50 protein-coding genes, 5 tRNA genes and 1 other RNA gene (2 of these 56 only partly in view) are annotated in these 57,671 nt (G+C 38.8%); 35 read left to right on the forward strand and 21 right to left on the reverse strand.

Translation table 11 applies throughout. From position 1 onward, the window contains the following. A protein-coding gene (locus tag PHY84_RS01180; protein ID WP_299856867.1) for a hypothetical protein crosses the window boundary here: on the forward strand, positions 1-1,084 show its 3' portion. 1,415 nt of this gene lie to the left of the window's left edge; 1,084 of the gene's 2,499 nt are visible here — the last part of the coding sequence; the start codon falls outside the window, past its left edge; it ends in the stop codon at positions 1,082-1,084. A 39-nt stretch (positions 1,085-1,123) separates the two neighbouring features. Here PHY84_RS01180 and PHY84_RS01185 read toward each other — a convergent pair whose 3' ends face one another. The 6 genes from PHY84_RS01185 to PHY84_RS01210 all read right to left on the reverse strand — a co-directional run bounded on the left by PHY84_RS01185 (position 1,124) and on the right by PHY84_RS01210 (position 4,079). Continuing rightward, positions 1,124-1,609 (reverse strand): SHOCT domain-containing protein, encoded by a 486-nt coding sequence (locus PHY84_RS01185; protein WP_299856869.1) that lies wholly within the window; start codon positions 1,607-1,609, stop codon positions 1,124-1,126. A 479-nt stretch (positions 1,610-2,088) separates the two neighbouring features. Then, a complete protein-coding gene (locus tag PHY84_RS01190; protein ID WP_299856871.1) occupies positions 2,089-3,159 on the reverse strand; it encodes a PIN domain-containing protein in 1,071 nt (356 codons plus the stop codon). Between the two features lie 71 nt (positions 3,160-3,230). Beyond that, positions 3,231-3,572 (reverse strand): hypothetical protein, encoded by a 342-nt coding sequence (locus tag PHY84_RS01195; protein WP_299856873.1) that lies wholly within the window; start codon positions 3,570-3,572, stop codon positions 3,231-3,233. A gap of 234 nt (positions 3,573-3,806) precedes the next feature. Continuing rightward, a tRNA-Met gene (locus PHY84_RS01200) sits at positions 3,807-3,883 on the reverse strand. Positions 3,884-3,907: 24 nt separating this feature from the next. Beyond that, positions 3,908-3,982, reverse strand: a tRNA-Gln gene (locus tag PHY84_RS01205). A gap of 20 nt (positions 3,983-4,002) precedes the next feature. After that, a tRNA-Met gene (locus PHY84_RS01210) sits at positions 4,003-4,079 on the reverse strand. Positions 4,080-4,216: 137 nt separating this feature from the next. On the opposite strand from PHY84_RS01210, the gene PHY84_RS01215 reads away from it, so the two are divergent. The 5 genes from PHY84_RS01215 to nspC are packed head-to-tail and all read left to right on the forward strand — an operon-like array spanning position 4,217 to position 10,134. Continuing rightward, positions 4,217-5,245, forward strand: a complete 1,029-nt coding sequence (locus PHY84_RS01215) for a bifunctional 3,4-dihydroxy-2-butanone 4-phosphate synthase/GTP cyclohydrolase II (RefSeq protein ID WP_299856874.1) — start codon at positions 4,217-4,219, stop codon at positions 5,243-5,245. 12 nt (positions 5,246-5,257) lie between these two features. Next, positions 5,258-5,977 (forward strand): DUF695 domain-containing protein, encoded by a 720-nt coding sequence (locus tag PHY84_RS01220; protein ID WP_299856876.1) that lies wholly within the window; start codon positions 5,258-5,260, stop codon positions 5,975-5,977. Then, a complete protein-coding gene (locus PHY84_RS01225) occupies positions 5,978-7,801 on the forward strand; it encodes an MFS transporter (RefSeq protein ID WP_299856879.1) in 1,824 nt (607 codons plus the stop codon). Next, on the forward strand, positions 7,798-8,982 hold the full coding sequence (locus PHY84_RS01230) for a saccharopine dehydrogenase family protein (protein WP_299856881.1): 1,185 nt from the start codon (positions 7,798-7,800) through the stop codon (positions 8,980-8,982). The genes PHY84_RS01225 and PHY84_RS01230 overlap by 4 nt, the downstream gene beginning before the upstream one ends. Before the next feature lie 3 nt (positions 8,983-8,985). Beyond that, positions 8,986-10,134 carry a carboxynorspermidine decarboxylase gene (gene nspC / locus PHY84_RS01235; RefSeq protein ID WP_299856883.1) on the forward strand — a complete coding sequence of 383 codons (1,149 nt, stop codon included), beginning with the start codon at positions 8,986-8,988 and terminating at the stop codon, positions 10,132-10,134. Positions 10,135-10,152: 18 nt separating this feature from the next. On the opposite strand, the gene PHY84_RS01240 is transcribed toward nspC, so the two are convergent. The 7 genes from PHY84_RS01240 to PHY84_RS01270 all read right to left on the reverse strand — a co-directional run bounded on the left by PHY84_RS01240 (position 10,153) and on the right by PHY84_RS01270 (position 14,494). Then, positions 10,153-10,458 carry a hypothetical protein gene (locus PHY84_RS01240; protein WP_299856885.1) on the reverse strand — a complete coding sequence of 102 codons (306 nt, stop codon included), beginning with the start codon at positions 10,456-10,458 and terminating at the stop codon, positions 10,153-10,155. Next, a complete protein-coding gene (gene hisS / locus PHY84_RS01245; protein ID WP_299856887.1) occupies positions 10,455-11,690 on the reverse strand; it encodes a histidine--tRNA ligase in 1,236 nt (411 codons plus the stop codon). The genes PHY84_RS01240 and hisS overlap by 4 nt, the downstream gene beginning before the upstream one ends. Before the next feature lie 211 nt (positions 11,691-11,901). Continuing rightward, entirely contained in the window at positions 11,902-12,471 is a 570-nt protein-coding gene (tmk, locus tag PHY84_RS01250; protein ID WP_299856889.1) for a dTMP kinase, read from the reverse strand. Further along, the gene (gene coaD / locus PHY84_RS01255; RefSeq protein WP_299856891.1) at positions 12,456-12,947 is read right to left on the reverse strand and encodes a pantetheine-phosphate adenylyltransferase; all 492 of its coding nucleotides are present in this window, start codon (positions 12,945-12,947) and stop codon (positions 12,456-12,458) included. Before coaD ends, tmk begins: the two co-directional genes overlap by 16 nt. Beyond that, positions 12,944-13,474, reverse strand: coding sequence for a UbiX family flavin prenyltransferase (locus PHY84_RS01260; RefSeq protein ID WP_299856893.1), 531 nt, complete (start codon positions 13,472-13,474; stop codon positions 12,944-12,946). The genes coaD and PHY84_RS01260 overlap by 4 nt, the downstream gene beginning before the upstream one ends. After that, the gene (gene flgA / locus PHY84_RS01265) at positions 13,471-14,247 is read right to left on the reverse strand and encodes a flagellar basal body P-ring formation chaperone FlgA (RefSeq protein ID WP_299856895.1); all 777 of its coding nucleotides are present in this window, start codon (positions 14,245-14,247) and stop codon (positions 13,471-13,473) included. The genes PHY84_RS01260 and flgA overlap by 4 nt, the downstream gene beginning before the upstream one ends. 163 nt (positions 14,248-14,410) lie before the next feature. Continuing rightward, positions 14,411-14,494, reverse strand: a tRNA-Leu gene (locus PHY84_RS01270). Positions 14,495-14,639: 145 nt separating this feature from the next. Between PHY84_RS01270 and PHY84_RS01275 the strand changes: the two genes are divergently transcribed. The 4 genes from PHY84_RS01275 to PHY84_RS01290 all read left to right on the forward strand — a co-directional run bounded on the left by PHY84_RS01275 (position 14,640) and on the right by PHY84_RS01290 (position 24,113). Next, positions 14,640-16,703 carry a flagellar biosynthesis protein FlgL gene (locus PHY84_RS01275; protein ID WP_299856897.1) on the forward strand — a complete coding sequence of 688 codons (2,064 nt, stop codon included), beginning with the start codon at positions 14,640-14,642 and terminating at the stop codon, positions 16,701-16,703. Between the two features lie 63 nt (positions 16,704-16,766). Continuing rightward, positions 16,767-18,974: a DNA translocase FtsK 4TM domain-containing protein gene (locus PHY84_RS01280; protein WP_299856899.1), complete on the forward strand. Its 2,208-nt coding sequence runs from the start codon at positions 16,767-16,769 to the stop codon at positions 18,972-18,974. Between the two features lie 124 nt (positions 18,975-19,098). Next, positions 19,099-21,648, forward strand: a complete 2,550-nt coding sequence (acnB, locus tag PHY84_RS01285; protein WP_299856901.1) for a bifunctional aconitate hydratase 2/2-methylisocitrate dehydratase — start codon at positions 19,099-19,101, stop codon at positions 21,646-21,648. 149 nt (positions 21,649-21,797) lie between these two features. Beyond that, complete coding sequence (locus tag PHY84_RS01290) at positions 21,798-24,113, forward strand: diguanylate cyclase (RefSeq protein WP_299856903.1); 2,316 nt, start codon at positions 21,798-21,800, stop codon at positions 24,111-24,113. On the opposite strand, the gene lolA is transcribed toward PHY84_RS01290, so the two are convergent. Continuing rightward, entirely contained in the window at positions 24,103-24,618 is a 516-nt protein-coding gene (lolA, locus tag PHY84_RS01295) for a LolA-like outer membrane lipoprotein chaperone (protein ID WP_299856905.1), read from the reverse strand. The genes PHY84_RS01290 and lolA overlap by 11 nt on opposite strands. A 113-nt stretch (positions 24,619-24,731) precedes the next feature. Between lolA and secA the strand changes: the two genes are divergently transcribed. After that, complete coding sequence (gene secA / locus PHY84_RS01300; protein ID WP_299856908.1) at positions 24,732-27,305, forward strand: preprotein translocase subunit SecA; 2,574 nt, start codon at positions 24,732-24,734, stop codon at positions 27,303-27,305. Further along, positions 27,302-28,504, forward strand: coding sequence for an ABC transporter permease (locus PHY84_RS01305; protein ID WP_299856911.1), 1,203 nt, complete (start codon positions 27,302-27,304; stop codon positions 28,502-28,504). Before secA ends, PHY84_RS01305 begins: the two co-directional genes overlap by 4 nt. On the opposite strand, the gene PHY84_RS01310 is transcribed toward PHY84_RS01305, so the two are convergent. Then, positions 28,482-31,691 (reverse strand): AsmA-like C-terminal domain-containing protein, encoded by a 3,210-nt coding sequence (locus PHY84_RS01310; protein WP_299856913.1) that lies wholly within the window; start codon positions 31,689-31,691, stop codon positions 28,482-28,484. The two genes, PHY84_RS01305 and PHY84_RS01310, sit on opposite strands and share 23 nt — an antisense overlap. On the opposite strand from PHY84_RS01310, the gene mltG reads away from it, so the two are divergent. The 10 genes from mltG (at position 31,621) to PHY84_RS01360 (ending at position 42,597) form a co-directional block, all read left to right on the forward strand. Beyond that, positions 31,621-32,565: an endolytic transglycosylase MltG gene (gene mltG / locus PHY84_RS01315; protein WP_299856915.1), complete on the forward strand. Its 945-nt coding sequence runs from the start codon at positions 31,621-31,623 to the stop codon at positions 32,563-32,565. The genes PHY84_RS01310 and mltG overlap by 71 nt on opposite strands. Before the next feature lie 139 nt (positions 32,566-32,704). Continuing rightward, positions 32,705-34,900 carry an NADP-dependent isocitrate dehydrogenase gene (locus PHY84_RS01320; protein ID WP_299856917.1) on the forward strand — a complete coding sequence of 732 codons (2,196 nt, stop codon included), beginning with the start codon at positions 32,705-32,707 and terminating at the stop codon, positions 34,898-34,900. A gap of 162 nt (positions 34,901-35,062) precedes the next feature. Continuing rightward, on the forward strand, positions 35,063-36,022 hold the full coding sequence (gene mdh, locus PHY84_RS01325; protein ID WP_299856919.1) for a malate dehydrogenase: 960 nt from the start codon (positions 35,063-35,065) through the stop codon (positions 36,020-36,022). A 3-nt stretch (positions 36,023-36,025) separates the two neighbouring features. Continuing rightward, the gene (gene fumC / locus PHY84_RS01330; protein ID WP_299856921.1) at positions 36,026-37,417 is read left to right on the forward strand and encodes a class II fumarate hydratase; all 1,392 of its coding nucleotides are present in this window, start codon (positions 36,026-36,028) and stop codon (positions 37,415-37,417) included. A gap of 23 nt (positions 37,418-37,440) precedes the next feature. Continuing rightward, a complete protein-coding gene (sucC, locus tag PHY84_RS01335) occupies positions 37,441-38,616 on the forward strand; it encodes an ADP-forming succinate--CoA ligase subunit beta (RefSeq protein ID WP_299856923.1) in 1,176 nt (391 codons plus the stop codon). Between the two features lie 11 nt (positions 38,617-38,627). Continuing rightward, the gene (gene sucD / locus PHY84_RS01340; RefSeq protein ID WP_299856925.1) at positions 38,628-39,503 is read left to right on the forward strand and encodes a succinate--CoA ligase subunit alpha; all 876 of its coding nucleotides are present in this window, start codon (positions 38,628-38,630) and stop codon (positions 39,501-39,503) included. Between the two features lie 197 nt (positions 39,504-39,700). Beyond that, complete coding sequence (locus tag PHY84_RS01345; protein WP_299856927.1) at positions 39,701-40,036, forward strand: 4Fe-4S dicluster domain-containing protein; 336 nt, start codon at positions 39,701-39,703, stop codon at positions 40,034-40,036. After that, positions 40,036-41,169 carry a 2-oxoglutarate synthase subunit alpha gene (locus PHY84_RS01350; protein WP_299856929.1) on the forward strand — a complete coding sequence of 378 codons (1,134 nt, stop codon included), beginning with the start codon at positions 40,036-40,038 and terminating at the stop codon, positions 41,167-41,169. Before PHY84_RS01345 ends, PHY84_RS01350 begins: the two co-directional genes overlap by 1 nt. Position 41,170: 1 nt before the next feature. Next, positions 41,171-42,028: a 2-oxoglutarate ferredoxin oxidoreductase subunit beta gene (locus tag PHY84_RS01355; protein WP_299856931.1), complete on the forward strand. Its 858-nt coding sequence runs from the start codon at positions 41,171-41,173 to the stop codon at positions 42,026-42,028. Positions 42,029-42,039: 11 nt separating this feature from the next. Then, positions 42,040-42,597 carry a 2-oxoacid:acceptor oxidoreductase family protein gene (locus tag PHY84_RS01360; RefSeq protein WP_299856933.1) on the forward strand — a complete coding sequence of 186 codons (558 nt, stop codon included), beginning with the start codon at positions 42,040-42,042 and terminating at the stop codon, positions 42,595-42,597. Positions 42,598-42,717: 120 nt separating this feature from the next. Here PHY84_RS01360 and PHY84_RS01365 read toward each other — a convergent pair whose 3' ends face one another. After that, on the reverse strand, positions 42,718-43,335 hold the full coding sequence (locus PHY84_RS01365) for a TetR/AcrR family transcriptional regulator (RefSeq protein ID WP_299856935.1): 618 nt from the start codon (positions 43,333-43,335) through the stop codon (positions 42,718-42,720). 206 nt (positions 43,336-43,541) lie between these two features. Here PHY84_RS01365 and rnpB point away from each other — a divergent pair. The 4 genes from rnpB (at position 43,542) to PHY84_RS01385 (ending at position 45,098) form a co-directional block, all read left to right on the forward strand. After that, an RNA gene (rnpB, locus tag PHY84_RS01370) (RNase P RNA component class A) lies at positions 43,542-43,902 on the forward strand. A 199-nt stretch (positions 43,903-44,101) separates the two neighbouring features. Then, positions 44,102-44,311, forward strand: a complete 210-nt coding sequence (locus PHY84_RS01375; protein ID WP_299856937.1) for a hypothetical protein — start codon at positions 44,102-44,104, stop codon at positions 44,309-44,311. Between the two features lie 89 nt (positions 44,312-44,400). After that, positions 44,401-44,946, forward strand: coding sequence for a response regulator (locus PHY84_RS01380; RefSeq protein ID WP_299856939.1), 546 nt, complete (start codon positions 44,401-44,403; stop codon positions 44,944-44,946). A 77-nt stretch (positions 44,947-45,023) separates the two neighbouring features. Beyond that, positions 45,024-45,098, forward strand: a tRNA-Glu gene (locus PHY84_RS01385). A gap of 148 nt (positions 45,099-45,246) precedes the next feature. Here PHY84_RS01385 and PHY84_RS01390 read toward each other — a convergent pair. After that, a complete protein-coding gene (locus PHY84_RS01390) occupies positions 45,247-47,508 on the reverse strand; it encodes a glutamine--tRNA ligase/YqeY domain fusion protein (RefSeq protein ID WP_299856941.1) in 2,262 nt (753 codons plus the stop codon). Positions 47,509-47,667: 159 nt separating this feature from the next. Between PHY84_RS01390 and gltX the strand changes: the two genes are divergently transcribed. Both gltX and PHY84_RS01400 read left to right on the forward strand, forming a co-directional pair. Further along, positions 47,668-48,936: a glutamate--tRNA ligase gene (gltX, locus tag PHY84_RS01395; protein WP_299856943.1), complete on the forward strand. Its 1,269-nt coding sequence runs from the start codon at positions 47,668-47,670 to the stop codon at positions 48,934-48,936. Further along, on the forward strand, positions 48,933-49,217 hold the full coding sequence (locus PHY84_RS01400; RefSeq protein ID WP_299856945.1) for a YggT family protein: 285 nt from the start codon (positions 48,933-48,935) through the stop codon (positions 49,215-49,217). The genes gltX and PHY84_RS01400 overlap by 4 nt, the downstream gene beginning before the upstream one ends. Position 49,218: 1 nt before the next feature. On the opposite strand, the gene PHY84_RS01405 is transcribed toward PHY84_RS01400, so the two are convergent. Next, positions 49,219-49,707 (reverse strand): hypothetical protein, encoded by a 489-nt coding sequence (locus tag PHY84_RS01405; RefSeq protein ID WP_299856947.1) that lies wholly within the window; start codon positions 49,705-49,707, stop codon positions 49,219-49,221. Positions 49,708-49,848: 141 nt separating this feature from the next. Between PHY84_RS01405 and mobB the strand changes: the two genes are divergently transcribed. Genes mobB through dctP form a run of 6 tightly spaced genes read left to right on the forward strand, consistent with a single transcriptional unit; the run spans position 49,849 to position 55,472 of the window. Beyond that, entirely contained in the window at positions 49,849-50,352 is a 504-nt protein-coding gene (gene mobB, locus PHY84_RS01410) for a molybdopterin-guanine dinucleotide biosynthesis protein B (protein WP_299856949.1), read from the forward strand. Between the two features lie 2 nt (positions 50,353-50,354). Continuing rightward, positions 50,355-51,194, forward strand: a complete 840-nt coding sequence (locus PHY84_RS01415) for a class 1 fructose-bisphosphatase (protein WP_299856952.1) — start codon at positions 50,355-50,357, stop codon at positions 51,192-51,194. Beyond that, complete coding sequence (locus PHY84_RS01420) at positions 51,181-51,387, forward strand: hypothetical protein (RefSeq protein ID WP_299856953.1); 207 nt, start codon at positions 51,181-51,183, stop codon at positions 51,385-51,387. Before PHY84_RS01415 ends, PHY84_RS01420 begins: the two co-directional genes overlap by 14 nt. 12 nt (positions 51,388-51,399) lie before the next feature. Further along, positions 51,400-53,334: a methionine--tRNA ligase gene (gene metG / locus PHY84_RS01425; RefSeq protein ID WP_299856955.1), complete on the forward strand. Its 1,935-nt coding sequence runs from the start codon at positions 51,400-51,402 to the stop codon at positions 53,332-53,334. Next, complete coding sequence (locus PHY84_RS01430; protein ID WP_299856957.1) at positions 53,331-54,326, forward strand: hypothetical protein; 996 nt, start codon at positions 53,331-53,333, stop codon at positions 54,324-54,326. Before metG ends, PHY84_RS01430 begins: the two co-directional genes overlap by 4 nt. A gap of 12 nt (positions 54,327-54,338) precedes the next feature. Then, a complete protein-coding gene (gene dctP, locus PHY84_RS01435) occupies positions 54,339-55,472 on the forward strand; it encodes a TRAP transporter substrate-binding protein DctP (protein WP_299856959.1) in 1,134 nt (377 codons plus the stop codon). Here the strand turns inward: dctP and PHY84_RS01440 are convergent, their stop codons facing one another. Continuing rightward, a complete protein-coding gene (locus PHY84_RS01440) occupies positions 55,473-56,144 on the reverse strand; it encodes a SprT family zinc-dependent metalloprotease (protein WP_299856961.1) in 672 nt (223 codons plus the stop codon). Further along, positions 56,131-56,805 (reverse strand): 7-cyano-7-deazaguanine synthase QueC, encoded by a 675-nt coding sequence (queC, locus tag PHY84_RS01445; protein ID WP_299856964.1) that lies wholly within the window; start codon positions 56,803-56,805, stop codon positions 56,131-56,133. The genes PHY84_RS01440 and queC overlap by 14 nt, the downstream gene beginning before the upstream one ends. A 101-nt stretch (positions 56,806-56,906) precedes the next feature. Here queC and ybeY point away from each other — a divergent pair, with 101 nt between their 5' ends. Beyond that, the gene (ybeY, locus tag PHY84_RS01450) at positions 56,907-57,326 is read left to right on the forward strand and encodes an rRNA maturation RNase YbeY (protein ID WP_299856966.1); all 420 of its coding nucleotides are present in this window, start codon (positions 56,907-56,909) and stop codon (positions 57,324-57,326) included. Between the two features lies 1 nt (position 57,327). On the opposite strand, the gene mrdA is transcribed toward ybeY, so the two are convergent. After that, positions 57,328-57,671, reverse strand: the final stretch of a protein-coding gene (gene mrdA / locus PHY84_RS01455; RefSeq protein WP_299856968.1) for a penicillin-binding protein 2. 1,459 nt of this gene lie beyond the right edge of the window; only the last 344 of its 1,803 coding nucleotides appear in the window; its start codon lies off the right edge, out of view; it ends in the stop codon at positions 57,328-57,330.

Below are 57,671 nucleotides of genomic sequence, written 5' to 3' on the forward strand. Positions count from 1 at the left end.
TTTGAGTGCCTTTCACAAAGATAAAAAAACACAGCTTACAAATAGCTATGCTACTCTAGTTCAAAATAACCCGAGTTCATCGCCAAAGTTCGCAAGCATGGAAAAACTCGTGCAGTTTCAGTATGAACTCTATCGTGACTGGGGTATGCTCTCCGTTTTAACATTACCAATCGTAAAAATGCAGGCAGGACTTTTAAGCGGGGCTAAAGCCAAAAATAACGAGGTTCTTGAGAAGCTCAATGCAAACATTGCGAACGGAAACAAGGTCATGCATAATCTGCTTTCAAGTGTCCCTTATATGTTTATCCCTGGGGCAAAAACTGTTTTTGATATTGTCAAAGACAACAGTTTGGTTATAGGCGGTGCAACAGGTGCGGTGGTAGGTTCGCAAGTTCCAGAAGCTGACGGATGGTTGAGTAAAGCCTTTTATACAGTGGTAGGTGCGATAGACGGTGCTGCAATCGGTGCCACAGGCGCAGGTGGTGCAGCTTTAGGAGCTGGTTTTGCATACATGGCGGCAAAGGTCGTCTTATCACTTCTCCCTATTCTGGGCTTGGTAATTGTAGGTGTGCTTAGATTTATTATCATTATTTTAAAAATCTTAAGTTTTCACTTCTTATCGCTGTTTGTTATGCCTATTATGTTTTTACAAAGAAACACGGAGCTGATGGTTAAGTTCTCAGCAAAAATACTTGCAAATATGCTTGAATTACCAATCTTTGTATTGAGTATATGGCTTGCTGTAACGTTTAGTTCACTCTTAAACACAATCGGTACTTTTTTTAGCAAAAAAATGATAGCGGGTATGCTTGATAACAATATTGCCTTAAACCCACTAGGAACAACACAAGTAGATGCAGGCGGTTTTAATCTCAATGATTTGTTCTCTCAGATGTTACTTTATGGATTTGACGGGTTTTTCGAGGTTGCGATAGCCGTTTTTAGTATCGTTATTATTTATAAAATTATTGTAACTCTTCATACAGAGCTATTTAATACAATAGACCTTTCTACATCAAGCGCGATAGATAATTCCATCGATGCCATGAAGAGTGAGTCTAGCGGATGGGGAGCTAGGATTTAATATCCTACTCCGCTCTCTTCCAATACTTATACAAAACAGCTACATCAACTCCGCTTTCTTCTTATCATACTCTTCTTGCGTAATCGCCCCATCCCTCAACAACCCAAACCAATACCCGATATCACTTTTATCAACACTCTCGCCACCTTTAGCTAAACCATTATTCACAAACGCCTTATGCTCTTTTCTAACCCGCTCATCAATCTCTCTCTGCTCAAGCTCTTCTCTAATATTTCCATAAATACTAAGCCCATTAGCACGACGAAATTTTCTAATGCTTCTCTCCCAGAAGTAGAAAGGAAGAGCCGCTCCCCCCCAGAAAAATAAATGTTGCAATATTATGTCAAATTTTGTAAAAGTGCCAGCAGGCATTTTTGGTTGGGCTATTAAGACAAGAAGCATTAAGACTATTGCAAAAATTACATAAGATATGAAGTATCCAAACAGTCTAGCTTTAAACCCACCTGTTTGGATTCCCATTACCAACAAATCCCAATTATTTTTGTTCCCAAAATCTTGTGCCATCTTCAATCCTTTTATTATTTAATTAACATAATATTAACCAAAAAATAGAGTTTTAAAAAGAAAAGATGGCACTGACTTATTAGCCATACAGGTTTTTATTGTTAAAAAATCTAGCAAGTTTATAGTCAAGCCAATTGGCTGTGACATATTCATCAAACTTTGCTACAATCATTATAATTTGCAGGAGTTTAACCAATGTTATTCCAACAAACTATGATACCAATGACAGCCAACTGTACTACAACCTTCCCGAATGGGCCGTACCACCAGATAACTCTTGTTTTTTTGTCATTAGGAAAGGGCTACTATTTTTGGGTATTTGCTCATTGTAGAAAGAAAGAGACTTGTGTCAAAAGTTTAAAAATAACGATGAATACAGTCAGAACTATCGCCGCAATGATAAATAGTTTATTCAATTGTTGAAGTTTATGCATTGTTAGAAGTTTTTGCCTTTTTGGTAACTGTTTGTGGAGTAAAAATTATTCCATGGCATATTGAAATTGTTCAATGATGCTTCCGTGAAGATTCCCAGGATCAAAGTCAAATATGGTTTCGCCGCTCGTATGTGTTAGTACGATTGAACCGTCATTAAAATCGTCAATTTTAATATCAAAGGAAATTTCTATAGTTTTTTCTGTTAAAAATTTTATTTTGGTCATCATATATGTGAACCAAACATCATCTTCTTTGTCGCGAATTGCATAGTCATAGTCTGGAAATTGCTCTGTGGTTACGATAAATGAAATGGATACATTGGCAGCTACGCTCATTGTTAAATACTCATCATCTTCAGCAAGTAGATTCAAAGAATCAATGTTTATGGATTCAATAGAGTAATCAGCTTCAACATCATCATAATTAAAGGTCATACCATAAAATTCGAACTGGATTTGATTATTTAAAATGTAGTTTTCAATCTGTGCACTAATTCTTTCTTGGTATTTGAGATAAAATTTATTTAGATTGTATTGTGAATTTAAAATATGAAGAGCATGAGAAGGCATATGTGAGTGAGCTAAACCATTCGCATTACAAAATTCATTTATACCATTGTCATTAGAGATTACTAGGATATTTTTGGCATTTTTAATTGCAAAATTTTTGGCATTTAACATTGCAATCGCATCTGGAAATTCACTCTTTTTATTATCAACATTAAATGGTGGCAGACCAGCGTGATATAGCTGTATCAATTCGAAAGAATGATAATCTGAGGGAATCGTAAGTATCGTACCATCACTTGTACTAGAAGTAAATAATGTGCTGAGCCTCTCAAACATACCAGAACGAATTGCTTCTTTGCTAGGTGGGATAGACGAAAAAGTCCTTGAAAAAATTGTAAGTCTCTCATTTTTGAGACCTTCAACCCATTCATTTGTTTTATACTCTATTCGTTTTAAAACTTCACCATAAACCATTTCATCAATATATATTGGAAGGTTATATTTTTGAGCGAAAGAAATCAGCTTTTCAAGATTGTTGTCCGTAAATTCAAAACTTGCTGCTTCAAATACATTAGTGTCTAAAAAAATAGCCTCGATATTTTTCATTATAGATCTCACATTATTCTGTTAGAAAATAAATTATAGATATATATACAACTGTAGATAATTTGCATAAATCAGCCATGAATTTTGATTTTATATGGTTGCCCAAATTTATTTTTAGTATTGTTTTGTTCAATATCGAAAATATTGTTTTTTGAATCAAAACTATAATCCTGATACTTTGGCGAAAAACCCGTGTGGTATATTTCTGCATCTAAATCCTGTATTTGAATATCTTGGCCATATTCCGGGTGTTGCACTTGGAAATTTATAACTTTTGTACCTTTGTGGCGTAGTTCATTAGCTACATAATATTCAATATAAAAATTTTCATTAAAAACATGACCGCTGCTAAAATCTTTACCATTATGACTAAGAAAATCTTTCACTTGTTTGTAACCTTGTGCTTCTTTCATTTTAGACTCCTATTGAGATAACTATTATATAGTCAAAAATTAAATTATACTGCTAATTTATATATTGTATCTTAGTTTATTGGAGAAAATAGCAGAGTTTCTTGGAAATGATACCAAAAATACATCAACTATAAAGAAAATTGCAATTTATTGCTTTGGTTGGAAATAGGTTGGAAAGTTGTTTTAAAAAGAAAACTTAAAGTGAGTGATTTTTATAAGAAAAGTTGATGATTTTGGTTGCGGAAACAGGATTTGAACCTGTGACCTTTGGGTTATGAGCCCAACGAGCTACCGAACTGCTCTATTCCGCGATATTGCCTAAAATAGGGGATTTGTGGATGGGGTAAAGGGATTCGAACCCCTGGATGACTGGACCAAAACCAGTTGCCTTACCGCTTGGCGATACCCCAACAATAAAAAGTGAAAGACTTGGTTGCGGAAACAGGATTTGAACCTATGACCTTCGGGTTATGAGCCCGACGAGCTACCGAACTGCTCTATTCCGCGGTAAAAACAAACGTTTTAACTGTTTGTGGAGTGGAATTATAGGCAAATAGATGCTCTTTGTCAAGAAGGATGGCGCTGAAATGTAAAATTAATCAACAATTTACTATAATTTGCACAATTAAATATAAAGAAGAGTTATGACACCTATACAAAGAGTATTAGAAGCTATTGATGAGATAAAAAAAGGGCGTATGGTCATCATGGTTGATGACGAGGATAGAGAAAATGAGGGTGATTTGGTTTATGCCTCGGCATTTTCTACGCCTGAGCATGTAAATTTTATGGCAACACACGCAAGGGGGCTTATTTGCGTTGCTATAAGCAAAACCATTGCAACACGTCTCTCTTTAAACCCGATGGTGAGCTCCAACACATCTACGCACGAGACGGCTTTTACGGTTTCAGTTGATGCAAGAAGCGCTACAACCGGGATATCGGCAAAAGAGAGAGACGATACCATTAAGATTTTGGCAAACCCTATCAGCCATGCAGACGAGCTTGTCAAACCGGGGCATATCTTTCCTCTTATTGCCAAAGATGGCGGAGTGCTTGTAAGAACAGGACATACAGAGGGTTCTGTGGATCTTTGCCGCTTGGCGGGTCTTAGTGAATCGTCAGTTATCTGTGAAATCATCAAAGAAGACGGTACAATGGCACGTCGTGATGATTTGGATATTTTTGGCGAGAAGCACAATCTCAAAACTGTTTTTATCTCTGATCTGGTTGAGTACCGTCTTGCAAATGAGAGACTTGTCAGTGAAAAAAGTGTTGAAGAGATAGAGTTTTTTGGTACAAAAGTAAAAAAACATACTTTCAAAGACCATGACAGCATAGAACATACGGCTGTTGTTTTTCACAAAGTGGGCACGGTTGCAAACGTAAGAGTTCATAATGTCATACCTGATATAGAATTGCTTTTAAACCAAAAAAAATACAATAATCTTATCGCTTCCATAGAGCATTTAAAGCTTAACGGCGGCGTACTTATCTTTATCAACAAGCCTGCACACAATGACAATGCGGCAATGAAAGAGTTTGGTATCGGTGCGCAGATACTTAAATCTTTTGGTGTTTCAAAGATGAATCTCCTATCTTCTTTGAGCCATAACGACTTTGTCGGCTTAAGCGGATTTGGGCTGGAAATCAACGAAATTATCTCTATATGATAAAGTAAATATATGAGAGAAATTTTTAGCAGAGTTGAAGAAAATTCGGTAGTTGCTATTGAGACGGAAGTTGATTTGGAGTGCGATAAAAAGTCGTTTCCTTGGCTGTTGAGTGTTTTTATAAAAGCTATTGGCTCAAACGAGGGTTTTGATGCTTTGGAGACATTTTTGGAGACAAAAGAGTCTCTGATTTTGGCATTGGAGCATAATGGAAGTGCTTTTTATGTCGGTTCAAGAGAACATGATGGGTGGAGAGAACTCTATTTTTATGTCAAAAGCGCTAAAAATCTTGAAACAGTGGTCACAAAAATGCTATCGCAAAGCGGTTGCAAGTTTGAGAGCAGTATTGTTAAAGATGCAAAATGGGATTTTTATCATAAAAATCTATATCCGACCGAACTGGAATTTCACCATATTGAGAGTGACAAAATTATAGCCTTGCTTGAGGAAGAGGGCGATATGCTTAAAGCTTCAAGAGAGGTAGAACACTACGTCTCTTTTGACACACAAACACAAAAAGAGAGATTTTCGCAAAATGTTTTAGAGAGCGGTTTTGCTTTTAAAGATGATATTAGCAGCGAAGAGTTTGAGTATGGCGTAGCGGTTGTAAAAAACCATCCGGTAACAAAAGAGGCTGTCGCAAAAGTTGTACAGGAACTTTACGAGCTTCTCAAAAAAGAGCACGGTTACTATGAGGGGTGGAGTACGGTTTTGGTGGACACTCAGAGTTAAATGAAAAAAATGTTTGCCATTGCCGGAGTTTTTAACTACCTCTTGGTAGTTTTTTTAAACGCATTTACCGATTTGGGTCATAAAATAATTATTCAAAACACCGTATTTAAGGTGTATGACGGAACTACCCAAATCATGCTCACGGCAGTTGTCAATGCTTTGATGCTTCTTCCTTTTATCTTGGCATTTTCACCGTCTGGCTATCTAAGTGACAGATTTGCAAAAAATGTTGTGATGAAGCATGCTGCTCTTTTGGCTGTTTTTATCACTCTTGCTATCACTTTTTGCTACTATCAAGGCTGGTTTGTAAGTGCGTTTGCTCTTACCTTTTTACTTGCCCTTCAAAGTGCGCTTTATAGCCCCGCAAAATACGGATATATAAAAGAGTTAGTCGGTACAAGGTATATAAGCGATGGAAACGGCGCTCTCCAAGCTGTTACAACGAGTGCAATTTTACTAGGCATTATCGTCTATACCATACTTTTTGAGACGCTCTTAGGCGATGTTTTTGCCACAAAAGAGGATATCTTAAGAGCCATCGCACCTCTTGGCTGGCTTTTGGTTTTTGGCTCGGTTGTCGAGTATATGCTTGCTCTAAAACTGCCAAATATGAGTATAAACACAAGCCGTAAAAAATTTGATTTTGCAAAATACGTAAAAGGTTTTTATCTCAAAAAAAATCTCATAATGCTTAGAAGAAAAAAAGAGGTTTTCGACTCCGTTATAGCGCTTAGTCTTTTTTGGTCTGTTTCTCAGGTTGTACTGGCGATTTTTGGCGAATATGCAAAGAGTGAGCTTAAAATCACAAATACGATTGTCGTTCAGGGAATCATGACATTTTCGGTTATCGGCATAGTTGTCGGTTCAATACTCTCATCGGCTTTTTCAAAGTACTATATCAACAGCGGTCTTGCGGCACTTAGCGCACTCGGGATTGCACTGCTGCTTTTTGCTATCCCGTTTACGACAAATACGCTCTTCTTAGGGGTTGAGTTTGTACTGTTTGGGCTCTTTAGCGGTATGCTTTTGGTACCGCTCAATGCAAAAATCCAGCATCTCTCCCCCGATATCCATCTTGGAACGGTTTTGGCGGGAAATAACTTTATCCAAACGCTTTTTATGTTCTCCTTTTTGATGCTGACTACACTTTTTGCCTACTTCGGTATGAATGCAAAGATTCTCTTTTTTGTTATGGGTGTAGTTGCGCTGTATCTGCTATATCTGCTTTTTAAGAGATACTTGGTTTTGGCTATTTGGACACTTTTTGAAGCAGTTTTTAAAATCCGCTATAGATGCACATACAGAGGACTGGAGCATATCCCGCAAAATACTCCTGTACTCTTGGCGGGAAACCATGTCAGCTGGATTGACTGGTTTTTTCTTCAGCTTCCGTTTGAGGGAAGGGTTGTTTTTTTGATTGACAAAGACATATACAACAACAAACTTCTCAATCCGCTTTTTAGGCTTGGCGGCTTGATTCCTCTGTCGCCTAGAGCATCAAAAGATTCCTTTTTTGAAACCTTTATGAAATTAAAAGATGGTAAAATAGTAGCCATATTTCCTGAGGGTGAAATATCTAGGGATTCTAGTGTGTCAAAGTTTTACAGAGGCTATGAGGTTATCCAAAGAAGCGGTGCGGTTATCGTACCGTTTTATATCGATGGAATTTTTGGAAGTGTTTTTGCAAGGTATAAAGGCGATGCAAGAAGATGCTTTTTGAAAAAAAGAGAGATTACACTTACCTTTGGAGAGCCGATTTGGGGACATATAAGTGCAGATGAACTTAGAGACAGAGTTATAAATTTGAAAAGGATACAAAATTGAAAACAACATTAATAATAGGTGCAGGCGGAGTTAGTCGTGTGGTTGTACATAAATGTGTACAAAATGCGGATGTTTTTGGGAAAATCGTACTGGCGAGCAGAACGCTAAGCAAGTGCCAAGAGATAAGAAATGAGCTTCCGGATGCGGATATGGAAGTAGCTTCTGTTAATGCAGACAGCGTGGATGAAGTTATAAAACTTATAAACTCATGCAACCCGAGCATTGTTATAAATGTAGCGCTTCCGTATCAGGATTTGGCGATTATGGATGCTTGTATCGCTACAAAAACGCCGTATCTTGATACTGCAAACTATGAACATCCAGATGAAGCAAAATTTGAGTACAAACTTCAATGGGCAAGAGATGAAAAGTTTAAAGAAGCGGGAATTATGGGACTTTTAGGCAGCGGTTTTGACCCGGGGGCTACAAATGTATTTTGTGCTTATGCTCAAAAACACTACTTTGATGAGATTCACACCGTAGATATTTTGGATTGTAACGCAGGAGATCACGGTTACGCTTTTGCAACAAACTTTAACCCTGAAATCAACCTAAGAGAAGTCTCCGCAAACGGCAGATATTGGGAAAACGGCGAGTGGATAGAGACAAAGCCGCTTGAAATTATGCAGGTTTGGGATTATCCTGAGGTTGGACCAAAAGATAGCTATCTGCTCTACCATGAAGAGATGGAGTCTTTGGTAAAACATATAAAAGGTCTAAAGCGCATCAGATTTTTTATGACATTTGGGCAGAGCTACATCAAACATATGGAAGTTCTTCAAAATGTCGGAATGCTTGGAATCGAGCCTGTTGAACATAAAGGCATGAAAATTATTCCTATAGAGTTTTTAAAGACACTTCTGCCCGATCCTGCATCACTAGGCGCGCGCACAAAAGGAAAAACAAATATCGGTATCGTTGCAGAAGGTATCAAAGACGGTAAGAAGAGAAAAATTTATATCTATCAGGTAAAAGACCACGAAGAGTGCTACCGTGAGACAAACTCTCAAGGTGTATCTTACACAACGGGAGTTCCTGCTATGATAGGCGCAAAGCTTATGCTTAAAGGTATTTGGAGTGGAGCGGGCGTGTTTAACATGGAGCAGATGAATCCCGATCCGTTTATGGACGAGATGAATACGCAAGGACTTCCTTGGAAGATTAAAGAGCTAGAAGCGTAGTCTATGCAGAGTTTAGAAAAAATCGCTACACCTTACTATATATGCCATGAGTCGCTACTTCGCAAAAACCTTGAAATCTTAGACCGTGTGCAAAAAGAGGGCGGAGCTAAAGTGATTTTGGCTCTAAAAGGTTTTGCAATGTGGAGTACATTTCCTCTTGTAAAACAGTATCTCAAAGGATGTACTTCCAGCGGACTTCATGAAGCACTTTTAGCCAGAGAAGAGTTTGCAAAAGATGATAAAAACCTTGAAGTTCACACCTACTCGCCTGCTTACAAAGATGAAGACATAGACGAGATAGCGCGCATATCCGACCATATTGTTTTTAACTCTCCAACTCAGCTTTTTAAATACTCCGACAGAGTAAAAAAAATCAATCCGAATGTGAGTTTATCGCTGAGAATAAATCCTGAACAGTCTTCATCCCCAAAAGATATATACAACCCTTGCGGACTTTACAGCCGTCTTGGAACAACACTTGCAAATTTTGACGAGAGAGTTTTGGAGCATATAGACGGGCTTAACTTTCACGCACTTTGCGAGCAAGATGTCGATGCGCTTGAAGAAGTTTTAGTATCTTTTGAAGAGAAGTTTTCAAAATATTTTAAAGGGATGAAATACATAAACTTCGGCGGCGGACATCATATAACCAAAAAGGGTTATGATGTTGAGAAACTCATAAGCATCATTAAAGATTTTAGAGCAAAATACGGCGTTGAAGTTTACCTAGAACCGGGAGAAGCGGTAGGCTGGCAAACGGGCGAACTTGTGAGCAGTGTCCTTGACATAGTTCACAACGGTATGGATATCGCCATTTTAGACACTTCCGCAGAAGCGCATATGCCTGACACTCTTGCAATGCCATACCGTGCAATGGTGCGGGGAAGCGCAGAAGCGGGAGAAAAACGCTACACTTACCGGTTTGGCGGAAATACTTGTTTAGCGGGTGACATCATGGGGGATTACTCTTTTGATGAACCGCTCAAAGTCGGCGATAAAATTATATTTGAAGACCAGATTCACTACACATTTGTTAAAAATACGACTTTTAACGGCATAAAACTTCCGTCCTTGGTTATCAAAAGAGAAGATGGAAGCGTAGAGCTTATAAAAGAGTTTGGATATCAAGACTATAAAAATAGACTTTCTTAAGCCCTATTTAGTAGGGTTTTAGGCTTTGATATCTAAAAGCGTTCCAAACATCTCATCTTGTGTTCTTATGGTGGCTACATTAATGGCGGAAACATCTTCTGCAACCATCTGAGTGACCATCTCTTTTGACAAATCCGTTTGGCTTGTTTGAGAACCTGTGTTGTCTGCTTGTGTGTTTTGTGCTCTTATGGAGTTTTCGTCGCCTATAACCCTTGTTTGTGTCGGTACAAAACCATCACTGTTTGTATTTGCAACATTGTTTGCACTTGTGTTTAGCATCGTCTGATGTGCTTGCAGTGAGGCGATATTGTTTGAGATGTTCATAGTGGTTCCCCTGCCAGAGCGTAAAACTCTTCATGTGAAAGTGTTTTTTCTGTCTTATGCTCCAAATCTTTTACCCAGATTGTACCATTTTGAAGCTCATTTTCGCCTATGACACAGCAAAAGCGTGTATTTACTTTGTCGGCTGCTTTGAGGTGGTTTTTGAGGTTTTTTGGTTTGTAGTCAAGCACGACTTTATCGCTGCCTCTTTTTTGATGTGCCATTCTTACAACCAAGTCAACAGTATTTTCATCCATGGCACCCATGTAGTATCCGTCTCTGCCATTTTGCGGCATAACGATAAGCTCCATAAGCCTCTCAATCCCCATTGCAAAGCCAACGGCCGGAGTAGGGCGACCATCCAAAAACTCTACAAGCCTGTCATAACGCCCCCCGCCTGCAATGGCACTCTGACTTCCGATGTTGTCGCTGACAAACTCAAACGCCGTTTTAGAGTAGTAGTCAAGTCCTCGAACCAGGTGTGTATCTATCTCATAAGAGATACCGCTTTGTGCAAGAAGTGTTTGAAGCTTTGAAAACTCACTGCCGCACCCCGTACACAAATTGTTTATCAGTTTTGGCGCATCCGCATAGATATTTTGGCACTTCTGCTCTTTACAGTCAAGCACACGGATGGGATTTGTACCGACTCTGCGTCTGCAATCCTCACAAATATGTTCTTCATGAATCGTGACAAAATCAATCAAATTTTGACGATAAGGCGGCATACACTCTTTGCACCCAAGAGAGTTTAGTTTAAGCCTGTAGCCGATGCCAAGCTCTTTTAAGATGTCGCTTACCATCATAATCATACTCACATCTTCATGAACACTCTCAACCCCAAAACTCTCAACCCCAAACTGATGAAACTGTCTTAGTCTCCCTTTTTGCGGTCTCTCATAGCGAAACATCGGACCATGGTAAAAAAAGCGGTGGATACCGCCTGCACGGTCAAGCTTCTTTTGTATAAACGCACGTACAACGCCCGCTGTTCCCTCTGGGCGCAAACAGACGTCATTCTCACCCTTGTCGATAAACTGGTACATCTCTTTGCCCACGATATCGCTTGATTCGCCGACAGAGCGTTTAAAAAGTGCCGTCTCTTCCAAAATTGGAGTCTCAATAAAGTGAAAACCGTATCTCTGCGCTACTTTTGTCGCAAGGGACAAAAAATATGTAAACCTCTCATACTCTTCACTTAAAATATCATTCATGCCTCGAAGGGAGCTAATCATCTTTCTTCCTACTCTAGGGCACCTCTAAAAACTCTAGCCATCTTCAGCGATAGAGCCAAGCCCACACTCTGCGTTGCCTCTTTTTGCCTTAGCCTTAGCTAGGGCTGCAAAGAGCCGCCTTGATTGTGAACTTGGCTCTATCGCTGAAGATGGCTAGAGTTTTTAGAGGTGCCCTCTATTTTGTTATACTAAAAGAATACCATTTTTCTCTTTAGATACTGTTTATTATCTCTTGAGTTATGGTGTCTATATCTTTTGCTGCGTCTATAACTATAAGCTCAATATTTAGGAGTTTTGCGGCTGTTATAAGTGCTTCTTGAATTTTTAAAAGATACTCCTCGCCTCTTAGTTCTATGCCGTCAAGCTTCTTTTGCGAGAGCCTAAAGGTAAGTTCCTCTTTTGTAAGTGAGAGTAAAAAAACTTTTTGCGGGTAAATCCCGCCTGTTGCAAATCTGTTGAGATGCAAGATGGCTGTTTCGCTGATTTCACCCTGAACAAGGGCGTAAGCAACACCGCTTACAACGCTTCTGTCAGAGATAATCATCTTATCAAGATTTGGCTCAATCACCTCTTTTATATGTTCGGCACGGTCTGCCAAAAAGAGCAAAAATTCTGCTTTTTTGCTTTTGGTTTTAGCGCTTAGCACTATCTCTCTTATCTCTTTTCCCGCCTCAGTTGCGCCGGGTTCTTTGGTGATGATGGCGTCTGGAAAATGGGTGCGCAAACGCTCTATCTGGGTGCTTTTGCCTGCGGTGTCGATGCCCTCTACTGTAATGTACATGACTTCATCTCCCTAATAATTTTTTGCACCTCTTTTGGAACAAGATGCTCTGTTTTTGCGTTGAATTTTAGAAGATTTCTCACGATTGAAGAGCTTATAAAAGCGTGTTGGAGTTTTGGCATAAGATAAACTGTTTCAATTGTCCCATCAAGGGAGTTGTTTAAGTAGCCAAGCTGGAGTTCATACTCAAAATCGCTCACGGCACGAAGCCCTCTTATAAGCACCTTTGCATCATAAGCTCTTGCCAGATCAACCGTGAGATTGTCAAATCCGACGACTTTCACATTTGCAAGACCACCAACTGCTTCTTGTACCATCTCTATGCGCTCAGCTAGCGTAAACATAGGTTTTTTATCTGTAGATATTGCCACGGCAACGATAACCTCGTCAAAAAGGTTTAATGCCCTCTCGATAATGTCAAAATGTCCGTTTGTGATAGGGTCAAATGTCCCCGGATAAAGTGCTGTTTTTTTCATATTTCCCATCTTTTGTAGAGGCTGTTTTCGATGCCAAGGAGGTCAAACCATTTCCCGATGAGAAAGTTCTCCATCTCCTCAAGTGTCTGCTGCTGTGAGTAATACGCCATAACCGGAGGAGCGATAACCACTCCAAGCATGGAGAGTTTGTGCATATTTTCGAGTGCAATTGCCGAAAAAGGCATCTCACGGGGTGCTAAGATAAGTTTTTTATGCTCTTTTATCATCACGCTTGCGCATCTGGTAACTAGGTTATCCGCTATGCCGCATGCTATCTTTGCAAGGGTATTCATGCTGCACGGTGCGATAATCATTGCATCCACGCCAAAAGAGCCTGAAGAGATGCTTGCTGCAATGTTGTCATGCTCGTGGATAGTTACGCCCATCTCCTTGTCTAAAACAACCTCCGCACTTTTGGTTAAGATAAAATGTTTTTCTATCCCTTTTGGCATAAGCTCCAATATTTTAAGACCCAGATTTGCACCGCTCGCACCGCTTGAGGCAACTACTATCTTTTTGGTTTTCATTCCATTTCTGCCATATCAGAGCCTGTAACTCTTACTTTTAAAATTTTTCCGCTGTTGTTTTGAACATCAATTATATCATTTACTTTGCCGTCTTGAAGTGCTTTTGCGCTAAAAGTTATTGCCATGCCATCTTGAAAAAAGTTAACATTGATCATAGAATCTTTTGTCACAACATCCAAAATCTCAACATCACGCAGAGTTAAAATCATATCTTTTGGTATGTGCCGCTTTGCCTGAAGTTGCTTTTGTCCTATATTTTGAACCGGCTTATCTTGAAAACTCTCCAAGGCAACGCTTTTTTTGATGCAGTTTGTAAGAGTAAGTTGTGTATCTTTTTTGATTACATCTCTGCTTTTGTAAATCGCAACATCTGCAACGACAGTATAATTAAAGAAGAATTTTTTATTTTCTGTCGTTTTGACGCTTACGATGCCCTCGCTCGATAAAAAATCACGGTTTTTTATCTCAATGCTGTATTTATCCGGCAAAGATTCAAGATAGCCGCGAGGTGCAACAATAATAGAATTGATAGAGATATCCTCATAGTTTGTTTTATAATAATTTCTGACTTTTTCCTCAATCAAAGATGTATCTACCGGACTTTTTAAGACAAAATTTATATAGTTGCTATTTGCGGTATAGTGCTTGTATCCATGCTTTGCAAGCAATTTTAAAAGATCTTTAGACTTTATTTTTTGCGAATACCTATTTTGTTCAATTGTTGTAATCAAAAAATCATCTCTAGTATCAGGAGCAACGGAAGAAAATCTCACTTCTTTTCCTTGCACATAATACACACTCTCAAGAGTAAGTTGAGCATAAAGGGTAGAAGTAAAAATAAAAAATAAAAAAGTTTTTAATAACATAAATATACTTTGGTGCGATTGGGATTTTGCATTGTAGCAGATAGATTGAAAATGGAAAGTTAAAATCGGATGGTACCAGTGGGCGGACTCGAACCGCCACATATTTCTATACCTGATTTTGAATCAGGCGTGTCTACCATTTCACCACACTGGCTTTAAGAGCGAAATGATAGTGACTTCTAGCTTAAAATATTGTGAAAGTAAAAGTAAATCGCTTCCGGTCGATATAGCAGTTATGGAACTTATGTTGCTTAGTGGGGCAATAAGATGTGTAGTTTTACTTATGGTGGAGGTGTATTATGAGAATTGCAAGTAGCATGTACTATAAAAATATATACGGTGAAAATAGTTCACAGCTTAGCAAGAGTCTTTTTGATGTAAATAAGCAGATTGCTTCGGGGTTGAAGATTCAGTATGCTTATGAGGGGATACGTACTTTTACTGAGACAATGAGACTGGATAATGAGATAACGACGCTAGATCAAACCAAAAACAGTGTGCAGAGTGCTTTGAAATTTTCTGATCAGACAGATTCTGTTTTAAATGAGTTTGAAACATCTATGAATAGAGCAAGAACACTTCTTCTTAATGCTGCAAATGCCACAAACAGCGAAACATCACTTGATGCTATAGCACATGAACTAAGAGGCTTGGAAGAGCATTTTAAAAGCTTGTCAAATACCTCTGTCAATGGGCAGTATCTCTTTTCCGGCTCTGCTGTTGATACAAAACCTATAGCAAGTGACGGTTCATATAGGGGAAATGACGCGATTCTTAAAGCATTTACCGGTTCTGGAACGTCACAACAGTACAACATAAGCGGTGCAGAACTCTTTTTGGGTGAAGAACAGACCGTAAAACGTGAAATTACCACCAATATAATGCAGTACAATCTCTCTACAAAGTACCCTGATTTTACGGATTCAAGCGTGAGTGGGACTGCGGCGTACATTACAAGTGACGATACGATACGTGATCTTATGGGTGACACTGACAGTATGGCGGGTGGCACAAGCTATTTTTATGTAAGCGGTACGCAAAGTGACGGAACTTCTTTTAAAGAGAAGATTTCTATGTCTGATGGAGACAAAATAGATAGTTTGCTTAAACGAATCGGTGATATTTATGGCAATACCGCAGATTTGGATGTGGTCAATGTGAGCTTAAATCCTTATGGACAGATTGTTATAGAAGATAAAATGAGAGGCTCTAGCAAGATTGATTTTCATATGGTCGGGGCAACGGATTTTAGTGGTGGCGCAGCAGCCGATGTGATAAATATAGATGCTCTTGGCGACGGAGAGACAAACTTTGACAAAATAATGCTTGGAACATCTACGGCAACAAATCCAAATCTATTTGTAAAAGAGTTTGTAAAATCTTCTCTGTCTGCGGCAGATAGTGTTGCTGCTGGAAACAGTATAGAAGGAACTCTCTATGATAGAGTTGAGTTTACAAAAGATGGTGCAATGCTCTCTGCATCAACGCCACAAATCATAAAAGAGACCAATGAGTTTGCAACCGCATCAACAAAATTGTCTGAAGTTGCTTCCGGGAGTTTGGATGGCAAATCTTTTGTGTTTGAGGGTGTAAATGTTTACGGATTTTCCTATATCGCTCAGATAGACTTGGCAGTGGGTGGTTCGACATTTAGTGTCGGCGGAAATACGTACGATATTTTTGACATGGGCTCTCCAAGAGCTGCTGTTAGTGCAGATGATATGACTTATAAACAGTTGATGGATGTTATGAATATGATTGCGATGGGAAATCTTCCGGCTGCCAATAATGCTGTGGAGTACGATAAGGCAATTGAGACGGCTGATTTGGGAGCAAGGACTTTTTTAAGTTATGACGGCAAGATAACATTTGAGGAGATAGGTAGCGGCAATACACAAGCAACGATGGCACTTTATGATGCAAATAGCGGTGATTTTAGTGCGGCCGCTTCTATAATGACATTTAATACAAACAACGCTTTAACCGTTCGTGATTCTAAGACAGATTTTTTTAAAACACTAGATGCAATGATATCTGCAGTTGAAAATCATAAACTCTATCCCGATGGCAGTTCCGGCGATGTGAGAAACGTAGGGATAGAGAATGCTGTCAAAATGATGGATGATTTACAAGACCATATTTTTAGATCACATTCACAAGTCGGTGCACAATCAAATGCACTTACTGACTCTTTAGAGAGAACAGAGATGTTAAAGATGAGCTCGGTCGGTCTTAGGTCATCGGTTATTGATACAGATTTGGCAGAGGCTTACTTGACATTAGAACAACTAAATACAAACTATAAGGCGATGCTCTCAACTGTTACTAAAGTTTCAGAGTTAAGCTTGGTAAATTATCTCTAAAAATAGCCTTTATACGTACATTTGGCTATAATCTTTTTTTAGTTTTTAAAAGGAAATTTTAGTTTGAAAGACGCTCTGTTTATCTTATGTTTTGGTCTGCTTATCTATCTCGGGTTTGCAACAATTTTGGGTGATACTGCTCTGATGGGGAGCTTTGGTGCTGTTTTTGCCTCTTACAATCATTACTATTTTGGCTACATCTCTTATGTTTATATTTTTGCTTCACTTTTACCACTCTATATTGTTTATAAACAAAGTCCTATAGCTATCAAAAAAGTGGAGTTGTCCGTAGCCTCCTTTTTGATTTTTTTCTCTCTTTTGCTTGCTCAAGCACTTCTTGTTACTGATGAGCTTCGAGGTGCGTTTGGTGCAGGATTTGTGGATTTTTTATCGCCAAATATCGGGTTTTTCGGACTCTGGATATTTTGGTTTATTATCTCTCTTTTATCAATGGTTATCATTTTTGAGAAAAGCGCACATGAGATGGTGGATATGCTTTTTGCAAATCTCAAAAAAGTCAATATTAAAACCCCTAATGAGGATAGCCTAAAAAAAGCCTCTTTAAAAAAGAGCAAAGATGTGGATGTCGCAGCTCTTTACGCTAAAGCACAAAAAGAAAAAGGCGTTACCGTAGAAGCACCAAAAGAACAGAAACAAGAGAGTACAAAACAAGCTATAGAAAAACCCATAGAACCTCAAGAGGTAAAAGAGAGTGCTCCGCTACCTACTAGCACGCTGCCTAAAATCAAAGAACACAATATTTTAGAACTTGTAAACGAGCTAAAAGAGCAAAAAGGAGCTATTGTTGTCGAGGAGTTGGAAGAAAATGCAAAACTTCTTGCAGCCATCGAAAAAGGGGAGGTTGAAAAACCAAAAAATTTCAAACTGCCTTCGGTTGAATTTTTGCAAAAACCAAATGCAAAAGCGCATAGTGTCGATGAGAGTGAGCTTGACGGGAAGATAAAGTTTCTTATTGAAAAACTTGCCCACTTTAAGATAGAGGGGGATGTGGTGCGTACTTATGCAGGTCCCGTGGTCTCTACTTTTGAGTTTAAACCTGCCGCAAATGTTAAGGTTTCTCGTATCCTGAATCTTCAAGACGATTTGGCAATGGCGCTGAGTGCCGAGACTATCCGTATCCAAGCTCCGATTCCGGGTAAAGATGTGGTTGGGATTGAGATACCAAATGAGAAGATTGACACGATTTACCTAAGAGAACTGCTTGATAGCAAACTTTTCAAAGAGTCCTCTTCGCCGCTTACTATTGTTTTGGGCAAAGATATAGTGGGTAAGCCATTTGTAACAGACCTTAAAAAACTGCCTCACTTGCTTATAGCAGGAACAACGGGAAGCGGAAAGAGTGTGGGTATAAATGCTATGATACTTTCACTTCTCTATAAAAATTCTCCTGACCAGCTAAGACTACTGATGATAGACCCAAAAATGCTTGAGTTTTCTATCTACAACGATATTCCACATCTTCTGACCCCTGTTATAACCAAAGCTAAACAGGCTATTGTGGCGCTTAACAACATGGTTTATGAGATGGAGCGCCGTTACGCCCTTATGAGTGACAACAGAACCAAAAATATAGAGAGCTATAACGAAAAAGTGAAAAAAGAGGGTGGCGAAAATCTTCCTTACATTGTTGTAATTATTGATGAGTTGGCGGATTTGATGATGACAAGCGGCAAGGATGTAGAGTACTCTATTGCCAGACTTGCGCAGATGGCGAGAGCTTCAGGTATCCATCTTGTCGTGGCTACACAACGACCGTCCGTAGATGTTGTAACAGGTCTTATCAAAGCAAATCTTCCCTCTCGAATCTCTTACAGAGTAGGACAGAAAGTGGACTCTAAAATTATCCTAGACCAGCAGGGTGCAGAGTCGCTTCTTGGCAAAGGAGATATGCTCTTCACGCCTCCGGGCGCTACAGGGCTTGTGCGCCTTCATGCTCCATGGAGCACGGAAGAGGAGATTGAGAAAATTGTTGATTTTATAAAATCTCAAAGAGCGCCAAACTACGACAAGAGCTTTTTAGTTGAGGATAGCGAGGCAGCCAGTGCATCTATGGGAGAGAGCTATGAAGAGCTTGACCCTATGTTTGAAGAAGCTAAAAATGTGGTGCTTGCTGATAGAAAGACTTCTATCTCTTATCTTCAAAGAAAACTTCAAATCGGTTATAACAAATCTGCAAGGCTTATTGAACAACTTGAAAATGAGGGGATTCTATCTGCTCCAAACTCCAAAGGAATCCGTGACATTCTATAAATGTTACTAAAATACACATGTTTTTTATAAAATTTAGATATTTTGTTTATTTTGGTAACACCAATCTTCTGGTGTCTCTTTATTTTGTTACAATCCTACTAAATTTTAACTTATAGGAAAAAAAATGTCATTTATAGAAGAGTATAAAGCGCATACGTTAGATAGAGAGGCTCTTGGTGTACCGCCGTTGCCGCTAAACGCCGCGCAAGCTGTTGCATTGGTAGAGATGATAAAAGCAGGTGAAGGCGACATGGCTCAAAATGTTGATCTTCTTACAAACCGTGTCTCTCCGGGTGTTGACGATGCTGCTTATGTAAAAGCTGCATTTTTAAATGATGTTGCATCTGAAAAAATCAGCGTAGCGGCAATTGCGCCAGAGCAGGCTGTAAGTATGATGGGCATGATGCTTGGTGGATACAATGTTAAACCGATGGTTGATGCACTCGCTTCTAAAAATGCTAAAGTTGTAGAAGCGGCAAAAGAAGCACTTAAGCATACGCTTCTTGTTTATGATGCGTTTAATGATGTAGAAGAATTACACAAGAAGGGTAATGCGGCTGCTAGTGAAGTTATCACTTCATGGGCAAATGCAGAGTGGTTTACATCTAAACCAGCTATTGCAGAGGAGATTACTTTTACGGTATTTAAAGTTGCCGGTGAGACAAACACAGATGATCTCTCTCCTGCATCTGAAGCATTTACTCGTTCAGATATTCCTCTTCATGCAAACTCAATGCTCGTTGCAAAGATGAATAATCCTATTGACACTATCAAAAAACTTAAAGAAAAAGGTCATCCAATCGCTTACGTGGGCGACGTTGTTGGAACAGGCAGCTCAAGAAAATCAGGTGTAAACTCTGTTCAGTGGCACATGGGCGAAGATATCTCAGGTGTTCCTAATAAGCGTACGGGCGGTATCGTTATAGGCGGGATTATCGCTCCTATCTTCTTTGCTACATGTGAAGATTCAGGCGCACTTCCTTTGGAGATGAGCGTAACTGAGATGGAGATGGGTGATGTGGTAACGATTTATCCATACAAAGGCGAGGCACATAAAGATGGTAAGTGTATTGCAACATTCAAGCTCAACCCAAATACTATCGTTGATGAAGTACGTGCCGGCGGGCGTATCCCGCTTATCATCGGTCGTGGTTTGACTGCAAAAGCGCGCAGTGTTCTTGGACTTGGAGTATCAGATGTATTTATGACACCTGAACAGCCTGCCGATAGCGGTAAAGGATATACTCTTGCACAAAAAATGGTAGGTCGTGCGTGCGGCATGACCGGTGTTCGCCCCAGTATGTATGTAGAGCCTGTAACTTCAACTGTCGGTAGCCAAGATACAACGGGACCTATGACAAGGGATGAGATAGTAGAGCTTGCGGCACTTGGATTTAGTGCTGATTTGGTAATGCAGTCATTTTGTCACACGGCAGCATATCCGAAACCTTCAGATGTTGTGATGCACCATACACTTCCAGAGTTTATCTCTAAGCGTTCAGGTGTTGCACTTCGCCCTGGTGACGGAGTTATCCACTCATGGTTAAACAGAATGGTTCTGCCGGATACTGTCGGAACAGGTGCAGATAGTCATACGCGTTTTCCTATCGGCATCTCTTTCCCGGGTGGTTCTGGAATTGTTGCGTTTGCAGCAGTAACGGGGTCCATGCCTTTAACAATGCCTGAGTCGGTTCTTGTACGCTTCAAAGGCGAGCTGCAACCGGGTATCACACTTCGCGACCTTGTAAACGCTATTCCATATCAAGCTATCAAAGAGGGACTTTTAACGGTCGAGAAAAAGGATAAGAAAAATATCTTCAACGGTCGTATTTTAGAGATTGAGGGTCTGCCAAACATGAAGTGCGAGCAGGCGTTTGAACTCTCTGATGCGTCAGCTGAGAGAAGTGCAGCCGCTTGTACCGTTCTTTTAAATGAAGAGCCGGTAATTGAGTATCTAAAGTCAAACGTTGTTCTTTTAGAGTCTATGATTAAGGCCGGCTATGAGGACAAGCGTACATTGCAAAGACGTATTGAGAAAATGAATGAGTGGTTGGCAAATCCGTCACTTATGAAACCGGATGCTGATGCAGAGTATGCTGCAATCATTGAGATTGACTTAAATACAATCACGGAGCCTATTTTAGCATGTCCAAACGATCCGGATGATGTTGCGACACTAAGTGAAGTTTTGGCAAGCAACCGTCCTACAAAGATAGATGAAGTGTTTGTCGGTTCATGTATGACAAACATCGGTCACTACCGTGCGCTTGGAGAAGTTCTAAGAGGCGAGGGCGCTGTTCCGACAAGACTATGGGTTTGTCCTCCGACAAAAATGGATGAGAAACAGCTTACGGAAGAAGGGTACTACTCTATCTTTGGCAGCTCCGGTGCAAGAACCGAAGTTCCGGGATGTTCGCTCTGTATGGGTAACCAAGCACGTGTCGGCGATGGTGCGGTAGTTTTCTCAACTTCAACTCGTAACTTTGACAACCGTTTAGGTAAAGATACAAAAGTTTATCTTGGTTCCGCAGAACTTGCGGCTGTATGTGCAAAACTAGGTCGCCTGCCGAGTGCTGCCGAGTATAACGAGATAGTTCCTAAGAAAATCGCAGGTAAAGAGGCTAAGATTTACAAATATCTTAACTTTAATCTTATCAAAGATTACAAACTCTAAAAAATTGGCGCAAATCTCTTTGCGCCTCTATCTTTTTCTTCTTCTTCTGCTAAAATACATTACTTATTACGCTACTGGACTTTTTAATAATGCAGAAAATATATAAATTTGTGATTTTGATTTTTTTTCTTATTGGCGGAACTCTTTTTTTGTTTAATAATTTTATCAACAGCTATAACGAAGAGATAGCCAAAACAAAAGAGAAAATCAGTGGTGTTAACTTTGCACAAGAGGTGCAAAAATTTATTCTTAAAATTCAAAAGTTACGCGGATATAGCCAATTTGATGCAAACTTAATGAGTGAAGCAGACTATGCTCTTGTTGTAAATAATGTGGCGCTTATTAAAGCAGATGCACAAAAAGATATCGAAAACAGCAAAAATTTAAAAGCCCTATATCCGACACTCTATGATAAAGAGTATGAGCAAATTAAAAATGAGATTGAAACTCTTATAAACAGCTCGCTTGAAGATAAGGTGCTTATGTATCAAAAATACACTTATGTTATCGAGCAGCTGCAAGAGAAGATGTACTATCTCGGGTTTAAATCAAAGCTTCTGTTGGAGTCCGAGAGTGATAAATACTTTCTAATTGATATTATGCTCAAACATCTTCCAAATCTTATAGAAGTTGTGGGAAAAATAAGGGCAAAAACAAGCAGAGCTATTCTTGAAGACTCCACGGATGTTGAGCTTAGGTACTCCATCAAAAACAGCTGCATTCTTTGCGAGGAGCATGCAAAGCAGGTTCAAAAGGCTGTTGAAGGGATACGAGATTATGATGAAAAAACAAGACTTTTATCGCTCCTTGAAAATGTCAATACAGAGACAAAAAAGATGCAGGAGTATGTCAAAAAGAGCGTTACGCTTAGTGGTCAGACCATTAGCGCACTTGAGTTTTTTACACTCTCAACCAATACTATAGATAAGATTTTTGTACTCTATCGTGCAGATGCGGAGTTTTTGAACCAAAAACTAAACCAGAAATTAAAAGAGCTTGAAGAGGATAAGCTTCACGGAATTATCATAGGGGCGTTTATCGTTATTTTAATACTTCTTATTATTGCTTCTATGGTGAGAAGCTATACTCTATATGTGAAGAGTGAAAAGAAGATTAAAAATAACCTCACAGCCATTATTCAGCTTAAAAATGACCTAGAAAAGTGCGCTACAATCGAAGAAATAGCATCGCAGGCACTATACTTTTTTTCAGAGAAATTTGGTGTTGTACAAGGAGCGATTTATCTCTTTCATGAAGAGAACAACAAACTCTATCTGGCATCTTCGTATGCTACAAATGAGATGAAGCCCATTGTTGAGCTTGGAGAGGGGCTTGTGGGTGAAGTTGCAATCCAAAAAAAATCTATCGCCACAGAGTTTGAGATTTCTCAAAAACAGGTTTTTCGTATAGAAAATCTCACGGTTGCACCATCGAGCATCTGTACTCTTCCTCTGATGAGCCATGAGAAGATTTTCGGTGTTTTGCAACTTGCTTTTACAACAAAACATGAGATTGTCCATAATCAAGATTTTGCTTATTTTATAGATATGATTATCGGTTTTTTACGTGATGCGAAATCTGTCTATACAAGCAAAAAATATATTGACCTTATAGACAAATATGTTATTACGTCCAAAACAAATACAAAGGGAATTATTACCGATGTAAGTGATGCTTTTACTAAGATATCCGGATATACAAAAAATGAAGTTATAGGTAAATCACACTCCATAGTAGCACATCCGGACACCCCAAAAGAGGTTTATGAAGCACTTTGGAAAACTATTCTCGATGGCAAGATATATAAAGGAGAGTTAAAAAACCGCAACAAAAACGGAGATGATTACTGGATAGAGACTACTATCACGCCACAGATTGATAAATATGGAAATATTATGGGATTCTCCGCCATCATACGTGACATCACAGACAAGAAGAGAATTGAGCAGTATTCTATTACGGATGCGCTTACCGGACTTTATAATCGACGATTTTTCGATGTGCAGTTTGCAAAGGAGTATAAAATCTCAAAGCGAGACGGAAAAAATCTTGTTTTACTGATGATAGATATAGACTATTTTAAACAATATAATGATTTTTACGGACATCAAAAAGGCGATGAAACGCTAAGGGCGGTTGCAAAAACTATGCAGTTGCTCTTTAAAAGAGCCAACGACTATGTCTATCGTTTAGGAGGTGAAGAGTTTGCTGTCTCTTTTTATGCAGGAACGCAAGATGAGGCGCTGGAGAGAGCAGAGCTGCTTCGAAAAACTATTCAGAGCCAAAAAATAGAACACGCATCAAGCAAGATTTTAGACTATCTCTCGCTCTCAATAGGTCTTGCGTTTTTGCCAAAAGTATGTAAAATGGATGTTGCCGGGATATACCAAGCAACGGATGAAGCACTGTACAGTGCAAAAAATGGCGGAAGAAACAGAATTGAGATGGCGTCCCTTAATCCCTGATGATATCAAAACTTAGAGGATAAACAGGATTGAAGAGAGTTTTACTTACCGGTTGATTTTGCTTTTGATTTTTAAAGAGTATAGTGATTTTATTTTCAAACTCATCTTTATAAGAGATAGAATCTATAAGCTCTCCATTCATCTTGATAGTAAATTGTGTATCTTTGTAGTGCGCTGTATAGCTGTTTTGAGTGCTTTTTTTTGCCTTGGAGATAATCTTGAAAAAATCAAAATTTGACTCAATACGTCTTACAATAACTTGTTCTATCTCAGGTTCAACAATTGTTGCTTCAAAGTCATTTATATAAACCTCTTTTTTAATCGGTTTAAAATAGCTCCATCTTGCATTTTGCGGCTTGGAAGCAACTATATGACCGTTGTAGTTGATAGTTTTGTTCTCCTCGTCTGTAATGCTTTGAACAAAGTCTGCATCAAAAGAGGTCATAGAATCAAGTGAAGCAAAAAGCTGTGATGCAAAAAAAAGTGTAGTCAAAAAGAGTTTCATCTGCGCTCCTGTATTTTTTGGATTATATCCAATCTGACCTTGGTTTTCGCCTATTTATGCGATTTCTAATCTTATATGTGCTAGAATAAAGAGAATTTCTTTAAAGGTTGCAGATGCTACAAGCATTAATGGGAAAAATTTTTGGTACTTCCAATGATAGAGAATTAAAAAGATATAAGAAGATAGTAGGTAAGATAAACGCTCTTGAGCCGACATACCAAGCTCTTAGCGATGATGCGCTAAAAGAGGCGTTTGGAGCACTTAAAGAGAGTGTTCTCTTAGGCACAAAAAGTTTGGATGATGTTTTGGCAGACTCCTTTGCCATCACAAGAGAAGCAAGCAAAAGAGTGCTAAATATGCGTCATTTCGATGTACAGCTTATCGGTGGCATAGTTCTGCATGAGGGCAAAATCGCCGAGATGAAAACAGGAGAGGGGAAAACCCTTGTTGCAACATTGCCGATTGTTCTTAACGCTATAACCGGAAACGGGGTGCATCTTGTTACCGTGAATGATTATTTGGCTTCAAGAGACGGCAATGAAATGCGTCCGCTTTATGAGTTTTTAGGCTTTAGCGTAGGCGTTATCCTTGAAAATATGCACGACCCAATGGTAAAGCGAGAAGTTTACGGCGCGGATATAACATACGGAACAAACAACGAGTTTGGATTTGATTATCTAAGAGACAATATGAGCTATTCTCGTGAAAATATGGTTCAAAGAGGGCACAATTTTGTGATCGTTGATGAAGTTGACAGTATCTTGATTGATGAGGCACGAACACCGCTTATTATCTCCGGACCGACAAACAGAACACTTAAAGATTTTAAAGATGCAAATCGTATAGCTCTTGCTCTTGTCAAAGACGAGCATTTTAGCGTGGATGAGAAAGACAGAACGGTTCTTTTGACAGAAGATGGTATCACAAGAGCAGAAGAGCTTTTTGGAGTTGAAAATCTCTATAGTCCTGAAAACGCTTCACTCTCTCATGTACTCGACCAAGCACTTAAAGCAAACTACCTTTTTGAAAAAGATGTTGACTATGTTGTAAACAACGGTGAAGTAGTCATTGTCGATGAGTTTACAGGACGTTTAAGCGAAGGACGCCGCTACTCTGAGGGATTGCATCAAGCTCTTGAGGCAAAAGAGGATGTTGATATAAAAGAGGAGACGCAAACTCTTGCAGATATCACTTTCCAAAACTACTTTAGAATGTACAATAAACTTGCAGGTATGACAGGAACGGCGCAAACAGAAGCGACGGAATTTGCACAGATTTATGGTTTGGATGTTATCTCTATTCCTACCAATATCCCGATTTCCAGAGTTGATTTAAACGATTTGATTTACAAAACAGAGAGAGAGAAGTTTGAAGCCGTTATTAACACCATCAAAAAACTCTCCCAGACAGGTCAGCCGGTACTTATAGGTACTGCATCTATCGAAAAATCTGAAGTGCTGCATGAGTTCCTTAAAAAAGAAAAAATCGCACATACTGTTTTAAATGCAAAAAACCATGCACAAGAGGGTGAAATCATCAAAAGTGCAGGGGCAAAAGGTGCGGTAACGATTGCTACCAATATGGCAGGGCGTGGTGTTGACATCAAAGTAAATGATGAAGTCAAGGCACTTGGAGGTCTTTATATCATCGGAACAGAGAGACATGAAAACCGCCGTATCGATAATCAGCTAAGAGGAAGAAGCGGACGACAAGGGGATAACGGAACGACACAATTTTATCTCTCGCTTGAAGACAATCTTCTGCGTATTTTTGGAAGCGATAAAATTAAGAGTATTATGGAGCGTCTCGGCGTTGAAGACGGTGAGTATATTGAGTCAAAGATGGTAACCCGTGCAGTTGAAAAAGCACAGAAAAAAGTTGAAAATATGCACTATGAGGGTAGAAAGCATATAGTTGAATATGATGATGTAGCGAATGAACAGAGAAAGATTGTCTATAAGTTTAGAAACCAGCTTCTTGACCCCGAGTTTGATATAGCATCAAAAGTTGATGAGATACGGGGACAGTATATCGAGCATATTTTTAACAACTCCGGAATATTTAACGGCGGAGCAAAAGAGGACTATAACCTAGAAAAAGTGTTTAAAGTGCTTCACGAAGAGATGAATCTTGAGTTAAATCCGGCAGATTATGTATCGTTCGAGTATGAAGAGCTACTTGAGAGAGTGACGCAAAATGTCAAAAAAGTGTATGATGACAAGATGGGTGTACTTGACGTTTCTACGCGTGGTGAAATTGAAAGAGAGCTTTACCTCAAAGAGCTTGACAGTGCGTGGAGAGAACATCTGTATGCAATGGACAACATGAAAACAGGGATTAGACTTCGTGCATATAACCAAAAAGACCCGTTGGTTGAGTACAAAAAAGAGAGTTTTAACCTCTTTACCGAACTTGTTGAAGATATAAAGTTCAACACTATAAAAACTCTTCAAATTATACAGTTTAGAGTACAAGATCCGGAAGAAGAGGCGAGACGTGTTGCCGAGCAGCTTGATATACAAAGAAAGGTTCAAGAAGCAGCGATGCAATTTAACCGTCAGCTGGAAGAAGAGGCAAACAACAAGGCGAAAGTCTCAAGAAATGATCTCTGCCCATGCGGAAGCGGCAAAAAATATAAGCTTTGCTGTGGTAAAAGCGGTCCAAAAAAAGGTGTTTTTGCCTCTTGAAAACTTCAATCGTCTCTTACTTGGTAAAAAGATTTTTACGTTTTGACAACGAACAGCCTTTTATATTTCTCTCTGCGCTTTTAGCGTTCTTGGGGATTTCACTCGGTGTAATGGTGCTTATCATCGCAATGGCACTTATGAATGGTTTTGATAATGAGTTTAGAAAAAAACTTACCATCATGAACTACCCTTTAACAATAATGCCGAAGTTTTACGGTGCCGTAAATGAAGACCTTCTCATGACGCTTGAGATTCAGTTTCCAAATCTTAGCTTTAGCCCTTACGTGCAGTCTGCGATTATGGCACGAAGCGGCTCAAAGCTTGAGGGAGGCTATCTGTTTGGAGTTGATTTTAAGAGTGAAGCAAAAGTAAACAGTGTTGTCAAAAAAGCGATTGAGGGGAAGAGTTTTGACAAGTTTGATGTGTTGGTCGGTAAAACACTAAAAGATGAGTTTATGCTTAATGATGATGACAAACTCATGTATATCTTTACCCACGTAGAGCCGGGCGGGATGAATGTCACTCCAAAAATCAAAAGATTTCAGGCAAAGGGATTTTTTGACTCCGGACTATCAGCTTACGACAAAGCCTACAACTACACCACGATTGCTTCACTTCAGACTATGCTTAACTTACCAAGCAACCAGTATAGCGGTATCCACATCTTTTCTGCAAATCCCCAAGAAGATATAGTTAAAATCAGAAAGCATCTTCCGCAAAGCGTAGCCATAAAAGGGTGGTGGGAAGATAATGTCAACTTTTTTGCAGCACTTGAGCTGGAAAAAGCATCTCTTTTTATCGTGCTGATGCTTATCATCCTAATTGCAGCGATTAATATCATCTCTTCTTTACTTATGACGGTTATGAACAGAAGAAGCGAAATAGCACTTCTTTTATCGCTTGGAACAACGCCTGCTGAAATCAAAAAAGTGTTTTTATATCTAGGTGTTGTTATAGGAACAAGTGGTATTTTAGCTGGAATCGCCCTTGGTATGAGCGGCTTATGGGTACTTAGCACTTTTGACATCATCCATCTTCCAAAAGATGTCTATCCAACCTCTACATTGCCGCTTGATTTGAGCGTACAAGACTTTTTCTCGATTGTTATCGGTGCTTTTGTCATAGTAATTATTTCATCTTTTTATCCAGCAAAAAAAGCGAGCGAAGTAGATATTCTTACCGTTTTGAGGAATGAGTAGAAGAATCTGCTTCTTCTTGGCTTTTTAATAGTTCAAAAGGGTACATAAGTGTTCTTTTGATGATATTGAAAGGTGCAACGACTATGTCTTTGGTTAGCTGTGTTTTAACATCCGGATTATCAAGTGCACCTGTAATATGCAAAGAGGTTGAGACACTTTCATTTCCGAGCAATATATGACCGATGAGTGGGATTTTTGAAAATGAGCTTCCTAGCTGTGTTTTGAGGTTGAGATCAAGATTGATGCTATTTTCTTTGATGCTTGCTTCTCCGGCACCGACAATCTCTATCTCTTTTGAGTTAAGATATATATCGCTTATCTTGTATTTTTCATCCTGAAGTTTAAACTTCATATATGCCTCTTTTGTTTTTATGCCATTGATGTTGTATCCGGGAAGAGAGAATGTTATAAGTGAAGGGACGGTGTTGACAAAGGCAAGAACATTGTTTAAAATCTTATAATCCAAAATCGTAGTATCTTTGATATGGATAGTTCCATCATACTCTTTAAGCGGTCCGCTGATGTAAAACTCCATTTCACCGCCTTTAAATTTGGAGTTTGCAAAGAGATTTTCCATAAACAAATCGTTAAAGTTTCCGCCCATGAGATAAAACTTTTTCTCCCTGAGAAGAAAATTTGCTTTACCGTTTTGATGTTTAAGTTCGCCATGAAGCATCTCATCGTTATACGTAAAGTAGATACTATCTGAAATAATGCTTCTGTTTTCACTCAAGTAGAGCGAGCAGCCTGTAGTTTGGATGGAGACGGGAAGAGATTTTGTCTTTTGCTCTTTTTGCGCTACTTGTACATCCTCGTCCGTATCGTTGCTATCAAAGATATTTATCACTTCATCTATATTTATAACAAGATCATTTGCTTTTATCTTTAATGTATCTTCAAGGTCTATGGTTATGAGATTATTTATCTTTGCTTTTGCATATCCTGTTTTTGTGTCATACGCTCCAACAACAGAATAACTTTCTACCGGTTTGTTCTCTTCTATAATAATTTTATGTTTATAGTCAGTATCCAAAGAGAAAGAGAGCTCATCCTCGTCGCTCTTTTTTTGCGCTCTAAATTGACCGTTGATTAGACCGTACTTTTGTAAAAGTTTGGATTTTTTGGCAAGATATTCAAGCGAAGCAACCTTAAAGTGCCATGCTTTGTCATCAAGCAGATATTCAACCCCATATTTGCTTGAGCTTATCTGTAACGCATCGCCTCTCTTTTTTATGGCAAGTTCAATTTTTTCATCAGCACTGAAAATCTCCTCAAACGCTTCATTTTGAAAGTAAAGCTCTTGGATATCTACTGCTCCTAGACCGCTCTTGGAGTTATACTTTGCACTTAATTTTGCATTTATACTATCTTCATACCCAACTACCGCATCTTCAAGCCAGATGCCATCATCCAAGAGAGAAGCCGTTGCACTATGTACATCAATGTTTTTTTTGTCAATACGAAGCATAAATGGATTTTGCGCACTCATTGAGACCACTCCGTCTTTGTAGAGTGTTTTAAGGTTTACTGCTTTGTTCAATGAAACACCATTATAGTCCAAAGAGAGCAGGGCGATATCAAAAAAAGCTTCTTGTGATTTAAAGGAGACATCACCCAAAAGTGTGGCGGTTGCCGTGTCTTGGACTTTTATATTTGTAGATGGGATTTTTGCTTCAAGGTTTTTTATGTCAAAGAGAACTTTTGCGGCATCCACATCAACAATATGTTCTTTGTAGTTCCATCGTGATTTTGCTATTTTCAGATAATCTTGTTTTTCATCGATAAAGTAAGTGACACCAAGGGGTTTCTCGTTAGGCGCAAGCGATAGATTTTTATCGGCAAAAGAGATAGTATCAAATGCAAAATCAAGTTTGCCTATCGACTTTTTAGCCTGCAAATCTAAAGCGACGGTTGCAGTTGCTATATCTTTGTAAGATGCTTTCATATCTTTTACTTTAACATCAGAATTTTTAAGCATAACATGTGCATCCAAAATATCGATATCTAGCCCCAAATAGTTTATCTGCGACTCTTTTGCATAAAAATCTCCGACTGCCTCTACATCCAAAGTCATAAGATTAATCTCTAAAGTCAAATCAGTATCTATCATCCCTTTTGTCTGAACAAACGGAAGTTTGATTTCATAATTATTGAGCAGATGCAGTAGGTCTTTGTTTGCTTGACCCTTAAAGAGGAGATGGAGTGTTAAAAGCTCCTCTTTGGTTGTAAAATCAATCTTTAACCAGCTTTTGTCAAGAAAAAAATCATAGGAGTAGGCATTTTGAGGTCGGATAAAAAGTACACCGTTTTTAAACTCCAAATCCGTCATTTTAGTTCTAATTGGTGCTACTTTTGTATCATAAGTGTAAATCAAATCATTTGCTACGGCTTTTGCATAAATATTTAGGTATGCATCCTTCATTTTTTCATACTCAAGCCAGCCATAGAGTGCTTTAAGTTCCAGGCTTGATAACACTATCGCATCATCAACCCAGTATTTGAGTTCTTGGTCAAAATCAAAAAGTGATACTATTTGCTTTATATTTTTGATTTTTTGTTCTGATTCTACCGCATAATGTAACTTTTCTCTGTCGCTATGAGTATATAGTTTCAATACTGTTTCGTCTTGTATAGTAACTTTAAGTGCAGTTGTAAGCTCAAGTGTACCTTTGGTTGTAAAAATTATATCACCGTCTATTTTGAGACCTTTATTGATGATTTCACATTTTTGAAGAAGAAGGTGAAAGAAGGTGTCGTTTGAGGTAAGCAGACCCTCTAATGCCACATCCGGTGAGTAGAGCTTTATAAATCCATCGTTTGCTTCACTATACTTCAACTCTAAGTTAAAGTTGCCAAAAGCCACTTTGTCAAGGCTTATCTCTTGAAAAAGGCTAAGATAGGCAAGTTTTGGTTTTAGGGAAGTCAGTAGAACTTGATAATCAGCTAAAGAATCGTCTTTTTCTTCTGTGTTTGTAAGAGTTATCTCTTTGACATGAAGCGTTATCTTTTCATCCCATTTAATGTATAATTCCTCAGCTTTAATATTTGAAAATGAGACGTTTTTAACAAATATTCCATGCTGTAAAAAGATAAAAAGAGTCAGAAGCAGTAAAAGTATGAATGATAAAATAGTAACGATAGCAAACTGGATTTTTGAGATAGCATTAATAATCATCTTGTCGTTCATATACTACCTAACTCAGCCTGTAAATTCCCCTAAAGTACTATACATTCCTGAGGGTTCCATTGGTAAGATTATAGCACAAATGCAAGAGAAGCACTATAATGTCAGCAAGCTTGATGTATTTTTAGTTCGTCTTATGGGATCCCCGCAAAGTGGTTGGATTAATCTTGCTACAACGCACAATAGAAGATGGGATTTTCTTTACAAACTTACCACTGCAAAAGCTCCTCTTGTTGCCATCACGCTAATCCCGGGAGAAACAACGCATATTTTTTTCAATCAGCTTAGCACGCAACTACAACTCAGCAGAGAGCTTTTACAACAGGAATATGAACTTCAATCCAAGCGTATCGAAGGAGTTTTTGTTCCAAACACCTACAAGCTGCCGCTTGGTATAACAGAAAAAATGGCTATAAAAATTTTGCTCCGTGAATCACAAGAGCAGATGCAAAGAACAGCAAAAATGATATTTGGACTTTATGATGAGAAAAAATGGTTTCATTTTGTAACAATTGCCTCCATTATTCAAAAGGAATCAGCTACGATTGATGAGATGCCGCTTGTTAGTTCTGTTATCTATAACAGACTTAAAAAGGGGATGAAATTACAGATGGACGGAACACTAAATTATGGGCAGTATTCCCATGTAAAAGTAACTCCTGAGATGATTAAAAATGATACTTCAACCTACAATACATACCTAAATAAGGGACTTCCTGAACATCCTGTCTGTAACGTCAGTCTTGAAGCAATCAGGGCTGCAATTTTTCCGGCACAAAGTGACTACCTCTACTTTATGAAATCCAAAAATGGAACACATGATTTTACGCGTAACTATTCTACACATTTGGACAATATTAAACGTGCTACTAATTGAAACACTTTTAAAAGAAAAGTAAATAGTTTTACAATGTTTTGTCATATTATTTATCTTGATGGTAAGATGTCTTTATAAATTTTTGCACTATGTGTTACCTTATTGCAAGAATATAAAATATTAAACCAAGGACAAAGAGATGTCAAAAATTATCTGGTCAAAGATTGATGAAGCACCGGCTTTAGCAACATATTCGTTTTTACCAATCGTAAGAGCTTTTACTAAAAATGCAGGCGTTGATGTAGAGTTGAGTGATATTTCGCTCTCAGGAAGAGTGATCGCAACATTTTCTGATTTTCTTACACCGGAACAAAAACAAGCAGATGCATTAGCACAGCTTGGTGAGATGGTGCAAGATGCAGAGTGCAATATTATAAAATTGCCAAATATTTCAGCTTCTGTCCCACAGCTTAAAGCTTGTATAGCAGAGCTCCAATCTCAAGGATACGCACTTCCAAATTACCCTGAAGATGCAAAAACAGATGAAGAAAAAGCTATAAAAGAGAGATATTCTGCTTGTTTGGGTTCTGCGGTAAATCCGGTTCTTAGAGAAGGTAACTCGGATAGACGTGCAGCTGTAGCTGTTAAAAATTTTGCTAAGAAAAATCCTCATAAATTAAGAGCATTTTCTGAAAACTCAAAAGCTTACGTTGCACACATGACAGGCGATGATTTCTATGAAAATGAGCAGTCTGTTATCAAAAAAGGTAACTCAAAAGTTTCTATCAACTTAAACGGCAAGCTTTTAAAAGAGATAAATGCGGTTGATAGCGAAATTTTAGACGGTACTTTTATGTCTGCAAAAGCTCTTAGAGCATTTTATCAAGAGACATTGGAAGAGGCAAAAGCTAAAGATGTACTTTGGTCACTTCACTTAAAAGCAACTATGATGAAAATTTCTGACCCGATTATGTTCGGTCATGCTGTTGAAGTATTTTTCAAAGATGTTTTTGCAAAGTATGCAGATGAGTTTAAGGCACTTGGCATAAATGCCAACATGGGTCTTGGAGATTTATATAAAAAACTTGAAAAATCATCTAAAAAAGACGAGATTGAAGCGGCTATTATGGCAACTTACAAATCTCAGCCAAATATGGCGATGGTTGATTCTGACAAAGGTATCACAAATCTACACGCTTCAAACGACATTATCATTGATGCTTCTATGCCGGTTGTCGTACGTGACGGCGGAAAAATGTGGAATGCAGAGGGTAAAGTTCAGGAGTGTGTTTCTGTAATTCCGGACAGAACGTATGCAACTTTTTACAAAGAGATAGTTGATGACTGTGTTGCAAATGGTCAGTTTGATGTAACAAGTATGGGTAATGTTTCAAATGTCGGCTTAATGGCACAAAAAGCTGAAGAATACGGCTCTCATCCTACGACTTTTGAAATTTCGGAAGATGGTGTTGTTGAAGTAGTTGATGCAGACGGTACAGTTTTAATGAGCCATAATGTTGAAAAAGGCGATATCTGGAGAATGAGCAGAGCAAAAGATGCTGCTATTAAAGACTGGGTAAAACTATCTCATGAAAGAGGTGTTATAACAGGTTCACCTGTAGTGTTCTGGTTGGATTCATTTAGACCGCATGATGCAAACTTGATTAAAAAATTGATGGAGTATTTACCGGCTCATTTGGCAAAAGCTCCAATCGAGTATGAGATTTTGGCTCCAAAACAAGCTATGAGATACTCACTAAGAAGAGTAAGAGCGGGAGTTGATACTATCAGTGCGACAGGAAACGTCCTAAGAGATTATTTAACAGACCTTTTCCCGATTTTAGAGCTTGGAACATCTGCAAAAATGTTATCAATCGTTCCGCTTTTAGCGGGTGGCGGTGTATTTGAAACAGGTGCGGGCGGGTCTGCTCCAAAGCATGTTGAGCAATTCGTAAAAGAAGGTCACTTAAGATGGGACTCTCTTGGAGAATTTTTGGCACTTGCCGAGTCTTTAAGATTTATTGCACAAAAGCATAACTCTAAAGAGCTAGAAGCCGTAACTGAAGCTCTTGATATTGCAAATGCAGGATACCTTGACAATAACAAAGCTCCGGGAAGAAGCGCAGGCGAGCCTGATAACAAAGCTTCTCACTTCTTTGTTGCACAGTACTGGGCAGAGGCTTTGGCAAATCAGACAAAAGCGCCTGAGTTGGCGGCTAAGTTTGCTCCTGTAGCAGCTGCACTAAAGGACAGTGAAGCAAAAATTATGGAAGAGTTAATGGCTGTTGAGGGTAAAACTCAAGATATCGGCGGATACTACCATCCAAATGATGCAAAAGCAGATGCTGCGATGAGACCGTCTGCAACATTAAATGCCATCATTGATAGCATTTAATATTATTTTATAGGCAGGGATTTTTTCTCTGTCTATTTTCTTTTTTTATGAAACTTTTTAGTTTTATAAAAAAGGCAAAAAATGTCTTTAGTTGTGGTGTGTTCAAGGGCTTCATTAAGCCTATTTTGTTACTATATTGCAATTTAATTTCAAGGAGTGTGTATGAATCAAGGAAAAAGAGTCGGAATCGTTGGTGCTGGAAATGTCGGTGCAACAGTAGCATACTCTTTAGCAATGCTTGGTTCTTGTCATGAGATAATTCTTCGTGATAACAAGATTGATGTTGCTAAAGGAAAAGCGTTAGATATGAGCCAAGCTGCAGCAGCGGTAAGAAGCCACACCGTGGTAAGTGTTGCTGAAGAGATGTCGGATTTGACAAACTGTGATGTTGTCGTAGTAACTGCAGGAAGCCCAAGACTTCCGGGTATGAGCCGTGACGATCTGCTTATGATTAATGCAAATATTACAAAAGATGTTATTGCCGGAGTTGCAAAATACTCGCCTGATGCTATCATCATTATGGTTTCTAATCCGCTCGATGCCATGACTTATGTCGCACTCAAAGAAAGCGGTTTTGAGAGAAGCCGTGTTATAGGAATGGCTGGGATACTAGACAGTGCGAGAATGGCGAGTTTTATACAAGAAAAACTTGGCTATGGCGGAGGTCAAATTAGAGCTTCTGTTATGGGCGGACATGGTGATGATATGGTTCCGCTTGCTAGCTACTCAACTGTTGCAGGGGTTCCTTTGGCAAATCTTCTCTCACCTTCAGAGATTCAAGATATTGTTGTTCGTACGCGTAACGGCGGAGCTGAGATTGTAGGTTATCTAAAAACCGGTTCTGCATACTATGCGCCGGCAAAAGCAACGGCTATCATGGTAGAAGCGATACTTAAAGATACAAAACAGATTCATCCGTGTGCTGTCTATTTGGAAGGTGAGTATGGTCACTCTGATGTAGTTTCCGGCGTACCGGTTATGCTTGGAGCAAACGGAGCTGAGAAAATTATTCAAATATCTCTTAGCGAAGATGAGAAAAAAATGTTTGAAGGTTCTTGTAACTCTGTAAAGAATCTAATCAATACACTAAACAACAATAATTTTTTTAATAAAGGAGAATAAAATTTGAGTACACGTATAGAAAAAGATACAATGGGAGAGATTGCAGTACCCATAGATGCTTATTGGGCTGCACAAACTCAAAGATCTATTGAAAATTTCGCCATCGGTGAAGAGAAGATGCCTTATGAGATTACAAGAGCGTTTTCATATCTAAAAAAAGCAGTTGCACTTGTAAATAAAGATTTGGGCAAGCTTGATGCTAGAAAAGCAGATGCTATAGCACAGGCTTGTGATGATATGCTGGCAGGAAAGCTGGATGATGCTTATCCTCTTGTTGTTTGGCAGACTGGTTCAGGCACACAGTCAAACATGAACAACAACGAGGTTTTAGCGTCTCGTGCAACAGAAATCTTGGGCGGCGATTTTAGAGTAGAGAAGCTTATCCACCCAAACGATGATGTAAACAAATCTCAAAGCTCAAACGACACATACCCGACGGCTCTTCATGTAGCAGCAGTAATTGCAGTAGAAACCCGTGTTTTACCTGCTATTAAAAAATTAAGAGCAACATTGATTGAAAAATCTGCAAAATTTGATCATATTGTTAAGATTGGAAGAACTCACTTGCAGGATGCTACACCTCTGACTCTCGGTCAAGAGATTAGCGGTTGGGTTGAGATGCTTAACAAGTGTGAGAAGATGGCTAAAGACTCTCTTGAAGCCGTTCGTGAGCTAGCACTTGGCGGTACTGCCGTAGGAACTGGTCTTAATGCTCATCCTGAGCTTGGAGAGAGAGTAGCTAAAAAATTGACAGAACTTACAGGTCACACATTTGTAACTGCTCCGAACAAGTTTCACGCACTTACTTCTCATGACGCATTAGTTTTTGCACACGGCGCTCTAAAAGCGCTCTCTGCGGATATGATGAAGATAGCAAATGACGTTCGCTGGTTAGCATCCGGTCCTAGATGCGGCATAGGTGAGATTACTATTCCTGAAAACGAGCCGGGTTCTTCGATTATGCCGGGTAAAGTAAACCCTACACAAAGCGAAGCGGTAACTATGGTTACATGCCAAGTGATGGGAAATGACGCAGCTATCGGTTTTGCGGCAAGTCAGGGAAATTTCCAGCTAAATGTATTTAAGCCTGTAATTGCGTATAACTTTTTACAATCATGTCGCTTATTGGCAGATTCTATCATATCGTTTAATGATAATTGTGCAGTTGGAATTGAACCGGTAGAAGATAAGATAGATTTTTATCTCAATAACTCGCTTATGTTGGTAACTGCACTTAACCCATATATAGGGTATGAAAATGCGGCAAAAATAGCAAAGACAGCACATAAAAACGGCTCAACTCTCAAGGAGACAGCGATAGAGCTAGGACTTTTGAGTGCCGAAGAGTTTGACAGATATGTTGTTGCAAAAGATATGATATCGCCAAAAGCGTAAATTTTACAAAAAGGAAGAGTTTAATGAATATACATGAATATCAGGCAAAACAGATTTTTGCCAAGTATGGTGTACCGACACCAAAAGGTTTAATGGCAGAGAGTGTAGAGCAGGCAGTTAAAAATGCCGAGATTTTAGGCGGTCCTATCTGGGTTGTTAAGGCTCAAATCCACGCTGGAGGTCGCGGTCTTGGCGGTGGTGTCAAACTTGCTCGTTCATTAGAAGAAGTTGAAAAGCTCTCTCGTGAGATTTTAGGGATGACTTTGGTTACTCACCAAACAGGACCTGAAGGTAAACTTGTTCAAAAACTATACATCGAAGACGGTGCAGATATAAAAGATGAGCTATATCTTGGTGTTGTTCTTGACCGTGCAAAAGAGATGCCTATCATTATGGCTTCAACAGAGGGCGGTATGGCGATAGAGGATGTTGCACATGATACTCCTGAGAAGATTATCAAAGTAGCCGTTGATCCGGCTATCGGTTTTCAAGGTTTTCACGGAAGAGAGTTAGTGTTTGGTTTAGGTATCACTGACCCATCTGAGCAGAAAAAATTTATAGATTTTGCTTCAAAACTCTATAAACTCTATATGGAAAACGATGCAGAGATGATAGAAATAAACCCGCTTGTAAAAACAGGAAGCGGTGAATTTTTAGCGCTTGACGGTAAAATGGGATTTGATGATTCAGCACTCGGTCGTCATCCGGAAATTGAAGCTATGAGAGATATTAGCGAAGAGGATGCTGATGAGAGAGAAGCCGGCAAATACGGACTTTCTTATGTGTCGCTTGACGGTGAAATCGGCTGTATGGTAAACGGAGCAGGTCTTGCAATGGGTACTATGGACACAATCAACTACATGGGCGGAACTCCTGCAAACTTCCTTGATGTCGGTGGAAAAGCAAATGCCGAGACTGTTGCAAAAGGTTTTGAGATAATTCTTAAAAACCCAAAAGTAAAAGCAATATTTGTAAATATTTTCGGAGGAATCGTTAGATGTGACCGTATAGCAAACGGTATCTTAGAAGCTACAAAACTTGTAGATGTTCATGTTCCTGTAATTGTTCGCCTTGACGGTACAAATGCACCGGAAGCGGCAGAGATTTTAAGAAACGCAAATATTGCAAATGTTATAGCGGCTACGGATTTGGCTGACGGCGCTGCAAAAGCAGTAGCAGCTGCAAAACAAGCTAAGTAAGGAGGGGATTTATGAGTATATTGGTAAACAAAGACACAAAAGTAATCGTTCAAGGTTTTACGGGTAAAGAGGGTTCTTTTCATGCTGAGCAGTGTTTGGCGTACGGAACAAAGATAGTCGGAGGTGTAACACCAAATAAAGGCGGAACTGAGCATTTAGGTCAACCTGTATTTAACACGGTAAAAGATGCGGTTAGCGCTACCGGTGCAACGGTATCTATGATATTTGTTCCTCCGGTTTTTGTGGCAGATGCTGTTATGGAAGCAGCTGATGCCGGAATTGAACTTGCGGTTATCATCACAGAGGGTGCACCGGTTCGTGATATGCAAGCAGCTAAAGCGTATGCAGTGAAACATGGTATGAAAACCATAGGACCAAACTGTCCGGGTATCATCACGGCTGAAGAGTGTAAAATCGGAATTATGCCGGGAATGATTTTCAAAAAAGGAAATGTCGGACTTATCTCAAAATCCGGAACGCTTACTTACGAGGGTGCAAACCAAGTTTGCAGAGAAGGTTTTGGAATATCTACTGCGGTTGGTATCGGCGGAGACCCGATTATCGGTCTTTCATACAAACAACTTCTTCCGATGTTTGAAGCAGACCCGGAGACTCACGCAATCGTTATGATTGGTGAAATCGGAGGAGACTTGGAGATTCAAGCAGCGGCTTATATCAAAGAAAACATCAAAAAGCCTGTTGTGGCATTTATTGCAGGACAAACTGCACCTAAAGGCAAGAGAATGGGTCATGCCGGTGCGATAGTAAGCGGCGGAGCAGGAACAGCAGCCGAGAAAATGGCAGCTTTAGAGGCAGCTGGTGTAAAAGTTGTTGTTTCACCTGCTGAAATTGGTAAGGCAATCGCCGAAGTTTTGGCAAAAAAGTAACATTTTAAAAATGTGCGAGCTACATTTTGTAACATATTTGTTTCTAAAGAAGGCGTTATGAGCACATTTTAGAGTTGCATTAATAAAAGTGGGTTAATCTGTCTATGAAAGTTACATGAGCGTTAGGGGAGAGCCTAACGTGAATAATAGAATGCAAGTTTACGCTTGATACTTTAAAAAAATAAAGAGGAGAATAAATGAGTAAGTTTAGAACTCAAAATCCAGGCAATCAGCCTGTATGGGTTAACACAAGCAATTGTAAAGCATGTGATATCTGTGTATCAGTTTGTCCGTCTGGTGTGCTTGGAATGGTGTATGAGCCTACATCAACTCTTGGCGCTATGATATCTGTTCAGCACCCAGAAGCTTGTATAGGTTGCATGGAGTGCGAATTGGCATGTCCTGACTTTGCTATCTATGTGGCAGAAAAAGGTGAATTTAAATTTGCGAAACTTACTGATGAGTCAAAAGCTCGTCAAGCTGCTGTTATTGCAAACAAATATAGATCACTAAGCGAAAAAGGAGCTAGATAATGGCAACTAGAGAAGTTATTTCAAGTGGAAACGAATTGTCTGCATTAGCTGCAAGAGATGCGGGATGTAAGTTTTTTGGAGGTTATCCAATTACTCCATCAAGTGAAATTATGCATGAGATGTCTGATTTGATGCCGGAAGTCGGCGGAGCATGTATCCAGATGGAAGATGAGATTGCAGGTGTTGCAGCGGCAATCGGAGCAGGAATGAGCGGTGTTAGAACTATGACTGCTACATCCGGTCCCGGTATTTCACTAAAAGCTGAAAATCTTGGTTTGGCTCAAATGACTGAAGTTCCGTTGGTTGTTGTAAACGTTATGCGTGGCGGTCCATCAACCGGTCTTCCGACTCGTGTATCTCAAGGAGACGTTGCTCAAGCGAAAAACCCTTCACACGGTGACTATAAATCAATTACGGTTTGTGCAGGTTCATTGGCGGAGTGCTATACTGAAACTGTTAGAGCATTTAACTTGGCAGATAGATTTATGCAGCCTGTATTTGTTCTTTTGGATGAGACTTTAGGGCATATGCATGGAAAAGCAGTACTTCCAACAGAAGAAGAAGTTGCAGCGGGAATCGTTCCAAGAAAAGTATTTGAAGGTCCTGCGGAAGAGTATTTTCCGTATCAGTGTGAGCATGACCAGCCGGCAGTTCTAAACCCTATGTTCAAAGGGTATAGATACCACTTTACAGGTCTTCATCATGATAGAAGAGGTTTTCCAACCGAGGAGATTGAGACTTGTAGAAAACTAATACAGAGACTTGAAGACAAAGTTGAACTGCACAAAGATGAAATTGAATCAAATGAAGAGTTTTTCTTAGATGATGCAGAGATTATGATTGTTGCTTACGGTTCAGTTTCTCTTGCGGCAAAAGAGGCTATCCGCCACCTCAGAGCAGATGGCATAAAAGCAGGGCTCTTTAGACCAATTACACTTTGGCCAAGTCCGCAAGACAGAATGAGAGAGCTTGCTGCTAGAATCCCAAAAGTTCTATGTGTTGAGTTAAATATCGGTCAGTACAGAGACGAGGTTCAGCGTGCAACGGGAAGACTTGATATCAACGGATTATTTAAAGTAAACGGAAGACCGATTTCCCCTTATGAAATTGTTAACAAAGTGAAGGAGCTCTAAGATGGCATTTAATTATGAAAATTATTTAAGACTTGAGAAGATGCCGACACTATGGTGTTGGGGTTGTGGTGATGGTGTAATTCTAAAAGCTTTTGTGAGAGCTATTGACAGCCTTGGTATTAATAAAGATGATGTTTGTGTAGTTTCAGGTATCGGATGTTCAGGAAGATTTTCATCTTATGTTGATTTCAACACAGTTCATACGACCCACGGAAGAACGATAGCATTTGCAACCGGTATCAAACTTGCAAATCCTACTAAGCATGTTATATGTGTTGCAGGAGACGGTGATGCACTTGCAATCGGCGGTAACCACACTATCCACGGATGTAGAAGAAATATAGATATAACTTTTATCATTATTAACAACTTTATCTATGGTTTGACAAACTCTCAAACAAGCCCTACGACCCCGCAGGGTATGTGGACTGTTTCTCAACAAGCGGGAAATATCGACCCTACTTTCAATGTAGCAAACTTGGCAATCGCTGCCGGAGCTTCATTCGTAGCAAGAGAGACTGTAAATGATCCTAAAAAACTAGAAAAAACTATGGTAAAAGCGCTGGAGCATAAAGGCTTCGCACTTCTTGAAGTTTTATCAAACTGCCATATTAACCTTGGTAGAAAAAATAAGATGAACTCTGCGGTTGAAAACTTAAGCTGGATAGACAGCATCACGGTTTCTAAGAAAAAATACGACACTCTGGCTCCGGAAGAACAATTGAATCTACTCCCTACTGGTATCTTAAAACAAGATACGGAAGCCGCAGAGTATTGTGATATGTATGCTGAAGTTGTAAAAGTACATCAGGGTAAGAGAAAAACGATTACTCAAGATGACTTTAAGAAAAAAATATAAGGAGACACACAATGGCTAGAACATTAATGAGATTTACGGGCGTTGGTGGACAAGGTGTTCTTCTTGCAGGAGAGATTTTTGCAGCGGCAAAGATTAAGACAGGCGGTAACGGATTAAAAACTGCTACATATACTTCACAAGTTCGCGGCGGACCGACCGTCGTTGATATTACTTTGGATGATGATGAGATTTACTATCCGTATGCAAATGACGGTGAGATTAACTTCATGCTCTCTGTTGCGCAGGTAAGTTATGACCAGTTTAAAAAAGGGGTTCAAGAGGGCGGAACTATCGTTGTTGACCCTAACCTTGTAAAACCTAGTGAAGAAGATACAAAGAAGTGGAATATTATTGAGATTCCGATTATTACTATTGCAAAAGAGGAAGTCGGCAATGTTATTACTCAGTCCGTCGTTGCTCTTGCTATAGCAAACACGATTATGAAACCTCTCGATAGAGAAGTTCTCATAGAGACGATGTTGTCAAAAGTTCCTGCCAAGGTTCACGATGTAAATAAAAAAGCTTATGACCTTGGTGAAAAATACGCAAAAGAAGCTACAAGTAAGTAGTCTTTATATATCTGTGCCGGCTTCTTAAAAAGAGGGCATAGATAACTTTAGCAGCTCTGAGGAGCTGCTTTTTTTATGCAAATAGCTGATATTAAATAATATCTATAATATTATAAAATATTAAACTCTAATGCTTTCCCAAAAAAACTCCACATGTTTTTCAAATTGAGTTGAGAGATTTGTGGTTGAGCCACTGTCAAATCTCAAAAGCGTAATCTGAAGCCTGATGTAGAAGAGGGTGGACAAAAACTCATAAGCAACCATCATGGGATCTGCTGAGCGAATTAGAGAGTTTTGCATCATTATAAAAAATGCTTCGGAGAGAACTTTTACATTTTCATTATGAAATTCACTCATAAACTGCTCTCTAAGCTCTCTATTTTGAAAAAGCTCTATCATAAGCAGCCTAAACATATTTTCGTTGTTTTTGTCAAATGTAAGAAGTTTGTACTGCATCGCAAATTTCTGTAAAAACAGTTTTCCCTTCAATGCTGATTCTTTTATATCGCTATTGTTTTGAGAGAATGGTGTTGTAAAAATCTCTTTTGCAACGCATAAAAAAATCTCCTCTTTATTTTGAAAATGATTATATAGCGCGCTCTCCCTAATTCCTACTTCCGAAGCAATTTTTCGCACGCTGGTAGCTTTAAAACCATGTTCTGAAAAGAGAGTAGATGCTGCTTTGAGTATCTTATCTTTAGTGTTTATTGTTTTTTTATTTAGCGTATTTTCGGGCATGTGGCAACCTTTTTATTGTATGAACAAATGTTAATGTATTTATAATTATAAATGAACGGTTGTTAATTTAACCTTATATCAAGTGAACAGTTGTTCATCGGATTACAAGGTATAATGAACAATTGTTCACTTGTGAATAAAACCAGACGAACACTTGCTCACCGTCAGTACAATTTGAGTTAAAGGAATTTTTTTGTAAACTTCCGCAGGTACAACAGATAGCAACTTGAAATATTTCAAGAGGAAAGTCCGAGCTGCTCTAAGAAGGTGTTCCATTTAACGAATGGCCGCAGTGATGCGAGGGAAAGTGCAACAGAGAGAAGACTTCCGCTTTAGCGGTAAAGGTGAAAGGGCGGTGTAAGAGACCACCAGTCTTTATAGCAATATAGAGAGCTTGTAAACCCAACATGGCAGCAAGAAACAGATGGTCAGCGTCTTAGGGAGCAAGTAAATGGTAATAATATGCTGTTTATTTGCTTATGCTACTGTTTCGCTAGAGTTACTATGCAAATAGTAAAGTAGATTAATGCTATCAATACAAAACTCGGCTTACGTTGTGCCTAAAACACCATGTTGAAATAATGCAAAATTTTATTTCTTGAATGAAATACTATTTAATATAAGATAGCTCATATGCAAAAAAAATTACCAAAAAGAAAGGCTTGAGGATAAACCTAGAAATAGGCACTTTTATAGAAATTATTTTCAAGAGAATTTACATTATGTTAACCAATGTAAAAAATTATATTTCAAAGAGACAATTATCATGAGTGATAGAAAACAACAGCTTATCAATGACATCCAGAATTTGCTCAATAGCTATGATGGTGTCAATAAAACATCAATCAATCCAAATATTTTAGAGTTTATGGATGAAGATATGCTTATAAGCATTATCGATTCTCTTTTGCAGCAAAAAGAATATGCCAAAGAGCCTGATTTGGAGTGGTTGGAGAGATTTAAAAAATATAATTAAATAACTATAGTTGCTATCAATCAAAAACAGTTTCATTTGTTACTGAATTGTCTGTATAATTATAAATCACATAAAAAAAGGATACTTAAATGTCTAATATAGATTTAGTGCAGCTTACACAGGAAACAAAGAAGCTCACGGCAATGGTTGTTGAGGATGAAAAAGTTGCTAATGAACTTTTAAGCTCAACTTTCAAAAATTTCTTTTCTGATGTTAAATCATGCTTCAATGGTAAAGAAGCTTTAGAAGCTTATCTTAAATCAGCTCCGGATGTTGTTTTTGTTGATATTATAATGGCAGAGATGGATGGTATAGAGCTTTCACGTAAAATTCGTGAAATTAACCCTACTCAAATCATCATTGTTATTTCTGCAAGCAATGATATTGAAAAAATATCTGAGTCTATAGAAGTTGGTGTAAATAGCTTTATACAAAAACCTATTGATACGAAAAAAATCATAGAGTTGCTTGGAAATGTTGTTGCAATGGTTGCTAAAAAGAAAAAAGTTGAGACAAAAACATTCTCTATCTCTCTTCCACTAGATATTTATGAACTAGTGAACGATAATGCAAAGGCAGAGAGTATTTCTAAAAATGCTGTTATTATCAGAGCGCTTCGCAGTTTTTACGAATAATAAAAAATACTGAGTTTTAGGAATTATTAAGAAATAGATCTGTATAATTTCGGCTCAGTAACAAATACTGACAGAGTGGCCCCGTCGTCTAGCGGTCAGGATCCCAGGTTTTCATCCTGGTTACAGGAGTTCGATTCTCCTCGGGGTCACCAACTTTCACTTCTTTTCATACGACAATCAAGCGTTATATACCTAAGTCATCAATATGTATCGCAATTTCAGCCGTCCATACTTCTGTAAAACTAAAAATCACAACACCCATTCTACGCACCTTTAAAAAAAGTGCGTAGAACCCCTATTCTACTTGATTAGCTTCTGTGCAACAAGCCCATTGACCACGCTTGGGTTTGCTTTGCCGCCTGTAGCTTTTAGAACTTGACCTACAAAAAAACCAAGCAGATTAGTGTTCCCTGCTCTAAACTTTTCCACATTGTCCGGATTTTTTGCAATTATCTCATCAATAATAGGCTCAATTACAGCAGGGTCGCTTATCTGGATAAGTCCCTTAGCTTGAACTATCTGCGTAGGGTTTTCTCCATTTGTAGCCATCTCTTCAAAAACCTCTTTAGCTATTTTATTTGAGATGGTGCCATCATCAATCATTTTAACAAGTTCTGCTATCTGGGATGCAGTAAACTTTAGCTCACCGGATTGTTTCTCTTTAAACTCTCTTGCTACTTCATTTGCTATAATGTTGGCAATAGTGACAGGTGAGTTGTGTAGTGAGAGTGTATTTTCATAAAAAGAAGAGAGTTTTTCATCTCTGGCTAAAATCTCGGCAACCATGCCCTTTAGTCCAAGTTCATTGATATATCTGTTAAGCAGTATCTGCTCTGCTTCACTCATGGCTTCAGCTTCACCCTCAATCTGAACCCTTTTATCGTCTGCTTTTTCTATCTTGGTGCTACTTTTTTCTATGCTGCTTTTTTTGCTCCAAGACTCTTTAAGACCTACGATTTTGTTAAAAACTGGTTTTGCGTCTGTGTAGTCAATGGAATCGGCGTAAAAATACCCATGTCTTTCAAACTGGAATCTAACATCAGGCTTATCTGTTACAACCGCAGGTTCGACAAGCGCATTTTGTATGATTTTTAAAGAGTCAGGGTTGAGATCTTCCATGTTTTGCGGGTTTTCGCAAGCATAAAGTCTCTCATAAAGCCTTACCTCTACTTCTTTGGCAGACGCAGCATCCACCCATTGGATAGCACTTTTGACTTTTATGCCGCTTGTGTCTTGTCCGCTTTTGGAGTTTGGGCTGTACTCTGCTATTATCTCTGTTATATCGCCGTTTTTGTCTTTTTTAACCTCTTTACATGTAATGATATATGCATTTTTGAGACGTACAGGCTGCTCTGGCGTAAGACGGAAGTATCCTTTTGGAGGATTTTCATCAAAGTCATCACGCTCAATATATATCTCTTTGGAAAAAGGTATCTTTCTTGACCCCTCTTTTGGTATATCATCAGGATAATATGAGGCGTCAAGCTCTTCACTGCCATCATAGTTGGCTATTGTTACCTTTAGTGGGTTAAGCACACACATAACACGAGGTACTTTTGTGTTTAGATCATCTCTGATACAAAACTCAAGCTGTGAGACATCAACGGTGGAGTTTGCTTTTGCTATGCCGATTTGATTACAGAAGTTTAAAATGGATTCTGGTGTATAACCTCTTCTTCTAAGTCCTGCAATAGTAGGAAGGCGAGGATCATCCCATCCGCTTACTTTTTTTTCATTAACCAACTCCAGAAGCTTTCTTTTGCTCATAACGGTATAGTTGATTCCAAGTCTTGCAAACTCATGTTGATAAGGGCGCGGTGGTTGGAGTCCAAGTGTTTCTAACACCCAGTCATAGATATCACGGTTGTTCTCAAACTCCAACGTACAGATAGAGTGGCTGACACCTTCGATGTAGTCGGATAGGCAGTGACCAAAGTCATACATAGGATAAATTGCCCACTTGTCCTCTGCTCTGTAGTGATGTGCATGTCGTATGCGGTATAAAAGCGGATCGCGCATCTTCATGTTTGCAGCAGACATATCTATCTTGGCACGAAGAACATGTTCACCGTCTTTAAACTCACCGTTTTTCATTCTCTCTAAAAGGTCTAGGTTCTCTTCAACACTGCGCTTTGCATATTCACTGCGACGCCCGGCTTCTGTAACAGTACCACGGTACTCACGCATCGTCTCTTCATCCAAGCTGTCAACATAAGCTTTGTCCATCTTGACAAGCTCTATGGCATACTCGTAAAGTTTGTCGAAATAGTCTGATGTATAACGCACATCGCCATTCCACTTAAACCCAAGCCAAGTAACGGCATCCTTAAGCGCTTCAACATATCTCGTGTCTTCGGTAGTTGGGTTTGTATCGTCCATTCTAAGGTTGCAATACCCGTTGTAGTCGCGTGCAATACCGAAATTTATGGCTATGGATTTGGCATGCCCGATATGAGGGAAGCCGTTTGGCTCCGGAGGAAACCTTGTGATAATATTTTTGTATTTGCCTGATTTTAGGTCTTTTTCAACTATTGTGCGTAAAAAATCTTTGTGTTCACTCATTATTTGTCAAACCTTTTCATTTTAAAACTGTTGTCGGTTGCATTTTATCAAATTGGAGCTTATAGCTCAATTTCCTTTGATTTCATCGCTTTTTAAACAAAGAACTTCCTTAGCTAAAACTTGATAAAATTCCAAAATTTAGATTAAACAGGAATATAAATGCTTAGATTTGCGTTTAGCCCGACTAGCGATATAAATATTGGTGATTTAAGAGTTGCCATATTGAACTATATTGTCTCAAAGCAGAGAGGTGAAGGTTTAATCGTTCGCATAGAAGATATGGATAAAGAGAGAAATATAGAGCAAAAAGAGGAAGAGATGCTCGGTATTTTGGGACTTTTTGGTATTGAGTACTCTCATGTTGTTCACCAAAGCCAAAATTTTCGTTTTCATGCGGCGATGGCTCTGCAACTTTTGCATGAAGCCAAGGCGTTTAATTGCTTTTGTTCACCTCAGTGGCTTGAAAAAAAAAGAGAAGAGGCTAAAAACAACAACGAAGCATACAAATATGATGATGCATGTGCTTCTTTGCCTGCAGAACTTGTCATCGACAATGAAAATCCATTTACCGTGAGAATAAAAAAGCCACAAGAACCCATAATAATAAAAGACTATATTAATGGTGAAATGATTTTGAAACCTCAAGATGTAGAGAGTTTCATCATCATGAGCGAGAATAAGAGACCGACTTACAGCTTTGCCTGCGGAATTGATGATATGTTAAGCGACATATCTTTAGTCATCTGTGATGAAGAGCACCTAAGTGATGCACCCAAAGAGGATTGGATTCGAACATTGCTTGGTTATCAAAAGAAAATCGAATATGCCCATCTTCCTCTTATGCAAGATGGTACTTCAAGCGTAAAGTGGCTTCTTGAAGAGGGTTATCTCCCTTCTGCGATTGTAAATTATTTAATATCAACAGTAAATAAGCCGCCAAAGGATATATTTACTATGCAAGAAGCCCTAGAGTGGTTTAGCTTGGAAAATATATCCAAATCCCCTGCCCGCTTTGATATCAATATGCTAAAGCAGCTTAATAGGGAGCATCTAATGATGCTTGATGCCAAAGAGCTCTCACGTTATGTCGGTTTTGCAGATGAAGAAATAGGAAAGCTTGCAAAAGTCTATCTTGAAGAATCAAGCACAACCAAAGAGCTTAGAAGCAAGATAGGTGCTATTTTTGCGCTAAAAGATATTCCTGAAGAGCTAAGAGAGTCATCGGCGGTGATTGCCGATATCATCAAAAAGGCACCCTGCTTCGATAGATATGAAGAGTTTGAAAAACATGTCATGCAAGAGTCCGGCATAAAAGGTGAAAATCTTTTAAAATCCATAAGACTTCTTCTTACGGGCAGCGAACACGGTCCTGATATTGCCGCTATATATCAATGTGTCAAAAATTATATAGGTGAGATTGTCAAATGAGTATTTTAGTTGAAATTATCCAAGGGTTAGGTTCAATCGTTTTAGGAATTATCAATGTTTATATATGGGTAATTATAATATCTGCACTGCTTAGTTTTGTCAATCCAGACCCGTTCAATCCTATAGTTCAGTTTTTATACAGAATTACAAATCCCGCCTATATGTTTGTAAGGAGATTTGTCAGAACAAACTTTAACGGTTTGGATTTGGCGCCGCTAATCATAGTGATTGGCTTGCAGGTTATCTTGGTAGTACTAAGCGCTCTCTTAAGAGCACTCTGATTTACTCTTTTTTATATTTTAGTATCGCAGCAGATAGTGATTTTTCATCACTAAGAGATAGATTTATTTTATCTGCTGTTTCAAATGCCACCAGATAGTAGGTATTCCAGTTATTTGTCGTATCGATAAGGTGCGAAAATTGGTTCTCTTTAGGCAATTTTTTTATCTTTACCGGTAATTTGGAGTTTAAAGTAAGTTTTAAACTGCTCTCTATACCATCTTCGACGCTATGTAGCTCTTTTGCCTCTTTAAGGTAGATAAATATGAAGAAATACTCATGCTCATTAAAGGTTTCCGGATAAACTTCATTAAGATATATTGCTGAAAAAATTCCTCTTACATCCCCGTTTTGTGAGACTATTTTGCTGCTTTGAAGACTTGAAGCACTTAGTTCTTTTGTTTTATCCATATCAAATGCAAAAAAAGCGTTTTTTTGAGAACACCCGGTAAAAAACAATAAAAAAGTCAAAAATAAAATAATATTTTTCATCTCAATCCCTATAATACCAAACAACATCCAGCATGTATAGTTGGACGTGTTTGGTATAAATAATGGGAGAATTATAGCTTATTAAACAACCTTTTAAAGACTATTTTGTATAATCGCTAAAATTTTAATAAAGTATGACCATTGAAAAAAAGATTAGCAGTTGCATTTACAGGACCCTCAAATAGCGGTAAAACGACACTTATACTTAAAATTGCCAGAAAGCTTATCCATGACCATAAGAAAGAGGTTGCTATCATAAAGCATGACCCAAAAGACAAGGCTCGTTTTGATGTTGAAGGCAAAGACAGCTATAAGTTCTCAGATACGGGTGCAGAGGTTATCGTGACTTCTCCAAATCGCACAACATACTTCTCTCAAAAACATAAAGATTTAGATGAAATGATAAGGCTTTTTGACAAATTTGATATTTTGCTTGTAGAGGGGCTTAAAAATCTCCCCCTTCCCCGCATCAGTGTTTTTAGAGACTCTTTGGATACTGACTATTTTCCATACATGGATGCATTGGCAACGGATGGAAGCATAGATATGAGCAGGTACGATTTTCCAAAAAATGTTGCCGTTTTAAACCTAAACAATTGTGAAGATGTGATAGAGTGGATATTTAAAAATGCAAAGGAAGTGTAAAAATGACTGATATATTTAGTGCTATACAAAGAAGCGCCATACGCATAAAAGATGCGATTGATACGAAAGATATAGGGTATTCACAGCAGGAAAACAGCTCCGGTGAAACGCAGCTTCAGCTTGACATCAAGTGCGATATGATTATTGAAGAGGAGTTTTCAAATGTCGCTTCCATCCACACCATAGCAAGTGAAGAGAAGGAGCATGCGGTAATGCTGCATGAAGAGGGCAAATACTTCATTGCTTACGATCCGCTTGATGGCTCATCGCTAATTGATGTAAACTTAAGTGTTGGTTCTATCTTCGGAATCTATGAAAACGCATTTGGCGCAAAAAATATGGTTGCTTCGTGCTATGTGGTTTTTGGTCCTCGTGTCGAGATGGTTTTTGCACACAATAAAGTAAAGCTTCATTTGCTTCAAGGCAAAGAGTTTGAGTTTGTCAAAGAGATTCGCTTAAATGAAAAAGGCAAACTCAATGCTCCCGGCGGAACACAGCAAAACTGGGGATCTTACCATAAAGAGATGGTAGATAGCTTCTTTGCAGAGGGGTATCGCCTGAGATACTCCGGCGGAATGGTTCCGGATTTGCATCAGATTCTTCTTAAAGGCGGTGGACTTTTTAGTTACCCTGCTACATCGGATAAACCAAAAGGAAAGTTGCGTAAACTTTTTGAGGTTTTTCCTTTTGCCTTTATCTTTAAAAAAGCCGGTGGAGAGGCTATTGACGGGAGAGAAGATTTAATGGAGCTTGCGTATGCCAATATTCATGACACTTCACCATGCTTTTTTGGCTCACGCTATGAGTTGCAAAGAGTAAAAGAAGTTTATGCAAACAACTGAGCCGCAAATACTTGACAAGTTTGAACTCCATCTTGATGAGATGATAGAAAAACTTCAAAACTGTCAGAGAGAAAAAGAGGTGAAGAGTTGCAGTAGTTGCGAACTTTACTTTGAGTGCGAACTAAGAAGTAGTTATGTCAAAGCGGTTTACAACAGTATGTCTAAAGGTGATACCGGTGGATTTGAATTTTAAGGAAATAAAAAAATGAGTAAATATATAACGACCCCTATTTATTATGTTAACGGTGAAGCGCATATCGGGCATGCATATACAACTTTTATCGCCGACAGTGTGGCAAGATATGAGAAGCTAAGAGGTGAAGATACATACTTTTTAACTGGTACTGATGAACATGGGCAAAAAATAGAGGAGTCAGCACAGAAAAATGGCAAAGATACGCAAGCGTTCGCAGATGAGATAAGTGCAACTTTTAAAAATCTTTGGGATGAGTTTGGCATAAGCTACGATAAATTTATTCGCACAACAGATGATGCACACAAAAAAGGCGTGCAAAGAGCTTTTGAAGTTATGTACGCAAAGGGTGATATTTATAAAGATTTTTATGAGGGTCACTACTGTGTAAGCTGCGAGACTTTTTTTACCGAAACTCAGCTGGTTGATGGCGAATTTTGTCCTGATTGCGGTAGAAGTACAAATGTCATCAAAGAAGAGAGCTACTTTTTTAGACTCTCAAAGTACGAAGATGCGCTTTTGAAACATTATGAGGCAAATCCTGATTTTATTATGCCCCGTTCCCGTGCAAATGAGGTTATCAACTTCGTAAAAGGCGGTTTGCGTGACCTTTCGGTTACAAGAACATCTTTTACATGGGGTGTAAAGATGCCCGAATCTATCAAAGACGATAAGCATGTAATGTATGTTTGGCTTGATGCGCTTCTCAACTATGTAACGGCATTGGGTTATGGAACTACAGAGGCAAATATGCGCTATTGGCCGGCTTCGGTGCAGCTTGTAGGAAAAGATATACTTCGTTTTCATGCTATCTACTGGCCTGCTTTTTTGATGAGTCTTGACCTTCCTCTTCCTAAGCATATCGGCGCTCACGGCTGGTGGACAAGAGATGGAGAGAAGATGAGCAAATCAAAAGGTAATGTTATCTCTCCAAAACAGGTTTCAGATGCCTACGGTGTTGAAAATTTGAGATATTTTATGCTTAGAGAAGTTCCTTTCGGGCAAGACGGCGATTTTTCCCAAAGAGCTTTTATAGATAGAATAAATTCAGAGCTTAGCAATGATTTGGGAAATCTTCTTAACCGCATCATCGGCATGAGCGGCAAATACTCAGATTTTGAGATAGACAGTGTGGATGTGTTGAAGTATCATAAAAAAGAGATTGATGCGATGAATGTTGTTCTTGATTCGCTTGATGCTTATATGCAAAATTTGCAAACGCATAGATATCTTGAAGAGCTATGGAGACTTTTTTCTATCGGAAACAAAGCTATAGAAGAGCATGCTCCATGGGTTAAAATGAAAGAAGATAAAAAAGATGAGGCTTTGGCTACCGTGGCACTTGTAGCAAATATACTGGCAAAAGCTTCTATTATGCTTCATCCTATTATGCCAAAGACGACAAATATTATCGCCGATACGCTTAATTTTAAAATAGATAATGCAAGCTACAAAGAGCTTGTTGTTAATAAAAACTTATTAAAACTATTTAATATCAAACAGACCCCTCCTCTTTTTCCTCGCATTGAAGAGCCTTTGATGCCTGAAGCTCCGCTTGCGCATCCAGATGCTCATAAAGAGGCTCCAAAAGCAGTTGCCCAGTGTGCAAAAGAGCAAGATAATCTTATAGAGATCGGTCAGTTTTTTCAAACCTCACTTAAAGTGGGTATCGTAGTGGAAGCTGAAATTGTCCCAAAAAGCAGCAAACTTTTAAAGCTCAAAGTAGATTTAGGTGAAGAGAATCCAAGACAGGTTGTAGCGGGGATAAGAGAGTTTTATACTCCTGAATCTCTGATAAACACCCATGTTTGCGTTGTTGCGAACCTAAAACCTGCAAAACTTATGGGTATGTTATCGGAGGGAATGCTTCTTGCTGCAAAGGATGAAGAGGGTTTGTGTTTAATCAGACCCGAGAGACCTAAAAAAGCAGGCACGCCTATTGGATGAGACTTGAAAATTTTTTAGCGCTTACGCAAGCATCTCTTATCAATGAACCGTGTGTGCACAGTTTTGAAAATATTGTTTTTGAAGCGCACAAGGTAAAAAGAGGAGATCTTTTTTTTGCATACACTCAAGAAGATATTGGAGCGGCGGTTGCAAACGGTGCGTATGGAGTTGTTTTTGACAAACCAACACAAATAAGTGACAATGAAATTGCTTGGATAAAAGCAAACAGTCTTGATGAGGCACTCAAAAAGCTGATTCGTTTTAAAAGTATCAAAAAAGAGATTGTAGCGTATGAGTGCAATGAGATTATTTTTAAACTCTCCCTGCAAGTTATTACCCTTTCAAATTTTTTTCCTATTTTTGGAGATTTAAAGTCGATTTTTAAAACTATTTTAGAGATGCAGGATGGAACAATTATCCTTTTTTGCCCTGCTCTTGTGAATAAGGATATATTTGCAGTTGTTAAAAAAATGCCGCATCCGCCCTATTTTCCAATCGAAATCATGGAACAGACACTTTTTGAAACATCTTTTATTTATGATAATGTTTTTTATGAAAGGCAGCTTATTTCTCCTTTTTTTATTCCTTATCTTGAAGAACTTCTACATCTCTATAAAACGCTAAATATAGAGTATAAACTTAGAAAGTTTACTCCGATTGATCATTTTGAACCTGTTTTTATCAATAAAAAATTTGAGATTAAGAATTTTGGTACAAGTGACAAAGTTCTTATATTTGAGCCAAATAGCGAACTTGTTGATGAACAGATTTTGTTTTTAGAGTACCATGCTTCGTGGGCAAATACTATTTTTATTCTACCAAAGCATATTAAAGTAGAGAGTAGGGAAAATTTTTTTAATTATAAAAATGAAAAAGAGATTGTTGCTATTTTAAGAGAGAATAGATTTAACTTTGCTCTTGTTGTCGGTGTTGATAAATCGATTTTAAGCAAACCTCTATCGAGCCAAAGACAGCTAACGATGGATTTTTAGGATGGTATATAGATGAACAGAAGAGATTTTTTGGTAGCAACAACAACTTCGTCTGCGGTTTTAGCACTGGGCGGATGCAATGAGAGTAACAGAAAAGCGATTGACTACTCAAAACATCCACAACCTAAAGAGAGCGGCGAAAAGCATGTAAATATAAATAAAAACAAAAAGAGCGTCGTAAAACTTGCAACAAGCTGGCCTGGGAGTTTTCCTATTATGGGTACGGGAGTAGAGAAGTTTGCACAGAGGGTTAAAGATATAAGCGGCGGCTCTTTGGAGATAAAAATCTATCCAAAAAATACACTTGTGCCGGATTTGGCGGTTTTTGATGCATGTTCTAGCGGTCAAATAGATGCGTTCCACTCCGGACCTTACTACTGGAAAGGAAAAAACAGCGCATTTTCACTATATAGCGGTATCCCTTTTGGTTTTAGTGCAGAGGAGATAAACTCATGGATGCTATTTGGCGGTGGACTTGAACTCTGGAGAGAACACTATGCGAAGTACAACCTTCACCCATTTATGGGCGGCAACACAAACATCCAGATGGGCGGATGGTTTAGAAAAGAGATACAATCCCTCTTGGATATGAACGGACTTAAGATGCGCATTCCCGGACTTGGCGGGGAAGTTTTTTCCAAAATGGGGGTTAACTCCGTACTGCTGCCTGCCGGAGAGATTTACACTTCCTTGGAACGCGGCGTTATCGATGCGACAGAGTGGGTCGGTCCTGCTCTTGACATTAAGATGGGGTTTTATAAAGTTGCACCTTTTTACTACTCAGGATGGCATGAACCTGGTTCCATCCTTGAAGTTACATTTAACAAACAGTTTTGGAACAAGCTCTCTTACGAGCATCAAGGCATGATAGAAGTAGCCGCAAACGAGATGAACTCTAACATGACTTATGAGTTTCACTATGAAAATATCCATGCTCTTAAAAAACTCAAAGAACTCAATATCGAGATTCGGCAGTTTCCGCAGGATGTTGTGGAGGCAGGGAAAAAAGCACTCAAAGACGTGATTGATGAGCTTAATCAAAAAAACGGTGACTTTGAAACCGTATATAAGTCCATACAAAATCACCTTGCTTTATCAAAAGAGTGGAGTGATGCAAGTTTGAGATATTTTTTAAATGCAAGATAATCATACAAATCGGTAGGTATGAAGTCTTTTTAATTTTTGAGTGAGTGTTTTTGCTTCTGGGATATAGCTACTAACAAGTGCGTGAAACTCTTTGGAGTGATTCATGTGTTTGAGATGAGCAAGTTCATGCACGACGATAAAATCTATAAGTTTTTTATCCAGTTTTATAAGTTCCGTATTAAAGACAATCACACCTTTAGAATTACAGCTTCCCCATCTGCTGCGCATTTTTTTAAACTTCAAATCACTGTATCGAAGTTGCATCACTTGAGCAAAATATATAGCTCTTTGTGTGATGTAGGAGAATGCATAATTTTTATAAAATCTCTCATAGCACAGCTCAACACCATGTTTGTTTGAAATTTTTACTTTTTGCAAAGATTCTCTTAATTCTTTTGCTTCATCAATATCTATGCTGAAAATTTCTCCGAAAAGCAAAATCTCATCCTCTAAAATCACATGAAGTGTTTGCACGGAAGATACTTTTTGAAGCTGTTTTCTTATCCAAGATTCTCTTTGCAAAAGAAGCTTTTGGATAAAATTATCAGATACTTTTGGCGTTTTAAGAACTATTTCACCGTTTTTTTTAACACTTATATAACTGTTTTTAAGCTCAGGCTTTAGTAAATGCAAGATTTGCAAATCATGAAATATGATTTTATTGATACTCAATAGGGTCTTTTACTCCTGCAAGCTTAAAGCCGTTTAGACGCAGACGACAGCTGTCACAAACGCCGCACGCCATCTCTTCATCCTTGTAGCAACTCCATGTATTTTCAAGCGGAACATTAAGCCCAAGTGCATGCTGTACAATTTGTGATTTTTTTAGGTGTACAAGAGGCATATAGATTTGAATTTTTGTCTCTTCTTTTGTACCAAGGTTGATGCTCTGCTCTATACTTTTGATAAAAGACTCTCGACAATCAGGATAACCACTGCTGTCCTCTTCCACTACCCCGATAGCAATAATCTCTGCACCCTCTTTTTCCGCCAAAGCTCCGGCGATACTTAAAAAGATACCGTTTCTAAAAGGGACATAGGTTACGGGTACACCCTTTTGTACCCCTCCGGTAGGAACTTCTATGCTCTTGTCTGTAAGTGCGGAAGCACCTATTTGCGCAAAAAAATCCAAATCCAACACATATCGGTTTGAGGCACCGATGCTGTCGCAGATTTTATGAAAACAGGAGAGCTCTTTTTCTTGAGTTCTCTGTCCATAGTTAAAGTGCAGCGCTATAATCTCATACCCCATTTTTTTGACCATATAGGCACCAAGCGTAGAATCCATACCGCCACTCATAATACATATTGCTTTTTTATTTTTTAAATTCATAAGGTAATTCTAACATATTCAAATGATTATTACCACACCAGCAAATAAACTTAAGTTAAGTTTATTTGCTGGTGTGGTAATAATTTGATACAATCATGCCCATGATTGAATATGATAACAGAACCACACTGCAACTTGACACAAATATAGTTGAAGCGATTGCCAACTCGCTTACAAAAAAAGAGATAGAGCTTGTTATTACTGATGCCAAAGAGATGCAAGAGATAAATAAAGAGCATCGCGGCATTGACAAAGCTACCGATGTTTTAAGTTTTCCATACGAAGAGATGCCTATGAGTCCTCTTGGCAGCATAGTGATATGTTCAGAACATATTGAAGAAAAAGCAAAAGAGTTTGGACATACAAAAAATGATGAGTTTACGCTTCTTTTTATACATGGTATTCTCCACCTGCTGGGCTATGACCATGAAGTTGACGATGGAGAGATGCGCCAAGAAGAGGCAAAGCTGATTCAAAAGTTTGACTTGCCGCAGAGTCTGATTATCAGAAACGAAGGATAAGCTACTTCTCCTTCTCGTCCGTTTTTATATATCCAAGTTCTAAGAGTTTATCATAAATACTTGAAACGATACTTCCCGTAGCTGCTCCGCCGTGTCCGCCGTGTTCTACCATAACAACTACTACATACTGAGGATTTTCATAAGGTCCATAGGTTGCAAACCATGCGTGAGAACGCGTGTAGTACTCCATTTCATGCTCCAGTTCTCTTTGCTTGATATCTTGTAAGATACCTACTACTTGTGCCGTGCCCGTTTTTCCTGCAATTTTTACTTTTGTTTTTAGATAATTTGTCCCTGTTCCACCCGCTACATTGCATACTTCATACATTGCTTTTTGGATAGTCG

The organism is Sulfurimonas sp. (assembly GCF_028694605.1).
In the GTDB taxonomy this organism is placed as follows: Bacteria; Campylobacterota; Campylobacteria; order Campylobacterales; family Sulfurimonadaceae; genus Sulfurimonas.

Coding starts and splice junctions, on each gene's coding strand:
- PHY84_RS01310 (WP_299856913.1), bottom strand. CDS start 31,691: ATGAACGACAAGATGATTATTAATGCTATCTCAAAAATCCAGTTTGCT.
- hisS (WP_299856887.1), bottom strand. CDS start 11,690: ATGATTAGCTCCCTTCGAGGCATGAATGATATTTTAAGTGAAGAGTAT.
- mdh (WP_299856919.1), top strand. CDS start 35,063: ATGAATCAAGGAAAAAGAGTCGGAATCGTTGGTGCTGGAAATGTCGGT.
- PHY84_RS01355 (WP_299856931.1), top strand. CDS start 41,171: ATGGCATTTAATTATGAAAATTATTTAAGACTTGAGAAGATGCCGACA.
- PHY84_RS01225 (WP_299856879.1), top strand. CDS start 5,978: ATGAAAAAAATGTTTGCCATTGCCGGAGTTTTTAACTACCTCTTGGTA.
- metG (WP_299856955.1), top strand. CDS start 51,400: ATGAGTAAATATATAACGACCCCTATTTATTATGTTAACGGTGAAGCG.
- ybeY (WP_299856966.1), top strand. CDS start 56,907: ATGATTGAATATGATAACAGAACCACACTGCAACTTGACACAAATATA.
- PHY84_RS01400 (WP_299856945.1), top strand. CDS start 48,933: ATGAGTATTTTAGTTGAAATTATCCAAGGGTTAGGTTCAATCGTTTTA.
- PHY84_RS01430 (WP_299856957.1), top strand. CDS start 53,331: ATGAGACTTGAAAATTTTTTAGCGCTTACGCAAGCATCTCTTATCAAT.
- PHY84_RS01260 (WP_299856893.1), bottom strand. CDS start 13,474: ATGAAAACCAAAAAGATAGTAGTTGCCTCAAGCGGTGCGAGCGGTGCA.
- gltX (WP_299856943.1), top strand. CDS start 47,668: ATGCTTAGATTTGCGTTTAGCCCGACTAGCGATATAAATATTGGTGAT.
- PHY84_RS01195 (WP_299856873.1), bottom strand. CDS start 3,572: ATGAAAGAAGCACAAGGTTACAAACAAGTGAAAGATTTTCTTAGTCAT.
- tmk (WP_299856889.1), bottom strand. CDS start 12,471: ATGTACATTACAGTAGAGGGCATCGACACCGCAGGCAAAAGCACCCAG.
- mltG (WP_299856915.1), top strand. CDS start 31,621: ATGAATGATAAAATAGTAACGATAGCAAACTGGATTTTTGAGATAGCA.
- PHY84_RS01350 (WP_299856929.1), top strand. CDS start 40,036: ATGGCAACTAGAGAAGTTATTTCAAGTGGAAACGAATTGTCTGCATTA.
- PHY84_RS01220 (WP_299856876.1), top strand. CDS start 5,258: ATGAGAGAAATTTTTAGCAGAGTTGAAGAAAATTCGGTAGTTGCTATT.
- PHY84_RS01240 (WP_299856885.1), bottom strand. CDS start 10,458: ATGAACATCTCAAACAATATCGCCTCACTGCAAGCACATCAGACGATG.
- PHY84_RS01390 (WP_299856941.1), bottom strand. CDS start 47,508: ATGAGTGAACACAAAGATTTTTTACGCACAATAGTTGAAAAAGACCTA.
- PHY84_RS01345 (WP_299856927.1), top strand. CDS start 39,701: ATGAGTAAGTTTAGAACTCAAAATCCAGGCAATCAGCCTGTATGGGTT.
- acnB (WP_299856901.1), top strand. CDS start 19,099: ATGTCATTTATAGAAGAGTATAAAGCGCATACGTTAGATAGAGAGGCT.
- PHY84_RS01190 (WP_299856871.1), bottom strand. CDS start 3,159: ATGAAAAATATCGAGGCTATTTTTTTAGACACTAATGTATTTGAAGCA.
- PHY84_RS01365 (WP_299856935.1), bottom strand. CDS start 43,335: ATGCCCGAAAATACGCTAAATAAAAAAACAATAAACACTAAAGATAAG.
- PHY84_RS01320 (WP_299856917.1), top strand. CDS start 32,705: ATGTCAAAAATTATCTGGTCAAAGATTGATGAAGCACCGGCTTTAGCA.
- dctP (WP_299856959.1), top strand. CDS start 54,339: ATGAACAGAAGAGATTTTTTGGTAGCAACAACAACTTCGTCTGCGGTT.
- nspC (WP_299856883.1), top strand. CDS start 8,986: ATGCAGAGTTTAGAAAAAATCGCTACACCTTACTATATATGCCATGAG.
- sucD (WP_299856925.1), top strand. CDS start 38,628: ATGAGTATATTGGTAAACAAAGACACAAAAGTAATCGTTCAAGGTTTT.
- PHY84_RS01405 (WP_299856947.1), bottom strand. CDS start 49,707: ATGAAAAATATTATTTTATTTTTGACTTTTTTATTGTTTTTTACCGGG.
- queC (WP_299856964.1), bottom strand. CDS start 56,805: ATGAATTTAAAAAATAAAAAAGCAATATGTATTATGAGTGGCGGTATG.
- PHY84_RS01185 (WP_299856869.1), bottom strand. CDS start 1,609: ATGGCACAAGATTTTGGGAACAAAAATAATTGGGATTTGTTGGTAATG.
- PHY84_RS01375 (WP_299856937.1), top strand. CDS start 44,102: ATGAGTGATAGAAAACAACAGCTTATCAATGACATCCAGAATTTGCTC.
- PHY84_RS01420 (WP_299856953.1), top strand. CDS start 51,181: ATGCAAACAACTGAGCCGCAAATACTTGACAAGTTTGAACTCCATCTT.
- lolA (WP_299856905.1), bottom strand. CDS start 24,618: ATGAAACTCTTTTTGACTACACTTTTTTTTGCATCACAGCTTTTTGCT.
- PHY84_RS01360 (WP_299856933.1), top strand. CDS start 42,040: ATGGCTAGAACATTAATGAGATTTACGGGCGTTGGTGGACAAGGTGTT.
- PHY84_RS01275 (WP_299856897.1), top strand. CDS start 14,640: ATGAGAATTGCAAGTAGCATGTACTATAAAAATATATACGGTGAAAAT.
- PHY84_RS01215 (WP_299856874.1), top strand. CDS start 4,217: ATGACACCTATACAAAGAGTATTAGAAGCTATTGATGAGATAAAAAAA.
- secA (WP_299856908.1), top strand. CDS start 24,732: ATGCTACAAGCATTAATGGGAAAAATTTTTGGTACTTCCAATGATAGA.
- sucC (WP_299856923.1), top strand. CDS start 37,441: ATGAATATACATGAATATCAGGCAAAACAGATTTTTGCCAAGTATGGT.
- PHY84_RS01380 (WP_299856939.1), top strand. CDS start 44,401: ATGTCTAATATAGATTTAGTGCAGCTTACACAGGAAACAAAGAAGCTC.
- PHY84_RS01415 (WP_299856952.1), top strand. CDS start 50,355: ATGACTGATATATTTAGTGCTATACAAAGAAGCGCCATACGCATAAAA.
- coaD (WP_299856891.1), bottom strand. CDS start 12,947: ATGAAAAAAACAGCACTTTATCCGGGGACATTTGACCCTATCACAAAC.